The sequence below is a fragment of the Brevibacillus brevis genome, assembly GCF_022026395.1.
Classification (GTDB): Bacteria; Bacillota; Bacilli; order Brevibacillales; family Brevibacillaceae; genus Brevibacillus.
Genome location: NZ_CP041767.1, coordinates 3,124,199 through 3,181,869 on the forward strand (window position 1 = coordinate 3,124,199; position 57,671 = coordinate 3,181,869).

At 45.8% G+C, this 57,671-nt stretch carries 55 protein-coding genes (1 of these 55 cut by a window edge); 36 read left to right on the forward strand and 19 right to left on the reverse strand.

What is annotated here, in order from left to right; all coding sequences use genetic code 11:
- The 11 genes from FO446_RS14890 to FO446_RS14940 all read left to right on the forward strand — a co-directional run.
- A protein-coding gene (locus FO446_RS14890) for an ABC transporter ATP-binding protein (protein ID WP_173607644.1) crosses the window boundary here: on the forward strand, positions 1–851 show its 3' portion. The gene continues 67 nt to the left of window position 1, outside the view; only the last 851 of its 918 coding nucleotides appear in the window; its start codon lies off the left edge, out of view; its stop codon occupies positions 849–851.
- The gene (locus FO446_RS14895) at positions 851–1,636 is read left to right on the forward strand and encodes an ABC transporter permease (protein ID WP_173607645.1); all 786 of its coding nucleotides are present in this window, start codon (positions 851–853) and stop codon (positions 1,634–1,636) included. The genes FO446_RS14890 and FO446_RS14895 overlap by 1 nt, the downstream gene beginning before the upstream one ends.
- 15 nt (positions 1,637–1,651) lie before the next feature.
- Positions 1,652–2,413 (forward strand): CPBP family intramembrane glutamic endopeptidase, encoded by a 762-nt coding sequence (locus tag FO446_RS14900; protein WP_221868444.1) that lies wholly within the window; start codon positions 1,652–1,654, stop codon positions 2,411–2,413.
- Between the two features lie 9 nt (positions 2,414–2,422).
- Positions 2,423–2,740, forward strand: coding sequence for a heavy metal-binding domain-containing protein (locus FO446_RS14905; RefSeq protein WP_015891250.1), 318 nt, complete (start codon positions 2,423–2,425; stop codon positions 2,738–2,740).
- Positions 2,741–2,743: 3 nt separating this feature from the next.
- On the forward strand, positions 2,744–2,968 hold the full coding sequence (locus FO446_RS14910; RefSeq protein WP_173607647.1) for a hypothetical protein: 225 nt from the start codon (positions 2,744–2,746) through the stop codon (positions 2,966–2,968).
- 199 nt (positions 2,969–3,167) lie between these two features.
- A complete protein-coding gene (locus FO446_RS14915) occupies positions 3,168–3,842 on the forward strand; it encodes a response regulator transcription factor (protein ID WP_173607648.1) in 675 nt (224 codons plus the stop codon).
- Positions 3,839–5,659: a sensor histidine kinase gene (locus FO446_RS14920; RefSeq protein WP_221868445.1), complete on the forward strand. Its 1,821-nt coding sequence runs from the start codon at positions 3,839–3,841 to the stop codon at positions 5,657–5,659. Before FO446_RS14915 ends, FO446_RS14920 begins: the two co-directional genes overlap by 4 nt.
- A gap of 113 nt (positions 5,660–5,772) precedes the next feature.
- The gene (locus FO446_RS14925; RefSeq protein WP_221868446.1) at positions 5,773–6,459 is read left to right on the forward strand and encodes a GDSL-type esterase/lipase family protein; all 687 of its coding nucleotides are present in this window, start codon (positions 5,773–5,775) and stop codon (positions 6,457–6,459) included.
- Between the two features lie 21 nt (positions 6,460–6,480).
- The gene (locus tag FO446_RS14930; protein ID WP_237898361.1) at positions 6,481–7,887 is read left to right on the forward strand and encodes an MBOAT family O-acyltransferase; all 1,407 of its coding nucleotides are present in this window, start codon (positions 6,481–6,483) and stop codon (positions 7,885–7,887) included.
- Between the two features lie 15 nt (positions 7,888–7,902).
- Positions 7,903–9,042, forward strand: coding sequence for a DHHW family protein (locus FO446_RS14935; RefSeq protein ID WP_237898369.1), 1,140 nt, complete (start codon positions 7,903–7,905; stop codon positions 9,040–9,042).
- A gap of 5 nt (positions 9,043–9,047) precedes the next feature.
- Positions 9,048–9,521: a DUF4358 domain-containing protein gene (locus tag FO446_RS14940; RefSeq protein WP_173607653.1), complete on the forward strand. Its 474-nt coding sequence runs from the start codon at positions 9,048–9,050 to the stop codon at positions 9,519–9,521.
- A gap of 206 nt (positions 9,522–9,727) precedes the next feature.
- Here FO446_RS14940 and FO446_RS14945 read toward each other — a convergent pair whose 3' ends face one another.
- Positions 9,728–10,921: a winged helix-turn-helix domain-containing protein gene (locus tag FO446_RS14945; RefSeq protein WP_237898371.1), complete on the reverse strand. Its 1,194-nt coding sequence runs from the start codon at positions 10,919–10,921 to the stop codon at positions 9,728–9,730.
- On the reverse strand, positions 10,918–11,115 hold the full coding sequence (locus FO446_RS14950; protein WP_173607655.1) for a hypothetical protein: 198 nt from the start codon (positions 11,113–11,115) through the stop codon (positions 10,918–10,920). The genes FO446_RS14945 and FO446_RS14950 overlap by 4 nt, the downstream gene beginning before the upstream one ends.
- 509 nt (positions 11,116–11,624) lie before the next feature.
- Between FO446_RS14950 and FO446_RS14955 the strand changes: the two genes are divergently transcribed.
- A complete protein-coding gene (locus FO446_RS14955; RefSeq protein ID WP_237898374.1) occupies positions 11,625–13,580 on the forward strand; it encodes an elongation factor G in 1,956 nt (651 codons plus the stop codon).
- Between the two features lie 65 nt (positions 13,581–13,645).
- Here the strand turns inward: FO446_RS14955 and FO446_RS14960 are convergent, their stop codons facing one another.
- Both FO446_RS14960 and FO446_RS14965 read right to left on the reverse strand, forming a co-directional pair.
- A complete protein-coding gene (locus FO446_RS14960; RefSeq protein WP_330873218.1) occupies positions 13,646–14,278 on the reverse strand; it encodes a Crp/Fnr family transcriptional regulator in 633 nt (210 codons plus the stop codon).
- A 25-nt stretch (positions 14,279–14,303) separates the two neighbouring features.
- A complete protein-coding gene (locus FO446_RS14965; protein WP_173608350.1) occupies positions 14,304–14,951 on the reverse strand; it encodes a Crp/Fnr family transcriptional regulator in 648 nt (215 codons plus the stop codon).
- A gap of 353 nt (positions 14,952–15,304) precedes the next feature.
- Here FO446_RS14965 and FO446_RS14970 point away from each other — a divergent pair, with 353 nt between their 5' ends.
- From FO446_RS14970 to FO446_RS15030, 13 genes are all read left to right on the forward strand, one after another.
- Complete coding sequence (locus FO446_RS14970; RefSeq protein ID WP_232772911.1) at positions 15,305–16,792, forward strand: 4-hydroxyphenylacetate 3-hydroxylase family protein; 1,488 nt, start codon at positions 15,305–15,307, stop codon at positions 16,790–16,792.
- A 28-nt stretch (positions 16,793–16,820) separates the two neighbouring features.
- Entirely contained in the window at positions 16,821–17,357 is a 537-nt protein-coding gene (locus FO446_RS14975; protein ID WP_173607659.1) for a 3-hydroxyanthranilate 3,4-dioxygenase, read from the forward strand.
- Positions 17,348–18,352: an amidohydrolase family protein gene (locus FO446_RS14980; RefSeq protein ID WP_221868644.1), complete on the forward strand. Its 1,005-nt coding sequence runs from the start codon at positions 17,348–17,350 to the stop codon at positions 18,350–18,352. The genes FO446_RS14975 and FO446_RS14980 overlap by 10 nt, the downstream gene beginning before the upstream one ends.
- Positions 18,349–18,810: a RidA family protein gene (locus FO446_RS14985; RefSeq protein WP_237898378.1), complete on the forward strand. Its 462-nt coding sequence runs from the start codon at positions 18,349–18,351 to the stop codon at positions 18,808–18,810. The genes FO446_RS14980 and FO446_RS14985 overlap by 4 nt, the downstream gene beginning before the upstream one ends.
- Before the next feature lie 10 nt (positions 18,811–18,820).
- Entirely contained in the window at positions 18,821–20,287 is a 1,467-nt protein-coding gene (locus tag FO446_RS14990) for an aldehyde dehydrogenase (RefSeq protein WP_173607661.1), read from the forward strand.
- Between the two features lie 32 nt (positions 20,288–20,319).
- Positions 20,320–21,105: a 2-keto-4-pentenoate hydratase gene (locus FO446_RS14995; RefSeq protein ID WP_173607662.1), complete on the forward strand. Its 786-nt coding sequence runs from the start codon at positions 20,320–20,322 to the stop codon at positions 21,103–21,105.
- A 22-nt stretch (positions 21,106–21,127) separates the two neighbouring features.
- On the forward strand, positions 21,128–22,015 hold the full coding sequence (locus FO446_RS15000) for an acetaldehyde dehydrogenase (acetylating) (protein ID WP_232772913.1): 888 nt from the start codon (positions 21,128–21,130) through the stop codon (positions 22,013–22,015).
- Between the two features lie 25 nt (positions 22,016–22,040).
- Positions 22,041–23,063: a 4-hydroxy-2-oxovalerate aldolase gene (gene dmpG / locus FO446_RS15005; RefSeq protein ID WP_237898379.1), complete on the forward strand. Its 1,023-nt coding sequence runs from the start codon at positions 22,041–22,043 to the stop codon at positions 23,061–23,063.
- An 11-nt stretch (positions 23,064–23,074) separates the two neighbouring features.
- Positions 23,075–23,863 carry a 2-keto-4-pentenoate hydratase gene (locus tag FO446_RS15010; protein WP_237898380.1) on the forward strand — a complete coding sequence of 263 codons (789 nt, stop codon included), beginning with the start codon at positions 23,075–23,077 and terminating at the stop codon, positions 23,861–23,863.
- Positions 23,864–24,018: 155 nt separating this feature from the next.
- Positions 24,019–24,630, forward strand: coding sequence for a TetR/AcrR family transcriptional regulator (locus tag FO446_RS15015; protein WP_237898381.1), 612 nt, complete (start codon positions 24,019–24,021; stop codon positions 24,628–24,630).
- Positions 24,627–25,295, forward strand: coding sequence for a YqeB family protein (locus FO446_RS15020; RefSeq protein ID WP_173607667.1), 669 nt, complete (start codon positions 24,627–24,629; stop codon positions 25,293–25,295). The genes FO446_RS15015 and FO446_RS15020 overlap by 4 nt, the downstream gene beginning before the upstream one ends.
- Before the next feature lie 221 nt (positions 25,296–25,516).
- Positions 25,517–26,083, forward strand: coding sequence for an SLOG family protein (locus FO446_RS15025; protein ID WP_173607668.1), 567 nt, complete (start codon positions 25,517–25,519; stop codon positions 26,081–26,083).
- 478 nt (positions 26,084–26,561) lie between these two features.
- A complete protein-coding gene (locus FO446_RS15030) occupies positions 26,562–28,130 on the forward strand; it encodes an FMN-binding glutamate synthase family protein (RefSeq protein ID WP_237898382.1) in 1,569 nt (522 codons plus the stop codon).
- Positions 28,131–28,480: 350 nt separating this feature from the next.
- Here the strand turns inward: FO446_RS15030 and FO446_RS15035 are convergent, their stop codons facing one another.
- Positions 28,481–29,839 (reverse strand): (R)-1-hydroxy-2-aminoethylphosphonate ammonia-lyase, encoded by a 1,359-nt coding sequence (locus FO446_RS15035; RefSeq protein ID WP_237898383.1) that lies wholly within the window; start codon positions 29,837–29,839, stop codon positions 28,481–28,483.
- A 418-nt stretch (positions 29,840–30,257) separates the two neighbouring features.
- Here FO446_RS15035 and FO446_RS15040 point away from each other — a divergent pair, with 418 nt between their 5' ends.
- The 8 genes from FO446_RS15040 (at position 30,258) to FO446_RS15075 (ending at position 40,400) form a co-directional block, all read left to right on the forward strand.
- Positions 30,258–32,249, forward strand: coding sequence for a glycoside hydrolase family 5 protein (locus FO446_RS15040; RefSeq protein WP_237898384.1), 1,992 nt, complete (start codon positions 30,258–30,260; stop codon positions 32,247–32,249).
- 285 nt (positions 32,250–32,534) lie between these two features.
- The gene (locus tag FO446_RS15045; RefSeq protein ID WP_015891312.1) at positions 32,535–33,182 is read left to right on the forward strand and encodes a GntR family transcriptional regulator; all 648 of its coding nucleotides are present in this window, start codon (positions 32,535–32,537) and stop codon (positions 33,180–33,182) included.
- 247 nt (positions 33,183–33,429) lie between these two features.
- Entirely contained in the window at positions 33,430–34,647 is a 1,218-nt protein-coding gene (locus FO446_RS15050; RefSeq protein ID WP_173607672.1) for a cystathionine gamma-synthase family protein, read from the forward strand.
- A 15-nt stretch (positions 34,648–34,662) separates the two neighbouring features.
- Complete coding sequence (locus FO446_RS15055; protein WP_015891314.1) at positions 34,663–35,703, forward strand: homoserine dehydrogenase; 1,041 nt, start codon at positions 34,663–34,665, stop codon at positions 35,701–35,703.
- A 33-nt stretch (positions 35,704–35,736) separates the two neighbouring features.
- On the forward strand, positions 35,737–37,179 hold the full coding sequence (locus FO446_RS15060; protein ID WP_173607673.1) for an aldehyde dehydrogenase family protein: 1,443 nt from the start codon (positions 35,737–35,739) through the stop codon (positions 37,177–37,179).
- A 52-nt stretch (positions 37,180–37,231) separates the two neighbouring features.
- Positions 37,232–38,755 carry an amino acid permease gene (locus FO446_RS15065; protein WP_237898386.1) on the forward strand — a complete coding sequence of 508 codons (1,524 nt, stop codon included), beginning with the start codon at positions 37,232–37,234 and terminating at the stop codon, positions 38,753–38,755.
- Positions 38,688–39,623: a homocysteine S-methyltransferase gene (gene mmuM / locus FO446_RS15070; protein ID WP_237898394.1), complete on the forward strand. Its 936-nt coding sequence runs from the start codon at positions 38,688–38,690 to the stop codon at positions 39,621–39,623. The genes FO446_RS15065 and mmuM overlap by 68 nt, the downstream gene beginning before the upstream one ends.
- 627 nt (positions 39,624–40,250) lie before the next feature.
- Complete coding sequence (locus FO446_RS15075) at positions 40,251–40,400, forward strand: hypothetical protein (protein ID WP_237898395.1); 150 nt, start codon at positions 40,251–40,253, stop codon at positions 40,398–40,400.
- A 498-nt stretch (positions 40,401–40,898) separates the two neighbouring features.
- On the opposite strand, the gene FO446_RS15080 is transcribed toward FO446_RS15075, so the two are convergent.
- The 11 genes from FO446_RS15080 to FO446_RS15130 form a co-directional block, all read right to left on the reverse strand.
- Positions 40,899–41,093 carry a tyrosine-type recombinase/integrase gene (locus tag FO446_RS15080; protein ID WP_419466148.1) on the reverse strand — a complete coding sequence of 65 codons (195 nt, stop codon included), beginning with the start codon at positions 41,091–41,093 and terminating at the stop codon, positions 40,899–40,901.
- A 125-nt stretch (positions 41,094–41,218) separates the two neighbouring features.
- On the reverse strand, positions 41,219–41,461 hold the full coding sequence (locus tag FO446_RS15085; protein WP_237901067.1) for a site-specific integrase: 243 nt from the start codon (positions 41,459–41,461) through the stop codon (positions 41,219–41,221).
- Positions 41,462–42,297: 836 nt separating this feature from the next.
- Positions 42,298–42,987 (reverse strand): DUF4241 domain-containing protein, encoded by a 690-nt coding sequence (locus tag FO446_RS15090; RefSeq protein WP_173607675.1) that lies wholly within the window; start codon positions 42,985–42,987, stop codon positions 42,298–42,300.
- Positions 42,988–43,067: 80 nt separating this feature from the next.
- Positions 43,068–43,775, reverse strand: a complete 708-nt coding sequence (gene deoD, locus FO446_RS15095; RefSeq protein ID WP_173607676.1) for a purine-nucleoside phosphorylase — start codon at positions 43,773–43,775, stop codon at positions 43,068–43,070.
- A gap of 193 nt (positions 43,776–43,968) precedes the next feature.
- Positions 43,969–44,721, reverse strand: a complete 753-nt coding sequence (locus FO446_RS15100; RefSeq protein WP_419466149.1) for a glycosyltransferase family A protein — start codon at positions 44,719–44,721, stop codon at positions 43,969–43,971.
- Complete coding sequence (locus tag FO446_RS15105; RefSeq protein ID WP_237898406.1) at positions 44,681–45,556, reverse strand: glycosyltransferase family 2 protein; 876 nt, start codon at positions 45,554–45,556, stop codon at positions 44,681–44,683. Before FO446_RS15105 ends, FO446_RS15100 begins: the two co-directional genes overlap by 41 nt.
- Positions 45,557–45,718: 162 nt before the next feature.
- Positions 45,719–46,939 carry a D-alanyl-D-alanine carboxypeptidase family protein gene (locus FO446_RS15110; RefSeq protein ID WP_173607678.1) on the reverse strand — a complete coding sequence of 407 codons (1,221 nt, stop codon included), beginning with the start codon at positions 46,937–46,939 and terminating at the stop codon, positions 45,719–45,721.
- 71 nt (positions 46,940–47,010) lie between these two features.
- Complete coding sequence (locus tag FO446_RS15115) at positions 47,011–47,826, reverse strand: GTP pyrophosphokinase (RefSeq protein WP_221868486.1); 816 nt, start codon at positions 47,824–47,826, stop codon at positions 47,011–47,013.
- A gap of 15 nt (positions 47,827–47,841) precedes the next feature.
- Complete coding sequence (locus FO446_RS15120) at positions 47,842–48,717, reverse strand: M23 family metallopeptidase (protein ID WP_173607680.1); 876 nt, start codon at positions 48,715–48,717, stop codon at positions 47,842–47,844.
- Between the two features lie 104 nt (positions 48,718–48,821).
- A complete protein-coding gene (locus FO446_RS15125) occupies positions 48,822–49,079 on the reverse strand; it encodes a hypothetical protein (protein ID WP_173607681.1) in 258 nt (85 codons plus the stop codon).
- 186 nt (positions 49,080–49,265) lie between these two features.
- Positions 49,266–49,472, reverse strand: a complete 207-nt coding sequence (locus FO446_RS15130; protein ID WP_047067213.1) for an alpha/beta-type small acid-soluble spore protein — start codon at positions 49,470–49,472, stop codon at positions 49,266–49,268.
- 252 nt (positions 49,473–49,724) lie between these two features.
- Between FO446_RS15130 and FO446_RS15135 the strand changes: the two genes are divergently transcribed.
- Positions 49,725–50,603 (forward strand): 5'-3' exonuclease, encoded by an 879-nt coding sequence (locus FO446_RS15135; RefSeq protein ID WP_173607682.1) that lies wholly within the window; start codon positions 49,725–49,727, stop codon positions 50,601–50,603.
- Between the two features lie 60 nt (positions 50,604–50,663).
- Here FO446_RS15135 and FO446_RS15140 read toward each other — a convergent pair whose 3' ends face one another.
- The 3 genes from FO446_RS15140 to FO446_RS15150 all read right to left on the reverse strand — a co-directional run bounded on the left by FO446_RS15140 (position 50,664) and on the right by FO446_RS15150 (position 54,140).
- A complete protein-coding gene (locus tag FO446_RS15140) occupies positions 50,664–50,963 on the reverse strand; it encodes a MarR family winged helix-turn-helix transcriptional regulator (protein WP_173607683.1) in 300 nt (99 codons plus the stop codon).
- A gap of 144 nt (positions 50,964–51,107) precedes the next feature.
- Complete coding sequence (locus tag FO446_RS15145; protein WP_237898407.1) at positions 51,108–52,826, reverse strand: hypothetical protein; 1,719 nt, start codon at positions 52,824–52,826, stop codon at positions 51,108–51,110.
- A gap of 12 nt (positions 52,827–52,838) precedes the next feature.
- Complete coding sequence (locus FO446_RS15150) at positions 52,839–54,140, reverse strand: AAA family ATPase (protein ID WP_237898411.1); 1,302 nt, start codon at positions 54,138–54,140, stop codon at positions 52,839–52,841.
- 234 nt (positions 54,141–54,374) lie between these two features.
- Here FO446_RS15150 and FO446_RS15155 point away from each other — a divergent pair, with 234 nt between their 5' ends.
- Entirely contained in the window at positions 54,375–55,769 is a 1,395-nt protein-coding gene (locus tag FO446_RS15155; protein ID WP_173607686.1) for a hypothetical protein, read from the forward strand.
- Positions 55,770–55,925: 156 nt separating this feature from the next.
- Entirely contained in the window at positions 55,926–56,957 is a 1,032-nt protein-coding gene (locus FO446_RS15160; protein WP_173607687.1) for a YkvI family membrane protein, read from the forward strand.
- Positions 56,958–57,671: the final 714 nt, after the last annotated feature.

Consider the following 57,671-nt stretch of genomic DNA (forward strand, 5'->3'; position numbering starts at 1 on the left):
CCTTTTCCGTCGATGGCATCGGTTGTGTCGGTTTTCTTGGGGGGAATGGTGCCGGGAAAACGACGACCATCCGCATCCTTACCGGGTTGGCTGCACCGACCGGAGGAAAAGTGAGAGTAGTAGGCTACGACGTCGTGACCGACCGTAATAAAGTCACAAGTGAAGTCGGATATTGTCCACAAATCCCAGCCTTTTATAACTACATGACTGCGACAGAGTGGATGCATTGGGTGGGCAGACTTTATGGATTGGACAAGCGCACAATTGCGCAGCGGACTGATGAACTCTTGGAGTTATGCGGAATCAATGAGGCGAGGAACCGCCCAATAAGCGGTTACAGCGGAGGGATGAAACAGCGTCTGGGTATTGCTCAGGCGCTCATCCACAACCCCAAGCTACTCGTTTTGGACGAGCCCGTTTCCGCGCTCGACCCCATGGGTAGATATGACGTCTTATTGCTAATTGAAAAGTTGAAGCAACATATGACTGTCTTCATGTCGACTCACATTTTGGATGACATCGAAAGAATCGCCGACCACATCGTCATCATCAAGGACGGTACGGTGGTGCTGTCGTCGAGTTTGGATCAGCTGCGAGCAAACCATGTGGAGCCATTGATTGAGTTCAAGCTTGATCAACAGGACATCGATTTAACTGATGTATTGAATGGGCTAACCTGGATCAGGGAATGGAGCCAAGAAGGCGGTATTTACAAAGTTCTTATCAATGACATGGAAAAAGCCAAGGCACTCCTGCCGCACATTCTTTTGGAAACTGGCGGGACACTGGCATATTATCGCTTGTCCGCATCGACCCTCGAAGATATTTTCCTAAAGGTTGTGAATAACTGATGACTTCCCACCCAATGATCAGAAAAGAATTTAATGAATTGGTCAAAACCTACAAGATACTCATTATTCCGATTGTGTTTATTGCTTTAATGATTACACAACCGATTACGATGAAAATGCTCCCGGATATTTTGGCCAATTCCACTGGACTGCCGGAAGGGGCAGTCATCAAAATTCCAACCCCGTCGGCTCCTGAAGTACTTTCGACAGCGATTAGCAAATTTAGCTCACTCGGCACGTTTGTGCTAATCCTTATCGTCATGGGGTCCATTGCCGGAGAAAAAGCCTCTGGAGTAGCATCCATGGTATTCGTCAAGCCCATCAGTCGGGCGAAATACTATCTCGCCAAAGCCATTACCTACTACACGTTAACAATGGCAAGCATGCTAATCGGGATGGGGATAACTGCCTACTATACAGAGATCCTTTTCGGAAAACTTGATTGGACCCACGTATGGATCGGTACGTTGATGTACATACCGAATCTATTCCTTGTCGTCACAACAACGCTGTGCGCCTCCAGCTTTTTTAACAATGCTGTTGGTGCCGGTGGGGCCTCACTTGTATTCAATATCCTGATTTTCACGGTTCCACAATTTCTCGGTAAATTTTTGGATATGGTGTCTCCAGGCGGATTGTCAAATGCGGCAATGATGGTGATTCAAGAAAACTCAACGCTGGCGCAAGCATTCATCACAGGTTTACCGGGCCTCGCAGGTGTCTTCACACTCAACATCGTGTTTTTCTTTATGGGCTGGTACTTTTTGGAGCGATCAGAAATCTAAGGAGGAGGCGTAGAAATGGAACATTTTTGGCTAATCTGGTTGGTTAGTGTACTGTGCGCTCTATGCACGATACCTATTCAATCCAACACGATTCGCCAACATGTACAGTTGCAAGCCGCCATCTATTCTACTAACAAAGTCCCGCCTATTTCCGTCATGGTTGCGATTATGATCATGCAGAGTTGTGTCTTTCTGGCTTTGGCGACTGCGATAGGCTTGTGGCTCATGCCTTCTACTGGTCTTCGACTCTGGATTCTCGATTACTGGGTGTCCAGAGCGGAGCTGCCTTTTTCCATCTGGTCGTTTTGGACCATATCGATTGGTTCAGGTATCGCGGTAGGCCTTTTGGTAAAATGGGCAGATCGTTCTTTCTTTCAACAACACATGACCACATTAATGGGTAAAGAACCGATTTCATCACGGTTCTTCGGCTTTCTCTCGTCTTTTTACGGAGGGGTCTGCGAAGAAGTGCTCATGCGTCTAGGGGTTATGACTGTTGTCGTATTTTTGGTACAGAAGATGGGGTGGCTGGGAATTTCCTATTGGCTGGGCATCCTTGTTGCCGCCATTGTTTTCGCGGTATCCCATCTCCCATCCAATTACTTGACGTACGGAAAAGGTAACGTGGTCACTGTATGGACGTTGTTGCTAAACGGTATCATGGGCATCTTGTTTGGCTTCCTATATTGGCGCTACGGTTTAGAAGCTGCGATCATTAGTCATTTTAGCGCTGACATCGTGCTGCATGTGATCTTTAAAAATAAAAGCAGAAAGTAGGAGAAGCGAATGATCGTTGTAACAACAGAAAACATTCCAGGATATCGTGTCGTTGAAGTGAAAGGAACAACATTCGGCTTAATCGTTCGAGCACGCGGAATTGGGGGAGACATCATGGCAGGTCTTCGTTCAGTAGTTGGCGGAGAAATCAAGGAATACACGGTGCTCCTGGAGGACGCGCGCAAGCAAGCACTTGACCGCATGATAAAAAACGCAACTGCCATGGGAGCTAACGCTGTGGTCATGTGTCGTTACGACTCTGGAAATATGGGAAATATGGGGGAAGTTGTCGCATACGGTACAGCAGTTGTCATTGAAAAGGTGTAAGGAATGATTTATTTCATTTCCTACATCGTTTTTCAGATCTTGCTTTTCATCACCTTGCTCATCATTTCGAAATTCAAGGACAAGCGACTGCACCAAGACCACGGAGAAGTCGTCCCGCCCGGATTTGAGCCGACGAATGAAGTGACGATCGATCCAGTAAGTCAGGAAAAGCGTCGTGTATACTTCAATCCGAAGACCGGGGATCGGTATTACAAAGTTGAAAAATAAGCGGTGAGGATGACTTCCAGCTCTAGTAGAAACGGGCCAAATCTTGTTAGACGACAAGATTTGGCTTTTGTTGTGCACCCAGTATGGACGATAGCTCGAATGTCGATTTGACGCTGTGCCATATTGTGACGACCCCAAAGTCATGATAACATTCTAAAAAATATCTTTTGGAGAGATAGAGGGACGAGAGGTCATAAGCATGACGAAAACGATACTGATTGTAGAAGACCAGCAGGTTTTGCGAGAGATTATGAAGGAATACTTGATGGACGAAGGATACGAAGTGTTGGAAGCGGGCGATGGAACTCAAGCGCTGACGTTATTTCAGGAGCATGAAGTACATTTGATCATTCTGGACGTTATGCTGCCGGAATTGGACGGGTGGTCAGTATGCAGACGCATTCGCAAAGTTTCCAACGTCCCCATTCTGATGTTAACAGCTCGTTCGGATGAGGATGACACGTTGCTTGGATTTGAGCTCGGGGCAGACGATTATGTGGTGAAACCGTGCAGTCCACCCATTCTGCTGGCACGCTCCAAACGGTTGCTGGAAAACCGGCAAATGCAAGAACCTGGGGATATGTTGTCCGGCGGCGGGATTACGATTCACTTGCCGTCCCGAACGGTTTCGATTGAGGGAAAGAACTACAGCCTAACGCACACGGAATTCGAAATTTTAGCCTACTTGATGAAAAACAAGGGCATCATCCTCAGCAGAGAACAGCTCATTACAAAAATCTGGGGTTACGACTTTGTCGGCGAGGATCGCACACTCAGCAGCCATGTTCGGAATTTGCGTTCCAAGCTGGGAGAGCAGGCGAAGCATATTGTCACTGTTGTTCGTTCCGGTTATAAATTCGAGGACCGGCCATGAGAACGAGCATTGTACGCAAGCTGTTTCTGCTCACGACCGGATTATGCCTGTCTGTGATCGCGAGCATTTTTATCGGACAAACCGTATTTTTCGAGCAGTATTATGTTCATCAAAAGGTAGAAAAGGTGAAAGAAGCCCTTCAATCCTATCGGCAAAACGAGTTGACTCATGACGGGGCTTCCCAGGATGAGGTCAGGAAGGAACAGGAGTTTTATCAAAAGACGAATGCCTGGTTTGCTCGATTGGATGACAGAGGCCAGTTGAAATACACGGACGATTTCCAGATGGAGGTCCGTTTGGATAACTCGGACGCCGCTCCAGCTCTCTCTCGCAAGTCGATTGTCGTTCCGTTGTACACGGTCATGGATGTGGAGGATGTAAGCTCCGATAACCCCTTCTTAGATACTTATGTGAAAGCGGGACAACAGATTGCCATGGAAGGGATCATGTTCGATAATCAATGGTTTGCGCAACGGATCGGGAGGAGTGTCTCCAATCTCAGAGAGGAAGATCAACTGGAGAATCAGCAACTCGTCAAAAAAGAGTATGAGGTCGTCCCGAGATTCAAGAGTGGCACCGAATACCATGAGCGTTATCCCAGCGTTTTGTTTCGTGGAACCATCACGCAGGTCCGAACACCGCAAGGCGCGGATGTATCCCGCTATATGAACCGCTTATTTCTTGAACGGGTGAAAGCTTTTCAAGCGGATCTTCTATACGGAGATGTTGTGGAGCAAACAAGCACCATAACGGACTACCAAGAGAACAATATCGATTACAAAATATTCGTTGAGCGCGTGACCGATCAAACAGGGAAACCCGCCTATCTGTTTGCCATGACATCACTGCAGCCCGTAAACGAAGCTGCAGGGGTGATGAGAAGTTATTATGGCTACATCATTGCAGGTACCTTGCTGCTCATTCTGCTCGCCTCCTTCTATTATTCCCGCAGAATAGCAGCTCCTTTGCTCCGAATGGACGACATGACGCAAAAAATGGCCAAGCTGGACTTCTCTGAAAAAATTCCGATCAAAACGGAGGATGAGATCGGCAGCTTGTCACGGAATATTAATCGGCTTTCGGATATGCTGCATGCCCATATTGTCCGTCTGGAGCAGGATATTGAGAAAGAAAAGCGGCTGGAGCAAACGCGCAAGGAATTTATAGCTGGCGTGTCGCATGAGCTGAAAACTCCGCTCAGCATTATGGAAAGCTGCCTGTACATTTTGAAGGATAAGGCAGATAGCCCGAAGCGAGATTACTATTTTGCTGCGATGGAAGATGAAGTGAAGAAGATGAACATGCTGGTTGCGGATATGCTGGAATTGGCAAAATATGAATCCGGTACGTATAGAATGCAGATGGATTCGTTCCGGATTGATGGGCTACTCGAGCAAATCTGCGTAAGGTTGATACCGGACCTCGCCAGCAAGCAGTTACAATTGCACCACCGTTTAATCCCAGTCGAGGTTATCGCCAATCAGCATCGAATCGAGCAGGTGATCGTGAATTTCCTGACAAACGCCATTCGCTACACACCGGAAAAAGAGGAAATTGTCATCTCGACGGTTGAAGGGGAGGATACTGTCAAGATTTGCATCGAAAACAAAGGCGTCCAGATTCCGAGCGAGCAGTTGGAGAAGATATGGGATCGTTTCTACCGAGTCGAGCATTCCCGCAACCGTTTGACGGGAGGAACCGGATTGGGCCTGGCGATCTCCAAACAGATACTAGAACTTCATGGGGCGCTCTATGGGGCAATGAACACGAAGGAAGGCGTCTTGTTCTATTTTGAATTGAAGAAAACGAAAGTGTAGAACCTCGGTTCTGCACTTTTTTTATTGCATTTCTACCTAATCTGCACACGATCTGCATCTGATCTTGATCTTTGACGATTACTCTTTACCTTGTTCAAGAAGAAAGGGGAAAGATGAAAGTGCAAAGGAAAATGATGAGTATTACACTGTTCGCCATGGTCGCCTTATCGGTTGCGGCGTGTGGCAGCAATGGACAACCACCCGCTCCCGAGATGACCAGGCAGGTCGAGGACATCTCCACTGCGAAGCAAACCTCATATGCATCACTGTATCAGAAAAGCGTTTTTCTAGGAGATTCGATTACGGAGGGATTGTCTTACCATGATGTGCTGAAAGAGGAGAACGTGCTGGCCGGTGCGGGGAAAACGGCTGAATTCGCGCTGGAAGATGTGGACGAATTGGTCAAGCGAAAGCCCGAGCATATTTTTATCCAGCTGGGTTCGGACGACATTTTATGGCCGACCGACCATCCCAAGGAATATTCGTTGTCGTACTACGCCCAATTGATCGGTCGCATCAAAGAAAGGCTTCCTGAGGCGTCCATCACGATATTATCCGTTACCCCTGTTACCGAAAAGGCAGAAAAAGCGGAGCCCCGCTATCAAAATATCGACGACTACAATAAGGGACTGAAGGAGCTGGCAAGCAAGGTACAAGTCGGATACATCGATGTGTCATCAATTGTGGACGATCTTCCTGAGATGTACGATGCGGACGGCATTCATTTCAAAGCCGAGTTCTATCCGATCCTGCTCGATTACATAAAAGATGAACTGGGTCGTAAGAAGAGCGCAAAATAACGGCTCGGGAGGAAACGAACGTTGGTATTCAGCAGTCTGATTTTCCTGTTTCAATTTTTGCCCGCCGTACTGCTCGTTTATTATGGGTCGCCTAAAAATTTAAGAAATGCTGTTCTGTTCGCAGCGAGCCTCATCTTTTATGCATGGGGTGAACCGATATATATCATCATCATGATTTTTACAACCGTATTTGATTATATCAACGGGCTTGTGATCGACAAGTACAGTCACCGCAAGCCGATCGCCAGAGCAGTGTTGTTCGGCTCCATCTGCGGCAGTTTGGCGATTCTCGGTTTCTTTAAATATGCCGGGTTTGTCGTTTCGAATGTGAATGATCTATTCGGTTTGCATATACAGGTGGCTGATCTGCCACTACCCGTCGGTATTTCTTTTTATACGTTCCAAACGATGTCCTATGTAGTGGATGTATACATGGGAAAAGTGCCAGCACAACGAAATTTTGTCGCTTTCGGCACGTACGTCACGATGTTTCCCCAACTGGTCGCAGGTCCTATCGTTACATATGGAGATATCGCGGAGCAACTGGTCTCTCGTAAAGTGACGTTGGAGCGGTTCGGAGAAGGAGCGGAATGGTTCATCCGGGGATTGGCCAAAAAAGTGCTACTCGCCAACAATATCGGACTCTTATGGACCAATGTGAAGTCGACGCCGATGGAAGACTTGACTGTCCTGTCCGCGTGGCTCGGCATCCTGGCGTTTACGTTTCAAATTTACTTCGACTTCAGCGGGTATTCGGATATGGCGCGCGGACTCGGCAAAATGTTCGGTTTCGAATTTCCAGAAAACTTCAAGTATCCCTATATTTCACGAAGCGTTACAGAATTTTGGCGCAGATGGCATATTTCCCTCGGTTCCTGGTTCCGGGAGTATGTCTATATTCCGCTCGGCGGTAATCGGATGGGCTTGGGCAAGCAGTTCCGTAACCTCTTGATCGTATGGTTCTTAACTGGTCTGTGGCATGGGGCTAGCTGGAACTTTATCGTCTGGGGCTTGTATTTCGGCTGTTTCGTTGCGCTTGAGAAGCTGTTTTTACTGACATGGCTGAAGCGTTGGCCAAACTGGGCGGGACATCTCTATACGTTGCTGATTATCGTTGTCGGGTGGGTCCTTTTTGAATTCGAACAGTTACCTTCCGCGTGGATGTTCATCCGTACGATGTTTGGTTTCGGGTCGCACGAATGGGTGGATCGTCAGGCGCTCTACGACTTGACGACGTATGGGGGATTGCTCGTTCTGTTGGCCTTATGCGCGACACCGCTGCCCCGGAAAGGATTGGAGCAAATGAAAGCCCGATGGAATTCAGTTGGCATGATCGCTGCTTTGACATTTTCTATCATCAGTTTGGTTTTGTCGTCTGCTTATTTGGTCTTTGAGGATTACAATCCATTCTTATATTTTCGGTTTTGAGGGGAGGGAGTTGTCTTGAACAGCTCTGACAAACAAACACGAGCCGTGACGGGCTTGATGTTCTTGCTGTTTATCCTCATAGTGGCTGTTTTGAACATACTGACCCCTGATCAGGCATTCTCGGAATCGGAAAACAGGGTGCTCGAAAAGAGGCCGCCATTTTCGCTGCGATCACTGCTGGCGGGGAAGTTCACTTCTGATTACGAGACCTATATCACCGATCAATTTGCTTTCCGGGACGTTTGGATCGGGCTAAAAACGGATGCAGATCGTGTTATGGGCAAAAAGGACAGCAATGGTGTTTATCTGGGCAAGGATGGGTACCTGATTCAACATTTCTCATCGCCACTAGACACCGAGGTGAATGACAGAGTTCAGGCCATCCAGTCGATTCACCAGACAACGCCCGACCTTCGTAAGTACATCATGCTGGTACCGACCGCCGCGGCTTTGCTTCGGGATAAACTCCCCGACTACGCACCAATGGGTGACGAACATGCTGCGCTGAATCGAGTACGGCAATTGCTTCCACCTGATATTCGCTTCGTTGATATCTATCCCGCGCTGTATGCCGGACGTGAAGATAACATTTTTTATAAAACGGATCATCATTGGACGAGCAAAGGCGCTTATGATGCTTACCGGGTGTTGTGCAAACAGATGGGGTTTGTTCCGAAAGACGAAGCTGCGTTCAACATTCTGCAGGTGACGGATGCATTCTACGGATCGCTCTATTCGAAAAGCGGCTTTCGTCATCTGCAGCCTGATCTCATCGATCTTTATCTGCCGAAAGAGGCAAGCAAAAAGAAGGTGGAGTACGTGGACGAAGGCCGTACTGAGGATTCCTTGTACCAGATGGACAACCTGTCCAAAAAGGATAAGTATGCCGTATTCCTGAACGGCAATCATGCATTGGTCCGAATTACAACCGACCATCCTGACGGGAAAAAGCTGCTGATCGTGAAAGATTCGTACGCCAATAGCCTGATACCTTTTTTGGCCGAACACTTCGCAGAGATTGATGTCGTTGACCTTCGATATTATGAGGAATCCGTAGGAAAGCTCATACAAGATCGGCAGTTTCATGACATGCTATTCCTTTACAACGTCCAAACGTTTTTTGAAGACACCTCTATTCTGAACATCATGGAGTGAATAAAATGAAGCGATTTTTGTCTGTACTGCTTATGGTTGCTATCGGAATGGGAATGTTGGCCGGATGCTCCAGTGACGGCGGGACTTCTGAAGAACTATCGGCTGCAAAAGTGGGAGAAAGAATGCAACAAACTGTAAGTTTTCAGGATATGAAGCAAGGGGATCTGGAGAAACTTCAAAAGCTGTATCACATCGACGCAGAAAAAGTGGAGGATTTTATCCTCTTTACGGCCTCATCCAATGTGAAAGCAGAGGAACTGGCTATCATTAAAGTCAAAGATGCGAGCGACACCGAAAATGTAACAGAGAAAATCCAGCAACGGATCGAGGCCCAAACAATCAAATTAAAAGACTATCGCCCAGAGGAGTATTTTCTCATCGAAAAGCATGTTTTGAAGACGAAAGGGCCGTTTGTTTTATTCGCGGTGTCAAAAGAGGTGGATCAAATAGAATCTGTGTTTGACGAAGCGATGAAGTAAATGTCTGATCTATAAAAAGAAAAAGCGGTGGTTTAAGACCTTGGAAATAAAGTCTTAGACTACCGCTAGTGTTATGCTTATTATTCAAATTAACGTTCTCCGTTAGCTTTCAAATTATAAAAGAAAATAATTCATCAATCTTAGCGATTTACAGATGGCGGCTGATATTTATATGATTGCCGCCTTTCGACATTTTTACTGTTACCTCAGGCTCTGTTCTCTATCGAAATCGTCTCGCATCCGTTGAATAATGCAAAATTTTGAAAACAAATGTTCAAAGCTGTTCGCAATTGCTTTGTTGGCTTTATGTCGTTCTCGTACCAGATGTTTTTAACAACAAGCGTCTTGGCTCTTCGTTCCACGATTACCTCGGCTCGTCCGATGAAGCTCTCTCCATACAATAGAGGCAGCACATAATAGCCGAATTTCCGTTTGTTTGCAGGCGTGTAAATCTCCCAAGTATAATCGAAGCCAAACAATTTGTTGATCAGCTTTCTGTCCCATATCAAATTGTCCAGCGGAGCAATCAGCTCGCAGCGTAATTTCGGTGCCGGATTTTGCAGGACAGTTTCAATAAGCGGCAAATCCTCCGTGCGACAGTATAGCATATCCTTCATTTGTTCTACGGCAACAGCAACAATGCGATCTTCGTGTAACAGTTGGCGGAAAACCTCGTTGCGCTGCTCCGCTTTCAATCCCCATATATTCAGCCAGGCATCGGATGCGCGGTTCCATAAAAGGCCAACAGCACCGATTCGACGCAGTACCCGCCACTTGTGATGCTCAAGCTCGTCCTCCAGTGGCTCCGGCGAATTCAGCAGGTTTGGCGGTATGTACTTCCCAGCCATATCGTAATATTTACGCGTTCCTTTTTTATGATGGATAATCAACTCACCTGTCGAGTACATCTGCTCTAGCACCGATCGCGATGTATTGTTTCCGCTGCTCCAGTGGATCGCCGATTGCCAAGTGAAATCTCCATCCAATTTCAGTTCATCCGAACTTATCGTACCGTGATTTTGAATATGAGTCCGTACTTGCGCTGTCAAAACCTCCATTTGGGGATAGCGCTTGGCATGTTGTCGGGCGGCTTGCCTGTATCGCTCAAAATACGGCCAGTCCTCGATCGGAATAATAGCCAGATTCTTGTCAGGATAATCGATCAGGAGTCTATCTTGATACAGCAACTCGTCGAGCATATTCTTGGTAAATCCTTTGATTCGCGACTGCAGAACCAGTTCGGCGTTTTTTCCGCAAACATCGATGGGATCATATTGAATACAACCGACCTGCCGCACAAAATCCATTACGCCTTGCTTTCCGGTAAATTGATATTCGCCCAACAGCCCGTGCTTCATTAACAGAAATTGCCGTGCTTGGCGGTTCGTCAATTGGATCATGTATGCGTCGACTCCTTAACCAAACAAACGGGAGCAGCTTGCACATGCTGATGGATGGCGAAGTTGCTTATCACAATAAAGTTACGATTTGCTTCTTGCCATAATGGCGGTACCCATTGGGGAGCTTCAGGAGCAAACCCCTTTCCTAATTTTCCAATAATCGAAAATTGCTCTTTTTCAACGATGTCAACCACGCCTATTCCCCCTATCTGTAGGAAAATACACAAAATACGAACTGATGTTCCTGTGATATTTTACCATTGTCTGAAGCATAAAAACAAGAGCTATTGAAAAATAACTGCCCGCAAGTTAAATAACTGGCAGCCAATCTAACCCTTTATTTTTACGGAACAGTAAAAATCCATTGGCATGGAATGCGAATGAGTGTAGTTGCAGAGTGACCCACAGGGGGGGCCTTCTCTATCATCGTTATATTCGAATCGAGCCACCGAGCTCCAGTTAGCCAAGGTGGACAACCACGAGCAGGTAACGCGGGTCTTTTTCTATGAAATGTACGAACAGATTCCACGCCAGTCACCCACTAGAGCTGGTCTACATTTGGCTGCCTGGGAATAATTCGCCATCCTTGGTGTACATACCGCTAGACCCTCGCATCATTCCTTAATCAACTATTCTTCTTCTCCATTATTATGTTTTAATAAGAAAAGAATTTGCAGTCGAGTAGCTATGGAAGAGGGATAACATGAAGCGTCTAACGATCGGCTTGTTTGCCCATGTGGATGCGGGCAAGACTACTTTCGCCGAACAGTTGCTATACCATACAAACAGTATCCGGTCGCGGGGCCGGGTGGATCATCAAGATGCCTTTTTGGATTGCCATGATATTGAGAGGAAAAGAGGCATTACCGTGTTCGCCGATCAGGCGGTTATGCACCATAAGGGCGACGTTTATTATTTGATCGACACACCTGGACACGTCGATTTTTCCTCCGAGATGGAGCGGGCGATCGGGGTCATGGATTACGCTATCGTCATTGTCAGTGCGGTAGAAGGTGTTCAGGGTCATACTGAGACAGTCTGGGAGTTGTTGCGCAAACATCGGATACCGACCTTTTTCTTCATCAATAAAACAGATCGGATCGGCGCGGATGCCAGCAGGACAGAAGAGGAGATACGCAGTCAGTTGACTGGGGATGTTTGTTGCATCAGAGACAATTTCGTCAACGGTATTGTCAGCGAAGGACTACGGGAAATGATGTCAGAGCGAAACGACTCACTGCTGGAAGCATTTTTAGAGGAAAGGGACGATCAAGAATTCTGGCTGGGCGCCTTACAAGAGATGATACGAGAAGGTCAGCTTTTCCCTTGTACCTACGGCTCGGCACTACAGGATGATGGCGTTGTAGAATTCCTGGATCAACTGTCCTCGTTGACAACTGCGTCTTATGACGAAACGGCTCCATTCGGGGGGCGCGTTTATAAAATTCGACACGCAGCAAACGGATTGAGACTAACTTTCGTCAAAGCGCTGAGTGGCAAGCTGAAGGTCCGGGAGTTGCTCAGCTATGAGAACGGTGGACTTCGGTACGAAGAGAAGATTACACAAATCTTATTGTTTACTGGTAGGAAATCACACTCGGTTGAACAAGTAGCTGCTGGCGATTTGTTCGCGGTTGTCGGCTTGTCCGAAGCCGAAGCTGGACAAGGGGTGGGGGTCTACTCAGACAAGTTTACTTATGAGACTGAACCGACACTACAGTCGAAAGTACTATTTGACAATTCGCTTCATGTGCAGCAAGTCCTCGGTGCGTTTCGCATTCTGAATGCGGAGGACCCGTCTTTGAATGTGGTTTGGGAAGAGAGTTTGCAAGAGATTCACATTCGCGTTATGGGTCTGATCCAATTAGAAGTGCTGGAGCAGGTTGTGAAGGAGCGCTTCGGTTTTGTTGTCTCTTTCGGTCAACCGGAAATCCTGTACAAAGAAACGATACAGTCTGCCGTGACGGGATATGGGCACTTCGAGCCACTCCGGCATTACGCGGAAGTACATCTCATGCTTGAACCGGGAGAGCGAGGCAGCGGCATCCGCTTCACTAGCGTATGTCATCCTGATGAACTGAGTTTTAACTACCAGAATTTAGTTCGGTCTCATCTCTATGAACGGGAGCATCATGGGCTATTGACAGGCATGCCGGTCATCGACATGAAAATTACGCTCCTAAGAGGCCGAGCGCATAACGAACATACGCATGGGGGCGACTTTCGTGAGGCCACCTTCCGCGCACTGCGGCAGGGGCTGGAAAAAGCGGAGAATATGCTGTTAGAACCCTACTACGACTTCAAAATAAAGGTGGGAGTGAACGAGATGGGGAGGGTACTTTCGGATGTTCAGCGCGCCTCAGGTTCGTTCGAGCCACCACAGATGTCGGATACGCATGCGGTCATTACGGGTAGGGTACCCGTAGCAACATTTATGAATTACAGCACCGAATTCGCTTCTTTCACGCATGGACGAGGCAGCATCCGCTGTGTATTTGGCGGATACGATCGCTGCCATAACGCGGAGGAAGTGTTGGAAAGGATAAGCTATAAAAAGGATGCCGATCCTGTTTATACCTCCTCCTCGATCTTTTGCGCCAAAGGTGCTGGCTATTCGGTGCCGTGGGACGAGGCAGAAGCCAAGATGCATCTGCTCTGAGCAGAAATGAACAGGCTGTATTAATTTATTTGTAATGCAGAGGGCGAGCCTGATGAGGCTTCGCCCTATTTACATTGGATGCGAGAGTAAATCCCACGCAATCCCTCTACATCTACAACTCGAATGGCACTGCGCTCAGATAGTTCAATCAAGCCTTGCTGTCGCCATTTCTGCAAAGTCTTGTTCACCGTCATGCGAGACGTATCAATATAGCGGGCAAAAGACAACTGATCGATAGGAATAACATTATTTCCGTACACTGTTATTAGTTTGAGCAGACAATTAGCCATCGCAAGCTCAATGGGACTGTCAGTAAACGCGATGATTTCAGCGAGGAGACGGAGCTTATAGATTTGTGAATTGGTGAAGATCACTGCCGACTGGGGGTGATCTTGGCATATGCGCGATAAGACCTCGTCGGAGAAAAAGTGAATGACGCAAGGAGAAGTCGTTATGGCTGATGTCAGGTATGAGCCGTTGTAGGCGCCGTGCTCCCCAAACAACCCACCTGTGGGAATGTAATCGATAGTCCGCTCATGTCCGTTTTCAGATAACAGCGTAATCTTTACGCTCCCTTTGTCAAGATAATAAAATCCAGTTCCCACATTGCCTTGATGGTAGATCGTTGTGTGTTTTTCCATTTCGATCTTCTTGCCATACATGAGGTACGGGGTCCACTGATAGCGGAGACAGGCCATTGTGACCACCTTTCACATGATTTGCTTACACTGTGCGAGCAGTATTTGCCGTGAGTTGTGGAGGCTTCAACATATCTGGGCGTTTGACGACAAAGGATCGGTTTTTGATTTCAATGATGCCATTTTCCTTCCATGCCTTCAGGATCTTGTAGACAGTAATACGGGTGAGGCCAGCACATTCAGCCAGCTCTTGTTGAGTGAGGGGAACCTCGTGGTTTTTAAAGTCTTCACAAATGTTGAGCAGGAGACGAGCAATTTGCTCTTCCGAAGTTAGCGCTTTCAAGTTGATGGCGGTTAAAAGAATCCGCATTTTTTGATTGATTGTTTGGGTGAAAAGAGACAAGAGTTCAGGGCGTGCCTTCAACATTTCGAGGAATTGCAAACAGGAGAAATGGTAGACGACTGCATTCTTTACAGCAATAGCCGTAGTGAAATGAGGTTGTTGATCCATCGTTTGAAGTCCCATAATTTGACCAGGTACTACGATGTTCACCAGGCGATCTTTCCCCTTGAAGGTAGAGGTCACTATCTTCACCAAACCCTTATGAAGATAATAAAAACCTTCTCCCATCGTCTCTTGCTGATAGATAGCCGTTTTTCTTTTCACAAATTGGCGGGTACCGTATTCTAAAAGGGTTTCCCATTTCAAATCAGTTTCAAAAGGGGATACCATCATCGCCGCTCCTTTCCTTAACCATGATCTTGCCTCCTCTAAGCATCCACCCCAACCCATATTGAGTCTTAATTTTCTGAATTTACTACTCTTGATTATATGAAAATAAAAAGCTCCTTACCAATATTTCAACGTGAAAAGGATGTGCATTCGAAAGAAAAACAGAAATGATGTTAATTCGTTTACATACTCACTTGCCGATGAACCAGGTGAGCCATTCGACTTTCCCACTCCGTTTCTATTTTTCAGCCGTGATGTTAAGTGGGTTACATTTTTCAGAAGAGACAGACATTATAATGCGATTTAAGATCAAAAACGGCTCAACCAACAAAAATCTACAGGGAGGAATGGTAGTGGGAATCCGTACAGGTGACCAATACATTCGGGGCTTGAAATCACGGCAACCGGAGATTTGGCTGCAAGGCAGAAAGGTGACAAATGTATGTGAGGAAGCCGTTTTTCGACAGCCGATTCAGGAAATAGCCAAACTGTATGACATGCAGCATGACGAGAAATACCAGGAAAAGATTACCCATATTTGTCAGGAGACGGGTGAGCGTGTGAACAACGCCTTTCTCGTTGCAAAGACCCCTGAGGAATTGCAGGCGAAACGAGCCGTGTACGAAGCTTATGCGGAAGCCACTTTTGGCTTGATGGGAAGAACGCCGGATTTTCTCAATATCGTCTTGACGTCGCTATACAGCAATGCGTCTTTCTTGGAAAGGTACAATCCACAGTGGGCAGAAAATGTGAAAAATTATTACAAGTATGTTCGCGATCAAGACCTGTTTTTAACGCATGCGATTATCAATCCGCAAAATGACCGCAGCAAGTCCTCGCACGAACAAAACGATGTCTACACCCATTTGGGGGCAGTAGAGGAGACGCCGGAAGGACTGATTGTCAAAGGAGCGAAAATGCTTGCGACACTGGCGCCGATCACGGATGAAGTCATCATTTACTCGTTCCCCGGGTTCCAGCCAGGAGATGAGCGTTATGCCTTGGCATTTGCCATACCGATTAACACGCCAGGCTTGCGGATCATTTGTAGAGAGCCCATGCAGGATGGGATTCGTTCCGTTTATGACCATCCATTGGCATCTCGCTTCGAAGAAATGGATGCTGTTCTTGTCTTTCATGACGTACTCGTGCCTTGGGAGCGCTTATTTCTGTACAACAATGTAGAAGCAGCCAACCTGCTTTATCCAAAGACAGGTATCGGACAACAGCCGGCGCACCAGACAGGGGTGAGAGGACTGTTGAAGCTCCAATTTGCCACGGAAGTTGCCATGCGGCTGGCAGACTCCATCGGGGTAGACGTCTATCCGAATGTCCAAAACCATCTCGGGGAGCTAGCGCAATCGCTGGAATCGGTCAGAGCGCTGCTAAAGACAGCAGAGCTGGAGTACGAGACCTTGCCGTCGGGCGAGCTCATGCCGGGTTATGTACAGCTCGAAACCATTCGCGGACTGCTTCCGAAGCTGTACCCGCGGGCGATCGAAGTCATCCAAATTATTGGAGCAGGCGGATTGCTCATGTCCCCGACAGACAGTGATATGGTGCATCCCGAGTTGGCGGAGGATATGGAAAAGTTTTATGCGGGACGAAAGGGTATCTCCGGTACAGATCGGGTTCGCCTGTTTAAGCTCGCTTGGGACCTGTGCGGCGAAGCCTTTGGACAGCGTTTGCTGCAATACGAGCGGTACTATACCGGTGATCCGGTGCGTAAATTGGCGATTTTTTACAACAACTACAAGAAGTCTCATGCTTGCACGATGGTGGATGACGCGCTTAGCGTTTTTGCTGCCAAATCGGCATCGCAGACGGAGCAGGTTCTTTAAACAAGGTAAAACAGGGAGGGAATAGAGCATGGGTACATTGGCACCTATCCATTTGTGGAAGTTTATCGAGGATCACATCGATCAGCTCAAGCCACCTGTGAATAACAAGGTGATTTGGAAAGATGCAGAGCTTATGGTCATGGTAGTGGGAGGGCCGAACAAGCGGCGGGATTTTCACATTGATCCATCCGAGGAAGTCTTTTACCAGCTGAAGGGTGATTGCTTCGTAGAGATCATAAATCAGGATGGAAAGCGCGAGATCATTACGGTCAGAGAAGGGGAAATGTTCCTTCTTCCGGCGAATGTCCCGCATTCCCCACACCGGATCGCGGATACCATCGGCCTTGTGATTGAGCGCAACAGAAGTGAGGGAGAACTGGAGGACTTTGCTTGGTACTGTGATAACTGCGACCACGAAATGCATCGCGTACGGATTCAACTGACCAACATAGAGGTGCAGGTAAAAGAGGCGATCGAAGGCTTCAACAGTAATCTGGAGCTGCGTACATGCCAAAAATGCGGGCACGTCATGTCTCCGGAAGCGAGTGAGTGGAAATGCGAGTAGACTTCCATACCCACATCATTCCAGAGGATATTCCTAATCTGGCTGAACGATTTCATGGAGAGCGCTGGCCAGTTCTGCACCGCACTTGCACATGCGGGGCAACTATCATGGTCGGGGGAAAAGTATTTCGCGAAGTGACGGATCAGGTATGGGATCCCCAAAAACGGATTCATGACATGCAGCAAGAAGGCGTGGATATGCAGGTGTTGTCACCTATTCCGGTCACGTTTTCCTACTGGGCCCCGGCATCCGAAGCAGAAGTGATGGCGCGGATTCAAAACGATTTTATTGCAAAGACAGTCAACCAACATCCGAATCATTTCATCGGATTGGGGACAGTTCCCTTGCAGGACACCGAGGCAGCCATTCGGGAAATGGATCGCTGCATGCACGAGCTAGGCCTGAGAGGGATCGAAATCGGTACCAACGTAAATGGCAACAATCTGGACGACCCGGGAATGATTCCTTTTTTTGAAATGTGTCAGACATGGGATGTGCCACTCTTCGTCCATCCATGGGAGACACTGGGCAGAGAACGAATGCCGCGGCACAACTTAATGTACACCGTCGGGATGCCAAGTGAGACAGCGCTTGCCGCAGCAAGTCTTATCTTGGGAGGTGTGATCGAGAAGTTTCCGCGCCTGAAAATCTGCTTTGCCCATGGCGGCGGCTCTTTTCCTTATATTCTCCCCAGGCTGGACCAAGGCTGGAAGGTATGGCCGCATCTGCGTCTGACCGAACAACCGCCTAGTGTGTACGCGAAACAATTCTACTTTGATTCCTTGACATACGACCCACTGAACATTCCATACATGATGAAGCGCTTTGGCGAAGATAAGATCTTGATGGGCTCGGATTATCCCTTCCTGCTTCGTGAAACACCTCCCGGGGAAGTCATCGATCATACGTTGGAGCTGACTGACGGACAGAAGCGGGCGTTGCTGGGTGAAAACGCGCTTCGCTTCCTGAACATAAAGGAGATGAAAGCACTGTGAAGCATCAGACTGAAACACCGGAACAACGGCTACAGGCTATGGGCTTAGACCTGCCTGAACCGAGACAGCCTGCCGGTAATTATGTCGGTTGTGTCCAAGTGGGCAATCTCCTCTTTCTGGCAGGACAAGGGACAAATGAATATCGAGGGAAGCTGGGACAGGATGTCACGACAGAGGAAGGTTACATGGCTGCCAGGCAGTGTATGCTCAATCTGCTGGCTGTTGCCAAACATGAGCTAGCGGAGCTGAGGAGAATCAAACGAGTGGTCAAAATACTCGGATTCGTTAACAGCGACCCAGCTTTCATCGATCAGCCTACAGTCATGAATGGGGCATCCGATTTGTTGGTGGAGCTATTCGGCGAGAAAGGCAGGCATGGGCGATCCGCTGTAGGGATGGCCCAGCTCCCGCTAAATAACGCCGTAGAAGTAGAGATGATCTTGGAAATCGAGAATTAGGAGGATTCCCATGAGTCATACTGCCAAGGAAAACCCGGTAATAAAAGGCGCCAAGCTATTCATAGACGGAGCTTACGTGGACGCTGTTTCCGGTGAAACCTTTGATACGATCAATCCGGCGACAAATCTCAAGCTGGCTTCTGTGGCCAATGCAAGTGAACAGGATGTAAAAAGGGCGATTGACGTGGCGCAGCGTACGTTTGAGTCAGGCGTTTGGAGTGAGAGGTCCGTAGATGAGCGAGCCAAGATTCTCTGCAAAATGGCTGATCTGGTGATGGAGCGTGTGGACGAACTCGCTTTGGTGGAGACGCTTGATGTCGGCAAGCCGATCAAAGAAAGCCGGGGCTTCGATATTCCGAGAGCGGCAGCCAATTTGCGCTTCTTTGCCGAAATGGCTAAATACACGGTCCATGAGCATTATGAAATGCGCCATTTTATGTCCTACGCCAAATATGCTCCGGCAGGTGTCACAAGTCTGATCATTCCATGGAATTTGCCCTTTATGCAGATGACCTGGAAAGCATCGGCTGCTTTAGCGGCAGGAAATACCGTCGTGGTAAAGCCAGCTTCGTACACGCCTCTCTCGGCGGTGATGCTCGGTGAGATTGCCAATGAAGCGGGTTTGCCTGCTGGCGTGCTCAACATCATCACTGGTCCTGGCGGGACTGTCGGTACGGCAATGACGACGCATCCCCATGTGCGCCGGATCTCTTTTGTGGGAGAATCGAACACTGGAAAGATTGTCATGCAGAATGCCGCTTCGCACCTGATTCCGGTATCGCTCGAATTGGGAGGCAAATCAGCCAATATCGTGTTTGAGGATGCCGATCTTGATGAAGCGGTAAAAGGGTCGGTTGAAGCGATATTCCGCAACCAGGGCGAGATTTGTCTGGCGGGATCGCGTTTGTTGGTACAAGAAAGCGTATATGATCAGTTTCTGGACAAATTTTTGGCGGCTGTTCAAAGAATCAAGGTGGGAAATCCTCTGGAACCAGATACAGATATGGGGGCGTTGGTGTCCCGCAGTCACTTGGAAACGGTGGAGCACTACATCCAGATCGGACTGGAAGAAGGAGCCAAACTCGGTTACGGCGGAAAACGGATCAGCGGGCTGGGTGACGGCAATTTCCTGGAGCCAACCGTTCTCTATGATGTAGACAACAAAATGAGGGTGGCGCAGGAAGAGATTTTCGGTCCGGTCATCGTGATCATTCCATTTCGTTCAGAAGAGGACGCTATTCGGATCGCCAATGATTCGGCTTACGGCTTGGCAGGAGTCGTTTGGACCAACGATCTGCGGCGCGCGCATCGCGTGGCTGATCGGGTGAAGTCAGGTCTTTTATGGATCAATTGCTGGTATGTGCGTGATTTGCGAACTCCGTTTGGCGGTGCCAAGGACAGCGGGATTGGCCGCGAAGGCGGGCGTCACAGCTTCGAATTCTACTCCGAGGTCAAGACAGTCACCCTAAAATTATAGCGAGAAGAACAGCAAATCAGGGAGGGAGCCGTGTGGACATAGAAAAAATCACGCGATTCGCCGATCATTTAGCGGCGGCGAGTCGTGAAGGGGTGGGAGTATCGCCACTCACTTTACTGGATCCGCAAATCAGCGAAATAGAGGCATACCACGTTCAATTGAAGACGATTGAGCGAAAAGTCACAGCAGGCGCGAGGATTACAGGGAAGAAAATCGGCCTGACCTCTCGTGCCATGCAGACACTGCTTGGCGTGGAACAGCCAGACTATGGACATCTTTTGGACGACATGGTCGTGGAAAACAACGGAGAACTGCCTTTCGAGCATGTCCTTTCGCCAAAGGTTGAAGCAGAAATTGCTTTCCTGCTGAAGCGAGATTTGGAAGGGCCACATGTAACCACTTATGACGTCTTAATGGCAACGGAATATGTAGTGCCTGCTTTGGAAATCGTGGACAGCCGTATCGCCAACTGGCAAATCAAACTGGAAGACACCATTGCGGACAATGCATCCTCCGGCTTCTACGTGCTGGGTGGACATCCTATGAAACCGCAAGATCTGGATCTTCCTCTGGCAGGAATGGCATTTTATAAAAATCAAGAGCTGGTCAATACCGGTGTAGGTGCCGCCGCGTTAGGCAATCCTGCATCTTGTGTAGCATGGTTAGCGAACAAGCTGTACGAATTAGGGATAACACTCCAAGCGGGAGAAATCATCTTGTCCGGTGCGTTATCGGCAGCGGTCGAAGCGAAGCCTGGCGATGTATTTCATACACGGATTGCTGGACTTGGTTCTGTAGGAGTCAGGTTTAGTAAGTAAAAAACACGAAAGGAGTGCGTGTATGAAGAAAGTAAAGGTAGCCATACTGGGCTCGGGTAACATTGGGACAGACCTGATGATCAAGCTGGGAAGGTCGCCAGTTCTTGAACTGACGTCCATGATTGGAATCGATCCTGATTCGGATGGTCTGCGTAGAGCAAAGGCAGCTGGTTACTACGTATTTGACGGCGGATTACAACCGTTTTTGGAAAGCAGTGCGGATCTTGCGGATATCGTCTTTGACGCTACTTCTGCCCATGCGCATATTCGGCATGCGAAGGCGCTCCAGGAGGCTGGAAAGCTCGCCATCGATCTTACGCCTGCCGCTGTAGGGCCCTTTGTCGTACCATCTGTGAATCTCGGTGCACATTTGAATGAAAAAAACATCAATTTGATCACATGTGGCGGCCAGGCTACTATTCCGATTGTTCATGCGATAGGGAGTGTGAGTCCGGTCAGCTACGCAGAGATCGTGGCCACTATTTCCAGTAAAAGCGCTGGTCCTGGCACACGTTCCAACATCGACGAATTTACGGAGACGACCGCACATGGTATCGAAGCGATTGGCGGAGCGAAGAAAGGCAAGGCGATCATCATCCTGAATCCGGCAGAACCGCCGATCCTGATGAGGGATACTGTCTATGCAGTAGTGGAGGAAGGAGCGGACCGACAGGCGATCGTGAAGGCTATTCATCAGACCGTCTCCTATATTCAATCATACGTTCCTGGTTACCGCCTACGCTCAGAACCGATCTTTGATGAAAACAAAATCACCGTGTTTTTGGAAGTGGAAGGCGCGGGCGACTACCTCCCTACTTATTCAGGCAATCTGGATATCATGACGGCGACAGCGGTGAAGGTAGCAGAGGAATATGCCAAGCAAGCTATCGGCATCGGCACGAGTATATAGCCACGAATGAAAGGAGGAACCGCAAATGACTCGTGATATTGTGATCACTGAAGTAGCGCTTCGAGATGGAAGCCATGCGATCAATCACCAGTTTACCGTGGAGCAAGTAGTCGAAGTGGCGCGCGCATTAGATGAAGCAAACGTACCGTATATTGAAGTCTCCCATGGAGATGGATTGGCCGGATCGTCCCTGCAATATGGTCTGTCCAGAACCCCCGAGCTGGAGCTGATCGAGGCTGCTGTTTCCGTTTGTAAACAAGCGAAAGTGGGCGTGCTCCTGCTGCCGGGAATCGGCACGATCAAAGATTTGAAGACAGCCTCAGGACTAGGGGTAGGCATGGCACGAATCGCCACACATGCGACCGAAGCGGACGTTTCCGCTCAGCATATTTATCAAGCGAAAGAGCTTGGCTTGACGACAGTTGGCTTTTTGATGATGGCGCATATGGCTGCTCCGGAAAAACTGGCGGAGCAAGCTGGACTCATGCAAAGCTATGGAGCCGATGTCGTGTACATCGTCGATTCTGCTGGCGTTCTGCTACCTGATCAAGCAGGGGAACGAGTCCGAGCATTGAAGCAATGTCTGAATATTCCCATTGGCTTCCATGCACACAATAATTTGTCTTTAGCCATGGCCAATACGCTCGTCGCCATTCAAGAGGGTGCCACCTGGATTGACGGCAGTGTTCGGTGCTTGGGTGCAGGTGCGGGCAATACACAGACCGAGGTTCTCCTAGCTGTGCTGGATCGAATGGGCATTCAGACGGGCGTCGATTTGTACAAAATGATGGATCTGGCGGAGGATATCGTGTCGCCGATTCTTCAAGTACCTCAGGAAATTACCAGAGACGCTCTCGTTCTCGGATACGCGGGTGTTTATTCCAGTTTCCGGCTTCATGCCGAGCGTGCAGCCAGGAAATTCGGTATCGATTCCCGGGATATTTTGATCGAGCTGGGAAAACGAAAGGTCGTGGGCGGACAAGAAGACATGATCTTGGATGTCGCAGCGGAAATCGCCCAACGGTACAGCTCTACCAAAATGATTTAGGGGGGATCAGCGTGCAATCGGAACTATTATACAAAAGGCTAGCTCAGAAGCTGGTGGATGCGGAGTTGAATAGGGAGGAGGTTGTGAAGCTGACAGCCGAATACCCCGATCTGACCGTGGAAGATGGATATCGTATCCAAAATGAGCTTGTCTCCCTCAAGCTTGAGCAGGGTCATCGAATCTTTGCCTCTAAAATGGGTTTGACCAGTCAGGCAAAAATGAAGCAGATGAATGTGCACGAACCGATTCGGGGCTATATTTTTGACTATATGAATATCGAGGACGGGATTCTGCCGATCAATGAATTGATTCATCCCAAGGTGGAAGCGGAAATTGCCTTTGTTTTGCGTGAGGATTTGGAAGGACCGGGCATCACGGAGGCTCATGTTCTGGCAGCCACTGACTATGTGGTTCCCGCTCTGGAGATTATCGACAGCAGGTATGCGCAGTTCCAGTTTACCTTGCCGGATGTCATTGCGGACAATACTTCGTCTTCCCGTGTATTTATCGGGTCGACATGGAGAAAGCCTGATGAACTTGAACTCGATTTGGTTGGCGTTACCCTTTCGATCAATGGCGAGCTCAAAGACTTGGGGGCTGGTGCGGCAGTTCTCGGTCATCCAGCCCGCTCAGTCGCAATGCTGGCGAATATGCTTGCTCGCGAAGGTCGCAAGCTGCAAAAGGGAGATTTGATTTTGTCCGGGGGCATTACCGGTTCCCATCAGCTACGGGAAGGAGATGTCGTAAGTGCCAAATGGGGTGGCCTCGGAAGTATGGAGTTCGTAGTGAAAATGGGTTAGGCAGTAAGGCGAAAAGCCGAGAAGAATGCAGGGAGTTATCCCGTATTCTCACGGCTTCTTTTTATGTTGGGAGCCGAATATTTTACCTCCATCTTGACAATCAGCGAAATTAGCGGCTATTATCTAACTAACGTTAGGTAGAAAATGGTGATAAAATGAATAAAAGCGAAGCAACACGACAAAAAATTCTTGAAACGACCACATGGTTGATCGGACAGTATGGAATTGAAAAAGCCTCCCTTTCCATGATTGCTCATTCTGTAGGCATACAGAAGCCATCCATCTATTATTATTACTCTTCGAAAGAGGAACTAATAGACGCTGTTTTCGCTTGGATTTTAGAAGGGTATAGTTTTGAACAATACTTTCAAATTCATGAGTATACGAAAAAGAATTTTGTAGAGAAGATGGTTCGTGACGGCTTGCAATTATTGGTTGAAGAGACTACAGATACACAAATGCTTGTTGTACAGGTATTAAATGAGTTTCTTATATATGGGAGCCGAGAATCTTCCCATAATAAAGAGTACCGATTAAAAATTAAGGCCGTACAGGAAGGCTTTATTGACGGTTTTTTTCGATTACTACAAAAAGGGGAAGAATTTGGTCATACGGATTCAAAAGGCTTGCGTGAAAAAGCATGTGTACTAGCGTTAACACTCGATAACTTATCAAATTATCCGTTGATTGGCATTCAACTGGATGTTTCAGCTGTATGGAGAGAAACCATTACAAGCGTATTATCTAAAAAAGGAGACTTTACATGAGTGAGAATCATACATTATTAAATTTTTCAAAAACGGACAAGATTATCTTGTGGCTTGGTTTCCCTCTTATCGGTTTAGTGTTCGGCTGGTTTCTTCCGAGTATTGCTAAATGGGGCAGTTCTTTGCCGTGGATACCTTTCCAGGGGCCCTTACAACTAATTGCCTCCTATAACGGAGCATGGGTAGGCATTGTTACTATGATCCTTGGCTTGATTGCAGGGATTGTCTTGACTCTACTCTCTTTTCATGAAAGCTTAGAAACGTCTGTATATGATGATAAAGTCACATGTAAAATTAGAGATGATGAAATTCTCTTCAAAAAGCAAGATATCTCCCTTGTATTTGTGGATAACAAGCAATTGGTGTTTTTAGGTAAAGATGAGAAAGAACTATTTCGTTGTAAGCAAGAGCTTCCGAAAAGCACAGTTGGTGCTGCATTTCGAAAACATCATTATGTTTGGAGCGATACGGATCCATTTCAACATGACTTTAAAATATGGGTTGTGGATTCTCCCGACCTATCTCCTGCTGTGAATGCTCTATTAAAAGCAAGGGGAATAGCAATTGAAAAAGGAGATGATAAGGAAGCTTTTCAATTGGCTCAAGAACTTTGGAAACTAAGAGTATCTGTAAAAGAAAAGGACAAAAGGCAATATTATCGATAAGATCAGCAGGTATTTCAATATTCTCGTCTTGTGAGGTTAAGCAGCTGTTTTACAGCTTTTTTGGGCACATTTCAGCTTGGAGGGTGAAAAATTACACCTTCGCTTTTTGATAGAGGATTTATTATCTCGATCATCGGAATTTAGGAGACCAACTACCTTTGTGATAATATAAGAAAAAATGAGACGAAGCGCTAGAGTTCTTTTAAATTTGAGGTGGCAACATGTTAAAACGGTTATTTGTATCAGGATACAAGGCTCACGAGCTTGGCATTTTCAATGAAAAAAATCCGGGCTTAGCGATAATTAAGAAAGCACTGAAGCGGGAACTCGCAAGATTCCTTGAAGAAGAATTGGAATGGGTCATCATATCAGGTCAACTAGGGGTAGAAATGTGGGCAGCCGAAACTGTTCTGGAATTGAAAAAGGAGTATCCGCATCTAAAACTGGCGGTAATTACTCCGTTTTTGAATCAAGAGGAAAAGTGGAAGGAAGAGACCCAGGATTACTACCGAAATATTGTGATGCAAGCTGATTATATCAATAGTGTCTATCAAACTCCTTATCAGGGAGCTTGGCAGCTTGGAGAGAAAGACAAATTCTTGCTAGCCAATTCTGACGGTATCTTGTTAGTTTACGATGAAGAAAACGAAGGCTCCCCGAAATTTCTAAGTAAGCTCGCCGCAAAAAAAGCGGATACGGGCGATTATCAGTTGTTTCGAATTAACGCATATGACTTACAGACCATAGCAGAGGAACAGCAACAAGAATTATACAATGACAACTTCTAATCAAACAGCGACAAACCTAGGATTTTTAGTCACAAACTTCCTCAAGCTTATAACGGCTGCCTTTTTCTAGTTTAAGGCCATAGAGTTTGGGGGCATCATATAGGAACTCCACAAAAAGGAACCGCAAAGCTAAAGTCAAAAAAGCCTTTCTGCCGGGACAACCGGATGGAAAGGCTTTTTTTGACTCCATGCATGAAATTCCTGCTACCCTCCTGTCCATGTCAGTTCGATCTGGTGCTGAACAAACATAAATCGTATTCGCCCCGGGAGGTTCGGCGGGTGCTCACTGGCGTTTTTGTGGGAATAAACTTGTCTAACTGGATAATACTACAGGAGGAAAAGAATACGATACTGCGGTAAACCAAAAGATGGTAAAACACAAAATTTCTGAAAATCTTGCCACTATCACTAACCTGCGCATGGATCATTCTTATCTGCCTGTACGCTTTTGCTAACGGTATCGAAGGGGAGAAGTGTAATGGGAAGTAAATGGATGTCTTTTGACATCGGATCATTTACGGGTACAATGACAGCCATTCTATTTTCAGGAATTCTAGCTCTTATTTTTTCAAGGTCGTTGCTGCAATGGATCATTGGCCGGTTCACGAAGCGGCTCATGAATGAACGGTATCCCGAAAACATTTGGGAAATGGTAACAGCACTGACTCGCCTGTCACCAAGAATTGTGATTGAAAATAGCTTGCGCGCTTCAGAAGGGGCAGTTATAGAAAGACCATTTGGGAGTCCGCGTAAATTTCTTACTTACGACGGACTTATCTTTTCACCGGCACAACTGGCCACGTTAGTTACCCCTGAAGATGTAGATGTAGATATGCGGATTACCATCGGGCCTCAGGCAAAAAAACCTTTATCTCTGGAAATACCCATTATGGCAGGAGGAATGGGATATGGGATTGGTGTGTCAGAGAAAGCAAAGATAGCGATTGCAAAAGGAACCGCTGCGGTCGGCACTTTAACAAATACGGGTGAAGGGGGATTTTTACCCGAAGAGAGACAAAACGCCAAACATTTAATTATTCAATACCACAGCGGCAAGTGGTCAAAAGAGCCAGAAATTCTCAAACAGGCCGATGCGATTGAAATCCATATCGGCCAAGGAGCCATTGCGGGTGCGGCAACTTTTATCCCTTCGGAGTACGTTCAAGGAAGAGCCAGAAAAATCTTGAAGGTGGAGAATGATGATTATGTCGTCATTCCTTCCAGGCATAAGGATATCAATAAACCACAAGATCTTCGCAAAGTAGTTGATCATCTGCGCGCCCTTACTGGTGGAATCCCCATTGGAGTTAAAATATGTGCAAGCGCAAAGATTGAAGCCGATTTGGAAGTCGCCATTTTTGCTGGGGTTGATTTTGTAAGCATTGACGGCGGACAGGCAGGATCTAAGGGCGGACCTCCCATCCTGGAAGACGATTTTGGAATCCCCACCATTTATGCTGTTTCACGTGCCGTACAATACTTACAAAAACGCGGGGTGAAGGAAAGAATTACCTTGTTAAGCGGAGGAGGATACTTCACGCCATCTGATTGCCTAAAAGCATTTGCGTTAGGTGTTGATGGTGTCTATATGGGGACGGCTCTCTTGTGGGCAATGACGCATGATCAGGTAACAAAAGCAGTTCCTTGGGAACCTCCTACTCAACTTGTTTTTTATCCAGGAAGTTTAACTGCTCAATTTGATGAGCAAGAAGCAGCAAAGTATTTAGAGAACTTTCTTACGTCGTTTGTGGAAGAAATGAAGGTCGCAATTCTTGCATTGGGAAAAACATCTGTTCATCAAGTTGGCGTTGATGATCTTGCAGCCCTTGATGAATTGACGAGCAAGATAACAAAAGTTCCTCTTGCCTATGAACCGTATATCCCGACAAAAGAGTTTATGGAATCGCTTTTGGTTCCGAGCGAGAATGACAGTGATCAATCGATGCCTGATCCCTCCGAACAGAGTAACGAAAACAAGAAGAAGCAGTTTTTCTTAAAACATAGAAACCGCTTGAAAACAACTCAGACCAGATCGGATCCAAAGTAGTGGGGAGGATTTGCTGTCCAAAAATTAATACGTAAACCACCAGGTGCGAAATTATTTCAGGAAGGGCTAGTATAAATGGACTTTGCTGGGCACGGGCAGAACTGTATGGCAAGTTCAGTGAAAAGGAAATAGTGGTAGGCTTTACGAAAGAAAGCGAAGCTACCGACTAATAGAAAACAAGCTGATGTTGAAAACCAACGGCATCAGCTTGTTTCCTTTAAATGACTACGAGCAGCAATAGAAAGATAACTTCAAAGCCTTTATATGTATGCCAAAGCTATCTACACAGCGATACCCAAGATCATCTGCAACAGCTCAAAAAAATCTTGACAGACCCTCTGTTCATGAATCTATTGAATTACTTCAGCAAACGAATCGTCAAGAATTTGTATGGCTTTCTCTAACTCTTCTTCTGTTATCGTAAGTGGAGGACATAATTGAATAACATTCCCTTTTGATACTTTGAAACTTAATCCTTTTTTTAAACATGTATACATGATCCGATCAGCTTCTTCATATGCACGTTCTTTGGAGGTGCGATCTTTGACAAGTTCAACGGCAAAAAGAAGTCCAATCCCGCGAATATCCCCAATTTGTATATATTTTTCTTTCAGTTCATTTAATCGTTTGTTTAATAATTGTTCAAGATAGGCTGTGCGCTCTACCAAATTATTATCTTTTAGATATGATATAACAGCGGATGAAGCAGCTGCACCAACTGGACTTTTCTCATGTGTATAATGACCTAGAGCTGTCTCAGATGCAATATCAAGCTCTTCCTTTGCAAGCATAGCTGCCAATGGAAACACCCCACCGCCGAGTCCTTTCCCTAACACGACAATATCGGGAATAATATCGTAATGTTCATAAGCAAACATTTTTCCTGTTCTACCAAGACCAATAGGTGTTTCATCAAGAATAAGAAGCACACCATGTCGATCACAAACACGGCGAAGTTCTTGATAGAACACTTTTGGTGGGATTTGAACATCTGTATTTCGAATAGTCTCCATCACAATTGCGCCAATTTCCCCATCTTTTTCAATCGTGTATTCAATATACTTAACCAGTTGGATAGGATCACCTGAATGTCCTTCCCATAAAGGACGATATGAATCAATGGAAGGTACGTGAATTGTACCAGGCAGTAACGGTTCTAAACCTTTACGAAAGAGTTTCTCACCCCCAATTGAAATGGCATCAAGTGACGCACCGTGAAAAGAATCCCACATCGAAATCACTTTATGCTTTCCAGTTGCTAGGCGTGCAAGCTTTAGGGCCATACCGATCGCCGAAGTAGCTCCAGGTGCAAACAGTACCTTCGACAGTTGATTGTCTGTTAATGAAGTCAGTTCTTTTGCAAGTTGAACAGCCCATTTATTTGTATATCTGCGAGGTGAAAACGGAAGCAAATCTAATGCGTCTTTCATTGCCTTTATAACAGCTGGATTGCGATAGCCAACTTGATGGACGGCGTTACCATGAAAATCCATGATGTCTCGACCTTGTTCATCTGTTAGAAATATTCCTTCACATTCCGAAACAACATTAAGACATGGTGTCGATAATGACTGATGTAAAAAATAACGCTTGTCATCCTCTAAAATCTGTTTCGTTTGATCATTAAGGTAAGAATTCTGCCATTCATTTCTACTACGTGAATGATTGACATCCCCTTCAGATAAGATGAAATGATTTTTCTCCTTCATATTCAATCTCCTTTCCTAATGAAAAAGTTCTTACTAAATAAATTGTTTTGAATAAAACGTAGGGTAGGAATCTTTTCATTCACGATCAGTTGTTATTTCATGTGATTTCAAATTAGTGATATCACCAATGCAATCATATAAAAAGATTGTTAAGCTCATGCTAATTCAATGTAATTATTGTGTTTTTGGTTGTATTTGTGTGTTTTTGTGTTGTTTTAAGCTACTTTATGCCTCAATAGGTTATATCTGTGCGATATGGTTTCGAAAGGAAATATGAATCCGTCAACAAACGGAAGCAAACTAGAAATGATAAGCATACCGTTTGCAATGAAGAGGATTTCGACCACATCGATATCCCATTTTTATCACACAAATCGAGTATAGAATGCTTATGAAATCCAATTTCAAGGAGGTTACTATGAAGAAGGTTGCAAGTATTCTTTCAATCGTAATTAGCACCTTGATGGTCGGTTCTTTTGGCGGTCAATACGCAATGGCACAAGTACATCCGATGGTCCACTCGCCTATATCCATGATAAATGTACCTATATCTCCTTGGGACTATCAAAAGCGTCTAGGAAAAGGGATAGATGTGGATTGGTCAAAAACAAGCAAGGGCAGATTGTATTATTCATCCCAGACCGTCCAAGACTTCAAGGAAGCGGGAGTTTCTCATGTCCGCATTCGTATTGCTGATCAAGCGGATGAGAAACTATTGCAAGGTCTAGACAAGCAAATCGAGGATTGCCTCAATGCGGGGATCATACCCATCATTGCCTATCAAGCTGATGAATTTAAAAATGAACCTACCGAGCAAAATATTCAATTGGTAGTGGATTGGTGGACGAAGGTTGCCGAACGTTATAAAGATACATCTCATCTTCTTGCTTTCGATCTGTTAATCGAGGCAACGGATGCACTAAATAAGCAACCTGAAAAACTCAATCAAATTTTTGAAAGGTTGGTTACTGAAATCAGAAAAACAAATCCAACTCGAATCATCATGATTTCGCCACGCCTTCGCTCTGACGCAGATTATTTGAAAGAGCTCGTCATTCCATCACAGCACAATAACTACCTGATGGCAGAATGGCATTTTTATGCGTCCGGTCCAAGTAAAACGAATGAAAGAAAGCTATGGACAACAGGAACAGATGCAGAGAAGAAATTAATAACGGATAAAATTAATACCGCCCTAGAGTGGCAAACAGCACAGAAGATCCCAACCTGGGTAGGTGCCTGGATGCCTGGAAATTACAATGACGGCAATGATTACAGCATTGAGGAACAAACTGTATTTGCAAAATTTATGACGTCACAGTTGAAGGCAGCAGGCATCCCTTTTGCTGTCAACTCGGACACAAAATATTACGATCGGGAGAACAATAGCTGGATTGAAACTATGCAACCTGTTTTCAACACCATTTTTCATGGAACACCCCCATCCGGTAAGCCCAACGATTCGACCGAAATCCCCCAAAAACCTGATATGCCAAATGTGCATGTCGGATTTAATGCAAAGGGCAGTCTAGATATTGAGGGACAATCGCGTTTTTTGCGGGAGCAGTTGCATGCTATGAAGAAGCAAGGTATCAAAACAGAAAAGATATGGTTGCGTCTTCAAGGTGGTAGTATCTCCCAAAAAACATACCCGAAGGATTGGTCTGATAAAGATATTCGCCAATGGGCAACAATTCAGAAGGAATTCGGCGTTCCGCTTGTCTTTGTGGTAAATTTCAATGATTCGCCCGAAAATCAATTAAAATTTTTTAAACGGCTACAGGATCATGGTTTGAATTTCTCCTTTATCGAACTTGGAAACGAGCAGTATTTACCAAAGTTTGCTGAATCAGAAGTAGGTGAGTTTAAGCAAGTTACCAAAAGAACCGCTGAAATGACACCGCAAAAATATATAAAAATGAGTAATGAGTACATCAAGGCGTTTACATCCATTGGCTTGCCTTTTTATGTGCAATTTGCTCCCGAGAAAGTAGACAAGATAATAACTGGGGTCTGGAATAACGCGATAGCACAGGCGATAAACGATCATGTCTTTTTAACAGAAAATATTCACGGGACGATTCATTTATATGAAAGAGATGGAGACGGTAGCCTGAATGCCAAGCAAATTGGAGAAGTGAAAAGACTTGTCAATCGCCCGATGAACATAGCCATTACGGAATTCGGAGTAGTCGATAAACGCGGCAAACTGTCTATGCAACAACTCATTGCACAAGAGAAAAATTTGACAACGAGAATTTTGCATCAACTTGAAAAAGGCGATTTGCTTTTGAATCAAGTGCTGTATACAGATTATAAAGAGGTTGGAGCAGCAGTACTCCATCCCAAATACGATGGAATAACACCGAAAGGAAAAGCGATCATGGAGCTTTTCAAAAAGCTCTGGTAAGCTTGTATAATGACGTGGCAAAACTTGCTGAATACAGAAAGAGCCTACCCGCTCAAATGACACAAAGTCAGCTCCTAACTACTCTGGTTACCGTCATGCAATTGAAAGAAAAGGCACCTCTGGCCAGCAGACCAACCAATTGGAAACATTCGTACAACTGGACAAACAACCGGGATACATTTACATTTCGAGGTTCTTGTAGCAGGGGGGGTACACCTTGAACAAAAGATTGTGCAATGCTACCATAATATTAAATACAAAATATTATTTTGATTGAGGTGAACGATGATTACTCGCAAATACGACTCATTAAAAGACCACGTATACAAATATATTGCTTCGCGAATCCAGAATGGAACATTGCTGCCAAATCACAAGATTAATGAAGCAGAGATCTGTGAAAAGCTGGAGGTCAGCAGGACTCCCGTTCGGGAAGCACTCATCCAGTTGTCCTCGGATAATCTCCTGGAGTATATTCCGAGACGCGGCTTTCTCGTAAAGGAACTAAATACGAAAGAAAAGTTGGATGTATTCGCCGTCATTGGTTCATTGGATGCCTTGGCTGCACGGTTGTCAATGGAGTTTATCACGGACAGTGATATGTCCATGATGGAGGAGTATATACGGAAAATTGATGTGTCGATCCAAGAGAACAATTACGATGATTATCAAAAATATCAAACCGCTTTCCATAAGGTGTACATCGACAAGTGCAACAACCATACACTGATTACGATGATGGAATCATTGCAAAACAGTTTTATTCGGCAGTCCTATTTGAGCAACGACTCGGAAAAACTGTATGTCATCTTAAAACAAATGAACGACCAACATAAACAGATCTTGCGTTATTTTAAAGAACGAGATTCAGATGCTTTGGCGAACTTGATCCAATTCCATCACTGGAAGATTGAGCATCCTGAGATGATTTAATAGAAATAAGTTTGACTGGTCGACAAGAGTAGTAACAACTCTTGTCGTTTTTATAAATAAAAAAATTAAGACTATTGTGTTTTCTAGAAACGAATAATACAATACAAAATATACAATATACTAAACACAAAAAACATCACGAATGTTCATCATTGAATAGGAGGTGTTTACCAATGATTATATTATATATTGTATATTGTATATTCTTTACATGAGTTAAGTTATTTCTACAAAAGTGGAGGCAAAAATGAAAAAAATCGATAATTCCAACAGTCTAATGGGTACAAAAACGGTTTGGGCTGGCGAAAAGGAGTTTAGTGTTTTTGGTTCTACACAAGTCCCTGTCGTGTTAAGTGTAGCTTATGGATATGATGATGTGGATGAATGGTATGACGTAGCGATCGGGAATAAACCAGGCCATATATACAATCGCATGACCAACCCAACTGTTCAGGCCTTTGAAGAAAAACTGAGAACGCTGGAAGGGGCCGAGCGAGCTATAGCGTTTTCATCCGGCATGGCTGCGATCAGCAGTACTTTGTATACATTTTTACGACCAGGTGACAGGGTGGTCTCCATAAAAGATACGTACGGAGGTACGAACAAAATTTTCACTGAATTTTTGCCCAATATTAATGTTGATGTTGTTTTGTGCAACACCGGCAATCAAGAAGAAATTGAAACAGAAATTCAAAAGGGCTGCCAGTTACTTTATTTGGAATCACCAACGAATCCGACATTGAAAATTGTGGACATCGAGCATTTGGCCAAGCTAGCAAAATCAGTCGGGGCATTGGTTGTTATCGACAATACGATTGCGACCCCTATAAATCAAAATCCGCTTCTACTCGGTGTTGATCTCGTTATTCACAGCGCCACCAAATTTTTAAGCGGGCATGCGGACGCATTGGGCGGAGTCGTTTGCGGTTCTCAGCAGTTGATGGAAAAAGTGTATCACTACAGAGAAATAAATGGAGCAACGATGGATCCTTGGTCCGCCTACCTCATTTTGCGGGGGATGAAAACATTAAAGCTCAGGGTAGAGCAGCAAGCGAAAAGCGCGATGGAAGTTGCCCGATTCCTGCAAAAACAAGAGTGCGTGGAAGCTGTCTATTATCCGGGATTAGAAAGCCACAAAAATCATGAGGTCGCCAAACGGCAGATGAGTGGATTCGGGGGTATTCTTAGTTTTGTTCTGAAAGGTGAAATGGAGGCGATTAAAGTTTTTTTGCCTCATTTGCGGTTAGGAAACCGGGCGGGAAATTTGGGTGCTGTCGAGACGATTTATGGCCCAGCTAGGACGACCAGCCATGTGGAATGCACGCTTGAGGAGAGGATGGCCTTGGGGATTTCTGAAGGATTGGTTCGTATGTCGGTTGGGATTGAAGATACGGAAGATTTGATTTCGGATCTCGAACAGGCATTGAACTATTTGGCTTCACAGATGAACAAAACAGCATTGTAGGAGGATCGAATCAGAATGACACACAAAGTAGCATTACTCGGTTTTGGAGTGGTAGGACAAGGATTGGCGGAAATTTTGGAAACGAAAGCGGACGCTTTATACGCAAATGTAGGTTTCGAGGCGAAAGTAGTAGCGATTTCTGATCTGATGAAAGGCTCCCTCTATCATCCAGACGGTCTGGATCTCTCTTTGGCTTTACGTATTGTGGGCGAAACGGGCAGTTTGCAGGGCTACCCTGATACCCCTGGCTTAATCAAAGGCTGGGACAGCTTTCAAACGATTAGGGAAAGCAATGCGGATACGATCGTAGAAATGACGTTCACGGATATTAAAACAGGTCAGCCAGCGATCGATCATTGTAAGGCTGCCTTTGAAAGTAAGAAAAATATCGTGATGAGCAACAAAGGACCCGTTTCTCTGGCATTCCGAGAGTTGGAGACAGTAGCAAAACAAAACGGGGTTCGCTGGTGCTATGAAGGAACAGTTATGAGTGGAACGCCATCCATCCGTATGCCACTCGTTTCATTGGTAGGTAACGACATCTCCGAAATTCGCGGAATTCTCAATGGAACAACAAACTATATCCTCACTAGGATGGAGGAAGGATTGACCTATGAGGACGCCTTGGCAGAAGCGCAATCTCTCGGGTATGCAGAGGCAGATCCGCGAAACGATGTCGAAGGCTTTGATGCTCAATATAAAGTAACGATTTTGGCAAACACGATCATGAACGCTCATATTCAAAGAGACGAGATCGCGCGTGAAGGAATTTCGAAACTTACCCCACAAGACATTCAATGGGCAAAAGAAAATAAGAAAAGATGGAAGCTGATCGCACGAGTTGTTAAAGAAGGGGAGCATGTAATGGCAAAGGTTGGTCCCGAAGCAATCCCGTTAACCGACCCGTTGGCAGGCGTATTAGGGGCGCAAAACGCGATCACCTATTACTGCGATTTGGCAGGTCCGATTACGCTTATCGGTGCAGGAGCTGGACGCACAGAGACTGGCTTCTCTATTCTCATTGATTTGATCAACATTAGCCGTGGCCAATTGTAGGGCAAAAGAAATTCGACTGGAGGTCTATACTTGATGATGACGGAAACTTTCATTAAAAAAAAGATGTTTCTAGCTGGGAAGTGGGTATCCCGCGATAAAGAAATGAACGTTCATAATCCGCATGATAATAGCATCATTGCAACGGTGCCGGCTGCTAATGAGGACGACGTACTGTTCGCCATTGAAGAGGCAAAAGATGGACAAACGATAGCGGCGGCCATTCCAGTGCATGAGCGGATGGCTATCATCCATCGTGCCGCTGATTGGATTTCCGAGAACAAAGAACTATATGCGAAGGTCATTGCTCTTGAGGGAAGTAAAACGATCCGGGAAGCAAGAAAGGAAGTAAGGCGTTGTGTAGAGACATTGCGGATCAGTGCGGAAGAAGCGAGACGAATTTACGGAGAAACGATACAATTTGACCAAATGCCAGGCAGCGAAAATCGCGTCGGCTATTACTACCGTTTTCCGATTGGCATCATTACTGCCATCACACCGTTTAACGATCCGTTAAACCTCGTCGCACACAAAATCGGACCCGCGATTGCTGCTGGAAATGCCATTATTGTCAAACCTGCGCCAACGACACCTTTGAGTGCCTTGCTGCTTGCAGAAGCATTTGATAGAGCGGGACTTCCTCCGAAGGTGCTCTCCATTATTACTGGCTTTACGAATGACATGGGGGAGGCATTAATCACTCATCCGGCAATTCGAATGATTTCGTTTACAGGTGGGCTAGCTACTGGAGAAGCGATCATGAAAAAAGCCGGGCTAAAAAAGATGAGCATGGAGCTAGGCTCAAACTCACCCGTCATCGTCTTGAAAGATGCTGATTTGGAACTAGCGGTAGAGTCGTCTGTGTCGGGTGCGTTTTGGGCAGCTGGTCAAAATTGTCTAGGAGTACAGCGCATTTATGCACAGGAAGAAATTTATGATGAATTCGTTGATCGGTTCGTCACGCTTACGAAACAATACCGAGTCGGAGACAAATTATCGGAAGAAACCGATATGGGTCCCATGATCTCGGAAAACGAAGCGAAACGAGTTGAGAATTGGGTGACTGAAGCGGTGCAGAAAGGTGCGACGCTGCTTTGCGGGGGGATACGTAACGGTGCCTATTACGAACCGACCGTATTAATCAATGTGCCGGCAAATTGCAAGATTGCGAAGGATGAAGTATTTGGTCCGGTCGTTTCTATTTTCAAGGTCGCGGATTTGGATACTGCTATACGTGAAGCGAACCAAGTACCTTTCGGACTTCAAGCTGGCATTTTCACACGTGAAGTGGACAAGGCATTTTCTGCTATTTACAAGCTAGAAGTGGGAGGTGTTATGATTAACGATAGTTCTGATTACCGTATCGATGCGATGCCGTTCGGGGGCGTGAAAGGATCGGGAATCGGTCGTGAGGGAATTGCCTTTGCCCTGCAAGAAATGACCGAACCGAAAGTAGTATGCTTCAGACTTTTAAAGTAACAGGGAACCACCATGCCTGAAAAACATTCATTTCACTAAGGGGTGGAACAACATGGGGCACATGAATGAAAAAGGTCAGACCGAACTACGTCGTACGATGAAAAGCAGACATTTGTTTATGATCTCCCTGGGAGGGGTAATTGGCACAGGGCTGTTTTTAAGCTCTGGCTATACCCTGAATCAGGCAGGTCCTGGGGGAGCGCTTCTTGCTTATCTGGTGGGTGGCTTAATCATGTATCTTGTCATGTTGTGCCTAGGGGAGTTATCAGTTGCCATGCCTGTAACCGGCTCTTTTCAAACCTACGCCACTAAATATATCGGGCCAGCAACCGGATTTACAGTAGGATGGATGTATTGGCTGACGTGGGTGGTTACAGTAGGCTCTGAATTTACAGCGTCTGGTCTTTTGATGCAGCGATGGTTTCCGGACACCTCTGTGTGGATGTGGAGCGCTATTTTTGGTGGAGTGATCTTTATAGCAAACGCGCTTTCCGTCAAGTTTTTTGCAGAAACTGAATTTTGGTTCGCAGGTGTGAAGGTCATTGCGATTATTATGTTCATCATTTTGGGCGGCGCTGCGATGTTCGGATTTCTTCCATTGAAAACGGGATCACCCGCTCCCATGTTGTCTAATTTTTTTGGAGAGGGCGGTCTTATCCCGAACGGATTTCTCCCTGTAGTGATGACGATGATCTCCGTCAACTTTGCCTTCTCGGGTACGGAGCTAATCGGGATCACTGCTGGGGAAAGCGAAAACCCGGAGAAGAGTATCCCCCGTACGATGACGAACATTATTTGGCGAACGATGATATTCTTTATCGGTGCCATTTTTGTACTAGCTGGTTTAATTCCGTGGAGAGAAGCTGGCGTTATTGAAAGCCCGTTTGTCTTGGTCTTTGACAACATCGGGGTGCCTTACGCGGCCGATATTATGAATTTTGTCATTATTACGGCATTGCTTTCCGTAGCTAACTCGGGCTTGTATGCCTCAACCCGCATGCTGTGGGCTCTTTCGAAAGAAAATATGATCAGCCATCGACTGGGGAGAGTAAATTCCAAAGGTGTACCGATGAATGCTTTGATCATTAGCATGTTGATTGCGTGTTTATCGCTTCTGTCCAGTGTATTTGCTGCTGACACCGTATATCTCGTTCTTGTTTCGATTTCTGGTTTTGCCGTAGTTGTTGTCTGGATGGCAATTGCAGCGTCCCAATTTATGTTTCGTAAGCGTTTTCTTGAGGAAAACAATGATATCAACGATTTGAAATACCGCACGCCTCTGTATCCGCTTGTACCGATTGCCGCTTTTGGTTTATGCCTCGCATCTTGTGTCGGACTTGCTTTTGACCCAAGTCAACGGATTGCGATCTATTGCGGTATAGCATTTATGGCTGGTTGCTACTTATTTTACTATATCAAAAATCGCAAAAAGCAAATCACGAAAACCAGCGACTCTATTGTGGATGTAATGGAAATAAAAAATAGAACGAGAGTAGGTTCGGCGTACGATGAATCCGATTGCAACGATTTTAGAGAAATTTCCGATGATGATCCTCGATGGCGCCATGGCCACTGAGCTTGAGCGTCACGGATGCAATCTGAACGATAGCCTATGGTCAGCAAAAGTGCTGATGGAAAATCCCGAGTTAATTAAACGTGTGCATACGGAGTATTTTTTGGCGGGGGCTGACTGCGCAATCACGGCCAGCTATCAGGCTTCGGTGGAAGGATTTGTCCGGCGGGGAATGAGCCAGAGGGATGCGCTTCTTCTCATTCAGGCGTCCGTTCAGATAGCCGTACAAGCACGGGATGAATTTTGGAAAAACTCAGATGGCCGCCTGGATCGGCCAAAGCCTATTGTAGCTGCTTCAGTCGGTCCGTATGGTGCTTATTTGGCTGATGGCTCCGAATACCGAGGAGCTTATGAACTGAGCGAAGAGGAACTGATCGATTTCCACAGGCCTAGGATGAAAGCACTGATTGATGCAGGCGCCGATATACTTGCCTGCGAAACGATACCATGCTTGAGCGAAGCCAGAGCACTTGTCAGACTTCTGGAAGAATTTCCTGGAGTTTATGCGTGGATCAGCTTCAGTGCAAAAGACGAACTGCATATATCAGACGGCACACCGATCACGGAATGTGCAATATGGCTAGATAAAAAAGAGCAAATAGCCGCTTTAGGCATTAACTGCACGTCGCCCAGGAATATTCCTAGGCTTGTTCAGGAAATACGCAGTTGCACAATGAAGCCGATCGTCGTATATCCGAATGCAGGGGAGCGGTATGACCCGACAACCAAGACGTGGTACGGAGCATCTTCTAGAGAAGGCTATGGCAACAATGCCCTTGAATGGTATGAATCTGGCGCCCGATTAATCGGCGGCTGCTGCAGAACAAAACCGGAAGACATAAAGGCCATCGCTGATTGGGCGAGGAAGTAATGATGATAGGACCTCATCGGACGACGATGAGGCTTTTTCTTTTGTAGATCGTGTAAATCATCCTCGTATTCGATCCTATTGCACAAAATAATAATTATGTGTAATAGGTTGAAGTCATTTTTCTTAATCTAATCTTGCTGAATAAATAATTTTGTAGGAAATGTTGTTTTCCTACAGGGGTTTGTACTACGGTGAAAACAATTTCTTTTAATTAAGATGTTACTAGATGATCTATTGTAAATCGAAAATTACGCATACCAACGGTTCGGCGAATACGTAGCCCATAATCATTGTTATCTGGATCCATCTAACATTTTATTATTTGGATTAGCGGGGCTTCCATTAGGTGACAAAGCCTTAAATCGAATTACTGATCGGTTGTCATCCGTATTACAATTGAGCGGGGCTGAGAAGGTTATACCACACGGTTTTCATGCAACAATTAGTACCCTTCTATCTAAAAGGGGGATTGATCTCAACTCTATTAGGTTTTTACTTGGACACTCAGAAAAAGATAATCTTCATTTTTATATCCGACGTTATGGCAGGCATATTCAAGTCCTTCGACGTGAACTAACACGTCTTGAGGAAGAACTTACGCAAGAGAATGCGGAGGTAATATGTCGTTTGACAGAATCTACGAACCTGCAAAATAAGATGGGGGAAGTATATTTGTCACAATCTCCGATCATTCAGAAAGAAACTTTGATACAATTGCTCCAAACCCATCCAGATGTAGCAGCTATGATCCTTCAAAAAGGATTGGTCCAATTGTAAAAAATAATGTAATAATGCCTTCTAATTCATTGATAATTGCAATAGGTCCAAAGGTTCTTCAGTTTCATTCGCATAGAGTAGGGGCATTCGAAAAAATTATCAGTACGAATCAAAAAGCCATTAAAATGAACACAAGTGGAAAGAGGATAGAAGTGTGTTAAGCTAAATCAAAACTTGATAGTGAAGAAGATAACAAATGAACTGAGAGTGAAAGAAGGATTGGGAAAAATGGAGAAATGATCAGAGTAAGAGGAATCATTTAAATGTTTGATTTCGTTTAGAAGCGAAGCACGTAATTAATCGATTTTCAGTGCGTTTATTTAACAGTTCATGAAATAGCGTTTTCATGAACTGAAACAGCATTTTATAAAACCTCCTCTCTAGTAATTATCATAGCAGAGAGGAGGTTTTATACGATTAACTAACTTTCGAATCTTAAGGTCTCAATAGCTTGTTTCTTTTGCTCTAGATCTACATGAGTATAAATAGACGTTGTCGCTAAACTTTCATGGCCAAGCGCTCCTGCAACGTACGAATATCTACCTTTGAAGGACCGTCATTGGAACGCAAGAGCAGAGTCGCGAAGGTATGCCGCAAATGATGCAGTGTAAACCGGTGAGGGGGTAAGCCCGCATTTTGAAGGACTTCCTTAAATATCCGATGTAAGCCCCGAGGATCTATCCGTTGACCCATGTAATTCGTAAAAACCGGCTCGGAAGTATGTAATTGAAACGTTTCCAAGTGTTCCTGGTATTGCTTGATCAGTTGTCGCCAATAGCTTAAACATCAAATGATTCCGTAACGATAACTTATGCTGATCATTCTCTAAAAACCGAAATAGCATCTGTAATTCGATTAACTTCATATAAACCGGTACTTTTTTGTCTGTTTTCGGCGCATGAATGCCCACCATAAAATCGTTCGATATCCAGTTTTCCTTGGACCCTCGTTAGAAAAGCCTCAAATACATGTAAATCGTACGCATAACTACGTATCGTATTCACAGATACATTTCGTTCAACCTCCATATAAAACAAAAATTCATCCATTGCTTGTTTCATTTGCAAACTTAATCGTCCTCCTAGTAAATCGATTATAAGGACGCAACCGATTATTATGGACCGTCCACGAATCTTATTGGAACGGTTCCGAAACTTAGCTGGACGCAACTGATGATTATCCAGAAGCTTTGCTAACCAGATTCCTGATAATGTCGATCATCGGAACCAAGAACCTTTAGTTATTCTCCCACTTGCTCTTTTTATCAGTTTACATAATATATATTATCGGACTCAAAATGAAATGCATAATTTCTGAGAGGGGCACTCACCTGTTTATTAGTTTTGTGTCACAAACTTGGTCGAACATGGATCTAACTGAATGATGCTGTAAAATATATAGCTTTTCTTTTTCTCATCTATTACTGCCATATGACATACATAGATGCACCCAAACTTGCTCTTAAAAACCTAATTTGTCAGTTTCAGTGCAAGACATTAACAGGCAGCAACAGAACTGTTGTGAACCATCCATCATCGAATGAGGCTTACTCAGACATTTATCAACGATCTGCTTAAATCGCTTAAATTACATCAAAGTAAAAAAATTCATTTTAAATGAAAAACAGTATTTACATTTATTGTAAATTCATATATATTATAATTAAGATCACTATAACTAAAAACGCCCGGAGGTCCCCAAATGACCAAAGTCATCCCAAAATCCAAAACGATCACCACTACGACGAAAAAAAGATCGTACGAAAATACCTTGAATAACCTGGCGCAATACCTCGAACGAAATAAGAAAAAATAACCAATAAAAAGAGTGCCACTGGAGGCACTCTACTTTGGCGTCTATTCGCTTTTCTTCTCTCTTTCCCCTATTTACCCACCTTCTATTCTTCTGCGGTTCCCATCCATTCCAACAAGTAAAAATCTGTTACCAAACGTACAATCTGTCCTTCAGCATCATAACCGATATAGCTCGCGTAGCTGCCGTCTCCCCAACCTGTTGAAAATATGGCAACATTACAGCCTTCCGCTAAATCAATTAGCCCCCAACTCCGCGTGTGTTTATACGTTTGATCCATTTTCTTTGTCAACGTCTCATAGAACATCTCGTCCTTCTCCATTTCTCGTTCCAAAAGCGTGCAAGATTCTGCATCCATGAACGAGCCTGTCCCCGCATCCACACCATAGCCAAAAAATTCACCTTCGCCAAGCTGCGATACATCTGACTCCGGCCAAACAGCCATTTTCCAAGACACGACAGGTTTATTAGAGAAGACAATCCGTGCCAATGCTACCCGTTCATCAGGCTCCAGAGCGTCATCCGTTTGCCCATCCTTTGACAGGGATTGAACTTGCGCGATAGCGAGCTGTACGGAGAAGCTCCCCTTTGGAAAAACCTCCACAAATGGTTCCGTCTCAAACATGACAAACGGATCGTTCGCCACGATTTTTCCAGTTTTTATCTGAAGTTTGCCTACATCTTGACGGAACAACCTGTATAAATAGCCATTCTGCTCTTTCGTATACCCTTCGTTAAATGCCGTTTCAAAAAATGCTGGGCATTTATCATTCATGATTCCTTCCCCCTTTTCCATCCTCTACATAAAATCCCACTGACGATAGTTTGCCAGTGGGATGTCGTCTGCATGCTAATTTACTTGATCAGAGCTGCGTCCAGCGCCACTTCAATCATTTCATTGAAAGTCGTTTGGCGCTCGTCAGCGGAAGTTTCTTCACCAGTTAGAATATGATCACTCACGGTGAGGATAGATAATGCGTTGCGTTTGTATTTTGCAGCCAATGTGTACAGCGCGGAAGATTCCATTTCAATTGCAAGCACTTGATAGGATGCCAATTTTTTGTACAAATCCAAGCTCTCACGATAGAAGCTGTCGCTCGTAAAGATATTCCCTACTTTGACAGGTAGATTGCGCTCAGTCGCTACTTGATACGCTTTGTGCAGCAATTCAAAGTTAGCAGTAGGAGCAAAATCAATCTGGTTGAACAGGAGACGATTTGTTTGGGATTCAGAAGATGCGCTCATGGCGATAATCACGTCACGTACTTTGATGTCTTCCTGGATCGCCCCGCAAGTGCCTACACGGATCAGGTTTTGAACGCCATAAGATTCCATGAGCTCATTGACGTAGATCGAGATAGAAGGAACTCCCATGCCCGTTCCTTGTACAGAAACGCGCTTACCTTTGTATGTACCTGTGAAGCCAAGCATGCCACGCACGTTGTTGTAGCACTCTGCTCCTTCGAGGAAAGTTTCAGCAATGTATTTGGCCCGTAGCGGATCGCCCGGCAGCAGGATGGTTTCAGCAATTTGACCTTGCTGTGCTCCAATATGGATACTCATAATCTGTTTGCTCCTTTATCAAGAAAAAATGACCTACTTGCCTATCGTACTACAAAAACCGAACAATGCAAAGTCAAGAGATCAAATGATTCCAGCGGCTTATGATGGCTTATTATGGCGCATTTACGCGTGACTTCAGCACATAGCCAATAAGCGATGCCCACAAATGGCATCGCCTCGACATCGGTTTCATTCATTTATGGGACATCACGTAATCCATTGCTTCCAGGTGATCTCCCAGGATCGTCCGGTTATCGCTCGGTTTATTCTTTCTTGGTGTCGTTCTTTTTCTCGTAAGTTTTGCTGATGCAATGTAAGGAGATGACACGACACGCAATTGATTCTGTAGAGCAATAGCGTGCGCAACTGCAGGTACGACCAAATGTTGAACGCCGATGATAGCGGCAGCTTGTCGCGTCATAGCAAAAGGTAATTCATACATCGAGGAAGTTCCTAGTTCATGACGTGAAACCAGGGCATTGAGAAATGTCTTCGCTAGCAAAATGGTGTCCGCTTCCATGGATGTTTGGCGGAGGGGTGTCATGCATTTTCTCAACGCAATGTCTGCTCCTTGGTAACACGATCTGACAAAGGCCTGCATATCATTTGCAGCTACGACGTGATCTGAATCGAGAAACAGCCACACATCTCCTGTGGCCTCCTTGGCACCAATTGCTCGCCATACATCATTTCCTAAAGGAAACGGGTACACAAACGCTGTGAGTGGACAGGAGGAGTAAGCGAACATTTTTTTTACCGATTGATCCGGACAGCCATCCACAACGAGTACAATCTCCATGGGTCGGAGTTTCTCAATTTGTTTGAGCACTTTTTTGATCGTCCGCTCGTGGTGAACAGAGAGGATGACACTTAATCGATTTACATTCTGGCATTTTTCTTTGCCATTAATGTGTTCTTCTTCGCGTTTTTTTGTGGGATCTCGCATATTTCGCTTTGCGTTTGCCACCCCATACACCGCCCTCCTTAACGCGTGATTCTAGTTGAATGACCGAGCGCAAATGTAAAACGTCCGATGACTGCACCAAGTCGCGGTGTCTTTGTCCATCCTGCTCTGCGCGTCGCAGCTTCGTTCCACCCGTAAGTAACTGAATTGCCTTCGCATGCTCACGGTAAATCGTACGGATGTCTTTTCGCACAATATCACAAGTGCCGGTTGGTTGTTTTTCCACAGCAAACGGGGCGATTGTCGTCATTTTGAGCCCCAAGACAGACGCTTGAACCAAAGCAACTGCCGGATTGCATAAAGTCTCGGAACCAATTGCCTCCAGCGCTTTTCTACTTAAGGCAAAGGGAATATTCTCAAAGGAAGCGGAGCCCATACTTTTTTGACCAAGAAGATGATTCAACAGGCAATAGGCACTCCCTGCTGAACGGTTTCCTCTTTTGGATCCCCAATGGTCAGAGCATGTCGTGATAATGACATCCGATCCCTTTTTGACCAGCGTGACATATTTCTTCAAGTATAAGAGAGGCATGGTGAGGCACTCGTCGATAAAAAGTACAACGTCTCCCCTCGCATGAGCAGAACCGATCGCTCTTGCCTCATAGCTGTCTACTTCCAAACCGGTTGAAATAACTTGTGCTCCCCATTCATTGGACAGGCTAGTTTCTTGGGAGCTCACACCGTTGCACACGACGATTACCTCCGTGTGTGGATCTATTCTTTTGACAACAGAAAGCAGTTTCTTCATATTCCTGGCGCTGTCACTCAATGGGATGATGACGGACACGGCAGGGCGATGATAGATTCGGTTGTCCATCTCACTCCCCCTCACCAGAGAAAAGTTCTTACTCTAATGTACGCTCGTTTTCCACAATTGGACACGGCATCTATCCCTCACGACTCAACAAGAGATGAGATGACCTAACAAAAAAACAGGACGCGCACAGTGACACGTCCTGTTTGGATTCTCATTTTTGTATTAGTAGAACCGCCGTTGAAGACTGCGCTCGCGAATTCGTTTATTCCTCTGTGCACGGGAAAACGTATACACGATTAAGAAAAGGTTCATTCCTAACCAGACGATTAATACGCTATAGCGGGCCAGTGGATGTGGGTTGCCACCTTCTGAATCCCCAAACACAGTAGTAGAAGCTGGAGCAGGCGGATCATGACGAAGCAACGGATAAGAGACGGCTAGTTTACCAGCTTGTACAGACAGTTTCCCATCTGCTTTTAGCTCTACTAAAGGCTCTAAACCTTTGGGAACCGTCGCATACAAATCCTCCTTGGCTGTAAAAGTCACAACCGAGTTGTTGCCAGGGACAGCAGCTTCTGAAAAAGAATCTCCTTTTTTGGCGATTGGTTTCGTCTCAAATCCTTGAAAGCCAAAGTCCAGTAGCTTTTTTACATCTTTGTAAGCATTTGCACTGGTAGAGGCCTTCATCGTGACCGCGATGAGCTCCGTTTCTCCACGCTTGGCGGAGCCTACCAGCGTATGCATCGCCTGATCTGTGAAACCGTTTTTGATGCCAGTTGCCCCTTCGTAATCGCGCAGGAGCTTGTTGTGATTCACTAGAACTGTTTCCCACGTTTGTCCATGCCAAGGCAGCCGCTTCGTGCCAACAATTTCCCTGAATACGGGGTTTTTCATCGCGTACTGCGAAATTTTGGCCATGTCGGCAACAGTCGTGTAATGATTCGGATCATGCAGTCCGTGTGGATTGGTAAAATTCGTTTCGCTGACACCTACTTTTTCTTTCAAAAAGGCGTTCAAATCCACTGCAAAACGCTCCGTCGTCTGGCCCATATGCTCAGCAATCGCTGTACCAGCGTCGTTACCTGAATTCATGAGCAGTCCGTATAACAAATTGCGCAGGGAAATCTGTTCTCCCTCCTCCAAATAAACACGTGTTCCTTCTTCACGGCGTGCTTTTTTGGAGACGGTGACAGTGTCATCCAGATTCCCTTTTTCTATCGCGTAAATACCTGTTGCGATTTTTGTAATACTAGCAGGGTACAACTTCTCATGAGGGTTCTTTTCAAACAAGACTTGTCCCGTTGTAGCATCAATCAGAATGGCTGATTGTCCAGTGAGAGTGTTAGGCTCCAGGCTTGATGACTCCTCGGCATAAGCGGAAGGCATGCCCAGGTTGAACAAAACCATCACCACAACGAGTAGGTTCGTTAGTAAAAAGCGCATGTTAGTCTATATCCTTTCCTACTTTGTCGCGTATTTTCAGGTTACATTTGGTCTGTAGACAACAAAAGACGTTATTTCAACCGGATTCCCAACAAATCGTGGATCATTTTAAACTTAGGATTGTCCGCAAAAGCCTCTTCGAAACCACTGACATGTTCCCTGTACAAGGCAGCAGCGGAATCAAGATCTTGCTTGACGTACAAAGAAAATATTTCTTCCAATTTTTCTTCCAGTGTCGTATCAACTTCTGCCGGTGTGAGAATTTCTTGACGCAAATTGTTCATCAACACGTCCAGCTGATGGGTGATCACGGACGCTTCATGAAGCTGCTGCAAAACGTCTGACGGAATGTTGCCCGCATATTTGTAGCGCAGTTCGTGTTCATTTGTCGCCCAAAAGTTCATTCCCAATGTACGAATTTGGATCTCACAAAAAAGTGTTTTCTTTTCGCTACCGTGGTAGACCGTATACGAGACGATCATGTGGATACTTCTATAGCCGGATTCCTTCGGGGCTGCTATATAGTCTTTGACATCGTGAATGACAATATCCTCCCGCTCCTGCAACAACTGCTGCACCTCACGCACATCGTCTACATAGCGGCATACGACTCGAAGGCCCGCGATATCCTGGACTTCCTTGGCGACGTCACTTTGCCAATGATCTCCCAAAAAGTCGATTCCTTTTTCGTTCGCCTTCTTTATTAAACTGTCGACTTTTTTCACTCGTCCGACAACAAATTCAATAGGAGAATAACGGCCGCTTTTTTGAAAGCCGTATTTAATTCCTTTTAGTTTTAACTTCAGCTCTTCAACTGCCTGTTCATACGGCGCCAAGAAATGAACCATGTTGTTGAGCACTTTGCTTGGCACATTTGTGACTCTCATGAAGACACCTCCAAATTACTTCCAGAGGAAAGGTGATGCGTCAAAAAACGGCTGCGGATTCACATACGTATTACCCACTAACATGCCGTAATGAAGGTGAGGACCTGTAGAAAAACCGGTGCTACCCATTTGTCCAATCACCTGTCCCTGTTTCACTTCTTGCCCTGTCTTTACTTCTAGCTTGGACAAGTGAGCATAAATGGAAAAAATATTTAACCCGTGATCGATGATGATGGTATTGCCTGTTAAGTACAAAGAGTCGGCCAGAACCACTTTCCCATGGTTGCTCGCCCAGATTGGTGTTCCTGTTTTGTTTGCGATGTCAATCGCCGCGTGCCGGTTGGCTGGTACACCATTTACTACACGTTGGTAGCCGAATGGAGTCGTTAATTTTCCGACTGCTGGCTGTTGAAACGGCTCCGTGAAATATGGAATCGCTCGCGAATTTGATCTGGCTGCATTGATCTTTTTTTGATCTGCATTGATTCGATTTGTATCCTGTCGCATTTTGTTAAGCTGTTTACTTACCGTGAGCTTGTCTACTTCGAATTTTTTCGGTGCGATTGTCACCGTTACGGAAAGTTTTTTGTCCGCAGAGGTAACTTTATAGGTCCCTGCTTTCGTGTTAAAAGGAATCGGGATAAACCGGGCGTACTCATCCTGTGTCTTTTGCAAACGATAGTTCTGAGAGAATAACGTTACGGTTTGTGGCTCCTTACTGCGTACAAAAATAACGTCCCCAGGATATGTTTTGGCTGGAGTTACGCTAATCGCTGGCTGTTGTTTCGTTGTTTGGGCGTAAACCCCTTCTACTGTCTGGCTAAATATGCTTGTCCCAGAGACGAGCGTCAATGCTGTGACCAACATGAGACTAACCATTGATTTGAACATAGACATGCTCCCTCCCATTTTCTAGTATAACAAAACACACCCTGAAAGGAAAAAGAAAAAGAAGGCTAATGAGCTAGCCTTCTCCAATCATTCCAAATGTAATCTTACTGTTTCTTCGAATAATCCGACATCATTTCCATGATGGATTGCACGCCTGTCAGCATTTCGCTTGCACGTTTGGTTTTTTGTGAGATGCCCTCAAAATCAAGTACCCCTTTTTTTCGGTCGTTCCATCTTTTAAACAATTCTTCGGCCATACCGGGGTTGCTACGGACCGCTCTAATCCGCATGGAATCTTCGAGGACCCACGCTTCAAATTCGGGATGCTTTTTTAAAAGCTGCTTGAATTCTTTTTTCTTCATAGCCGGACGTCGCTCCTTTCCACTGGACAAACGAGGATAGTTAACTGTTCGTTACACCATATGACTAGTCCGCGATTGTGCTTGTGTGTTTGCACACAAGTGGCAGAAAAGGGCGGCGTTTGGAAAAATAGAAAGGCCCCTTATTGAAGGGACCTCTCATCATCCAGCTATTTACTTGTCAGTACGTTAGACTTGACGGCCAGCCATTTGTTGCTCAGCAAAGCTCACCAGACGCTTGGTAATTTCGCCACCAACAGAACCGTTTTGACGAGAAGTAGTGTCTGGTCCGAGATTTACACCGAATTCAGATGCAATCTCATACTTGAGTTGATCCAAAGCTTGGTTCGCTTGAGGAACTAGCAGGTTGTTGGAGCTTCCACCGTTGTTTGCCATGATTGATTCCTCCCAACGCTTTTTTTCTCCCGGGACGGAGTTGAACCGCCTAGCGTTTTTTGCTTCTCACCTTGAGACCGGAAGTTGATATTCAAGAGTGGTTGTTGACCTCTTGTGGTACTATCATCCCACCGTAAAAAAAGTACATGCACGTTTTCACTTGATATTTCTGTTGTAAAATCTGACAAGGTTGTCCCGCTCCTTTATGCTATAATGGTGCGTATAGTTTGGTAGTGAGAGGGGCAAGGTTTTGTGAGTGATTCAGGAAAAGTACTGCTCATCGATGGCATGAGCTTTTTATTTCGCGCCTTTTATGGTTCTGCTTGGGGTGGAGCCTATCGCCAGACTTCAACAGGTGTGTACACAAATGCGGTTTATGGATTTACAAAAATGATGCTCGATTACGCAGAGTTGACACGTCCTACTCATCTCGTGGTGGGCTGGGATGTCGCTTCGCGCGAGTCTTTGGTGCGCAGTCAATGGTATGACGGATATAAATCAAATCGTCAAGCGGCACCGGATGAGCTCATTCCACAATTCGATTTGGTAAAAGAAGTAACGGATGCATTCTCGGTTCCGAACTTGGGTTGCCCAGGCTATGAAGGCGATGATGTATTAGGTACGCTCTCCACACGCCTTTCCGAAGAAGGACACGAGGTGATCATTGCGACAGGTGATTACGATAGCTTGCAACTCGTATCTGAGCGAGTAAGCGTTAAAATCCTGAAAAATGGTGGCAAACACGAGCATTATAATCCAGCGAGCCTCTTGGCATTGCGGGGAATAACACCTGAACAGGTCGTTGATGTCAAAGCTTTAATGGGAGATGCCTCTGACTGTATTCCAGGCTGCCCAGGAATTGGTGAAAAAACAGCGACAAAACTGATTACCGAGCATGGTGATCTGGATAACCTATATGTAAATCTGGCAAGCTGTACGCCTAAAATGCGCAGCAAGCTGGAAGAAAATCGCGATCAGGTGTACTTGAGCAAAAAGCTGGCTACGATTATTCGGGATGTTCCAGTAGAGTATGCGCTGGAGGATGCCCAATGGGAATACGATCGTCAAGTCGTTCAGAACAAATTCGACGAGCTTGAATTCGGACGTACGATGGCAGCGAGAGTTGGCTAATAAGGGTCATAATCAACGGCTGAGAAGAAGCGGTCTATCCGCTTTTTTCAGCCGATTTCTTTATGCACTGTATAGTCGCTCCGTCAGTGAAACCCAGACGATTCGGCGATCCGTTTGGTCTCGGTATCTCCGTACCAAGTTTTCCTCTTCCAACCTGCTAATTAAGCCCGAAGTTGTACTGTTTGACAAATTAACAGCCTTGCTAATGTCTCCCATCGTTCTTGGCCCGTTTTCAAGAATTTCGAGAATCAATACTTGTTGCCAATTGATTTCATTTGTCTCTAACTCTTTTTGCGCAATATTTGAAAACAAGACATTGACTCCCCTTATAAGCTTGGCCAGCTTAATCAGTTCCTCCATAGTGTCCTCCTTTTGCCTGGCTACGCTCAGCATAGGCGAAACAAATAAAGAAAAAAGTGGGTAAGAGATAAATTTTTTCTTAAGCTTCACTAAAAAATCCCGTCCCACTAGAGGAGACGAGATTTGGAAGTAGCGTCGAACGACTTATTTGGCTATTTGAAATACATCCAGGAGCAATCCTGTATTCTCCTCCCCATCCGCTTCCCAGCTCGTCGCAAATTTGACACGGTGAGAAACACCCAGCAGATCATACGTTTGTACAAGATGCTGCCTCGCAGAACCCACAATCAAGCTGTGCAAGCGAACTTGTTTCTGCTGACCCAAAGAGATGAGTTTTTCTTGGACATAAGGAGAAATGCCCCCAATTCCATCCGTTACCATGACAAAATCCGCACCTTGCCACGCTTGTTCCTTTTCTACCAGCTCGATGGCTCGCTTCATCGGGGCGTCGAAGTGCGTCCCGCCGCCAAACGCCATTTGCGCCAGGCCGTAAAAAGCAGGCCAATCCGGCTTTTTGTGATAGAGCGGTTGCTCTCTAATCTCACCTTTAGCCCCGAACAAGAGGAGGATAAAATCACGCTTTTCCAGCATCGAAAGGGCAGCAAACGTCATGATAAAAATTTGCGCAAGCCGCAGCTTACTTCCGCGCATCGAATGGGATGTGTCCAACATGCAGATCACCGGACCTTTTGGCGGTTCTTCTGCCCATCCCGAGGTATCGTAGGTCATGAGCTTTTGCTCCAGCCATTTGAGCATGAAGTAGTCCTCGAAGTCCGGATCAGCGAGAAGCACTGCTTCACCAGGCAGCATGTGTGCAATATCGCCCGATTGTCGCAAATCATAGTATTCCTCTGGAAAATGTCTGGAGCGAATTTCTTTGCGCTTTACTCGGAAGCGATGGACTTGCCTGCCTACCTCGTTTAGAAAAGCGACCAGATCAGGATAGCGCTTTAATTTCTCAATCCACTTTAAATACTGCTCAAAGCTTTGCCTCCGCAGCTTTCCTAGCTCATGCCCCCAGCTTCGGTTCGCAAAACGCTGACTGGCCGTAAATACCTCTTCGACAAAAAGCGTATCGAGTTCTTCAGTAGATAGCGTCGCCTTTAACGATTGCTCCAGCCATTGTCCCAGCTCTTTTTCAAAAGCGGCGATCGCTTCCTTCTCTTGCTTTTGCAGTCGATCTAGCTGCTTTTCACGTTGGACGAGCTCCCCCTCCAATTTTTTCACCTTTTGTAGAAGCTTGGTCCGTTTCGTGAACTGCACTTTCATTTCTTCTTGCAGCTCGGTAATGCGATTTTGCAAAGACAATACCTCTGCCCGCACTAACGGCTTGGTGTCCATGGCCTCCTGCTTGTCCTCCACGACCCGCTTCCCCTGCTGGAGAGTATAACCGACCAACTCGAGCTTGGCCTTTTGTTTTTCGGTTAGTAGCTCGGAAAGATGTGCTTGTTGGCTTCCTTCCTGACCTTGCTGTTCTTTCAAACCAGTTAAGAGTGGAGAGGGCCGTTGATCCTTCTCCCGCTGCTTCACTTCCTCGGAAAACGTCTCGGTCAGCCACAGCAAAGCCTTGATTGCGGTTTTGAACGCCGCACTTTCCTGCCCGACCGTACGAGGATGAATCATGCGAGTAAAATACTGCTTCATGAGCGTACGAATCATCCAATGATGAAAAGGAGTGGATTCTTGCGTCAGATCGATCTCCGGCTTTTCCAAATAAAAAACGAGGAAAAAGTCAGCCAAGAGCTCCAAGTCAAACCATGCTGCTCGTGCTCGCGCCTCATGAACCCATTCCTGAGCGGTGCGCGAAGAGGCGAGGTATGTTTCAAATACATAGCGATCAACACCGCTAGCGCGAATGATCATACGATCTACCCCCTACAACGTAAAATCATAATCCGCCCCGGGGATTTCCTTGTCAAAAATCGTCCGATACGTGCGCTGGAGCTGCTGCAAAATCCGTTCGCCTTCAATACGCAGATACGAATATTTGACCGCGTATTTTTCTACATGGGGAATCAAGCGGTTTTTTTCCAGGACATAGGCATGCAGATCGTGCTCCCGCTTCTCCCACTGAATGAGCCGATTACGCAAGTCTCGCGCCGTGTCTTCCACCTCATCGCGACTCTCCTCCAACAAACGGACATTGCGCTCCGTCGCTTCCTTGCCCAGCTTTGCGCCCACTTCCTTTTTAAACTGAAAGGCATGCAGCTCTGATTCTTTTTCCTTCCATTTATCCGCAATTTGTCCGAAACGCTGGAGTGGCAATTCATTCTCCATATCACTCTTCAACATTTCCGTAAATTGTTGTTCAAACACTTCCTGCATAACGGTTAAGTCCTCAGGGACATTCCACAGCATATGCGGAGTGAAAACGGTGTCCCAGATCGTCACTTGCTCACGTCCATGCAAGGCGGCAGAAGTACGCCATACATGCGCGATTTTGCTCCAGCGACGGTCGGAGAGCACATACTCTTTTTCTTCCAGGTCTTGTTTTAGGCGGTACAAGAAATAAATGATGGTTTCTGGAATGACCACTTGCTTCGCTGCCGCTTGAATATCCTTCACGTCATACAGCGAGAACACAACGGGAAGAGGCGTTGTTGGCAAAGAAAACATGCGCTCATAGCTTGCAGCATGCTTCAAATAGTGAACCTCGTAACGGAACAGGAAGCGGTCATAAAGAGCAGTCAATTGGTCATCGTCATCAGGAAGTTCATTCGATGCAGCGATTAAAAACTGCAAGGGAACCTCCTCTTTTTCTCTGCCATTGAAATAAATTCGTTCGTTCAATATAGATAGCAGCGCATTCAGAATCGCGCTGTTCGCTTTGAAAATTTCGTCCAAAAACGCAAACTGGGCGTTGGGCAAATAGCCCGTTGTTTTTCGTACGTATTGATCCAGTTTCAATTGCTGAAGGGAGACTGGACCGAATATCTCATCAGGTGTCGTAAAACGGGTAAGCAAATACTCGAACCAATGTTCTGATCCAAAAAGCTGAGAGACTGATCGTGCTAGCTGAGACTTGGCTGTACCCGGCGGACCGATTAACAAAGCATTTTCTCCGCTCATGATGCCGAGCATTAAAAGGCGAATCAGTTCACTTCTTTCCAGGAAACGGCGCTCCAATAGCTCAATTGCCTGGTCCATTTTACGTTGGATGGGTGTAGTCGAATTCATCGTAGTTGGCTTCACGACGGACTGGTTACGTACGTCGATATGCCGATCCCCCTCTCTTGCTTGGAACCCAAATATACGTCATTCATTAATAGTGGCATATCGTGGACAAAAATGCCAGTTTTGCAGATGCTTCACCCGTCTGCTCTAGGATGTGCGTTCACCCATGGCCTATTTTTCGCATATGTTGTGACATCAAGGTACTTTCATCGGAGTAACGAAAAAGGAGGGTGCGACATGGGAATCGAGCTTTTGTGGATACATGGTGTGTATGTCTTGTTCGTAATCGGCATTATTCTTGTGATGGTTTTGCGAAAAGATACGAGTTTGATCAGTATCGTGGGTATAGCGATCATCGGGTTCGTCGCGACAGGCTCTGTGACAACAGCCGTCGGCGGAATATTCGGCAGCTTCATCTACGCGATTACCGAGCTATTGCCGACGATTTTAGTCATCTGCATCATTGTTGCGATGAGTCACGTTTTGACCGATACGGGCGTAAATGAAACGATGATTCGGCCGATGACCCATTTGGTTCGAAATCCTGCATGGGCTTATTGGGTCATCGGGATCGTCATGATGGTCATTTCCTGGTTTTTCTGGCCTTCTCCAGCTGTCGCACTGATCGGAGCTGTCATGTTACCTGTGGCATTGCGCGCTGGCTTGCCTGCGATGGGTGTCGCCGTTTCGATGAACTTGTTTGGACATGGGATTGCACTGTCCGGCGATTATATTATTCAAGGCGCTCCCACTTTAACGGCCAAAGCCGCAGGAATTCCTGTTTCGGACGTGATTTCGGCTAGCGTCCCTCTCGTTATTATTATGGGCGTGGTGACTACTGCAATTGCATTCTGGTATTTGAAAAAAGACATGAAGCTCGGCGTGCTTGCATCTCCCAAAGAGACAGTCGTCCCCGATGCTGTTTTTACTTCCGCACGAGTCCCGTTGTCAGATGGCGTGCGGCGTACGTTGGCTGGGCTCGTACCAGTATTATTTGTCCTTGATGTCGTGGCCATGTTTGCTTTTGATTTACGCGGAGGTGATGCAACGGCGCTTGTGGGCGGAACCGCCTTGCTCATCCTCATCATCGCAACGATGCTGGCGCACAAGCAAAGTGGTCTCGAGCAGGTAACCACACATCTCATTCAAGGCTTTCAGTTCGGCTTTAAAGTATTTGGTCCGGTCATCCCGATTGCTGCTTTCTTTTATATGGGGGACAGTGGGTTTATCAAGGTGTTTGGGGAGGTGCTGCCACAGGGATCACACGGAATCGTAAATGACCTCGGTGTGGCGCTTGCACATACGATTCCCATTAGCAAGGAAGTAGCTGCCCTCACAGTATCCGCAGTGGGTGTCATTACAGGGCTGGATGGCTCAGGCTTCTCCGGGATTACACTGGCTGGCTCTTTGGCCCAACTGTTTGCAACTGCTCTGGGTGCCGGTGCCGCAACGTTAACAGCGCTCGGACAAATTGCCGCCATCTGGGTCGGCGGTGGAACGATCATTCCTTGGGCATTGATACCTGCTGCAGCCATTTGTGGAGTAGATCCTTTTGAGCTGGCAAGACGAAATTTGTATCCCGTGGCGATTGGGCTTTTGGTGACGACAATCGTGGCGATGTTTCTTCTGTAAAATGTCGGTATTTATACGAAAAAGCGAATGGTCACGAGCCATTCGCTTTTTTTCCTTGGTTAGGTTATGAGATAGACGAGTTTTCTCATTCTGTTTTTCTCCGAGACTCATACACTTGTACTAGCCTCTATTTGGATAGGAAAGGAAAAAACCAGTATGAAGTTGTGGGGAAAAAGTATCCAAGTCGCAGCGACGTACATTGGGACCGTCGTGGGCGCCGGGTTTGCGAGCGGTCAAGAAATACTCGCGTTTTTCACCGCCTACGGCCATGCCGGAACAATCGGCATCCTGCTCGCCACATCTCTTTTTGTCTGGCTGGGCTACAAGATGATGCTAATCGCTCATCAATTGCGCACACCCTCCTATGAATCCTTTAATCAAAAACTGTTTGGACCGATGATTGGTCGTACGATGAATATTTTGGTCTTTCTCACCCTTTTTGGCGTAACGACTGTCATGTTGGCAGGAGCGGGCTCAGTCTTGGAGGAGCAGTTTGACATCCCGTATTTGATCGGGACCACAGCCACTGTTTTGCTCGCCCTGTTGATTCTGCGAAAAGGGTTGGAGCAGCTACTCGTCGTGAATGCGATTGTCGTTCCGTCCATGGTATTGTTCGCTTTGCTCATTTTGCTGGATGGCACCGCAGAATCTCCCATGCCTCTCTCACCCCCATCCGATTACTCCTTCTTATGGAAAACAGTCTTATACGTGTCGTTTAATTTGGCCATGGCCCAATCCGTTCTCATCCCGATCGGCTATGCGATCCGCGACAAGGTTGTTTTGTTTCGGGCAGCCGTCATTGGCGGAGTCGTGCTTGGATTCATGCTCCTCGTCGTCCATACGGCCATGTTGGCCAACTGGGACGACGTCCGTCTCATGAATATCCCGATCCTTTTTGTAACAGACCAATGGAACGAGTGGCTTCAATTGTTCTTTGTTTTCGTGCTCTATTCCGAGATTTTTACTACATTGATTTCTAATGTATTCGGAATTGGTCAGCAGTTGCGTGAATTACTGGACGTTCCGGAATCGCGGCTATATTTGTATTTGTTCTCTACTGCTTTCGTATTGTGCCTGATTGGGTATAGTCAGTTGCTCATGTTTTTGTATCCGTTGTTCGGGTATTTGGGGTTGTCTACGCTCTGTCGGATTTCGGTTCCAGGGAATGTAATCAGAAAGCGTTTTTGATTGCAGAACCATTAAAACATTTTCGCCCCTTCTTCCATGCCGATAATGTTCGGATTTAAAGTGAATGAAGGGCCCGCACAAAAGTATTACCCCCGTGATTTTTTTAACAAGGCGCAAAGAGGCCACTTTAAAACCGAACAATAATGTAATAATTCGATATAAAATACGGAATTTACACTTTCGCTGATTTATTTCTCGTAATATATACTTCTGATGGATTCTTTGTTCCCTGAGTTGAATAAAATTCGTAGCCTCATTAATAACTCTTTCATTTTTTTACAAACGCATGGTAACATTTGTAACCATGGAACCGGCATAGATTAAGGACCAACTCATCAACCTACTTGAAAGGAATTCCTATCGTGAAATTTTTTACCCTATTAAAAACCATGCTCGTTCTGTTACTCACCTTCTTCTCAACTTCTCCAATCAAGGCCGAAGAGCAGCAAGACTCATCAAGATTACCGGAATTGCCAGTGGTGTATCAAAACCTGCAAATACCGTCTCATTTGACAGAGCCATTCTTTCTTTTCACGAAGCAACCACTTTACAAGCGCGATTCACCCCCAACGCAGTACACCATGTCTTTGGTTTCAACGTCTGGAAAAGTATTAAAAAGCATTGTGCCCCCCTATAAAAGTGAGGTGTACCCACTCCAAAATGGGTACGGTTATTTTTTTGATACTGGTTTTTTTAAGCATATGGACTATTACT

Excerpts from the sequence above, each read along its gene's own strand:
- FO446_RS14895 (WP_173607645.1), top strand. The coding sequence starts at position 851 with ATGACTTCCCACCCAATGATCAGAAAAGAATTTAATGAATTGGTCAAA.
- FO446_RS14900 (WP_221868444.1), top strand. The coding sequence starts at position 1,652 with ATGGAACATTTTTGGCTAATCTGGTTGGTTAGTGTACTGTGCGCTCTA.
- FO446_RS14905 (WP_015891250.1), top strand. The coding sequence starts at position 2,423 with ATGATCGTTGTAACAACAGAAAACATTCCAGGATATCGTGTCGTTGAA.
- FO446_RS14910 (WP_173607647.1), top strand. The coding sequence starts at position 2,744 with ATGATTTATTTCATTTCCTACATCGTTTTTCAGATCTTGCTTTTCATC.
- FO446_RS14915 (WP_173607648.1), top strand. The coding sequence starts at position 3,168 with ATGACGAAAACGATACTGATTGTAGAAGACCAGCAGGTTTTGCGAGAG.
- FO446_RS14920 (WP_221868445.1), top strand. The coding sequence starts at position 3,839 with ATGAGAACGAGCATTGTACGCAAGCTGTTTCTGCTCACGACCGGATTA.
- FO446_RS14925 (WP_221868446.1), top strand. The coding sequence starts at position 5,773 with ATGAAAGTGCAAAGGAAAATGATGAGTATTACACTGTTCGCCATGGTC.
- FO446_RS14940 (WP_173607653.1), top strand. The coding sequence starts at position 9,048 with ATGAAGCGATTTTTGTCTGTACTGCTTATGGTTGCTATCGGAATGGGA.
- FO446_RS14945 (WP_237898371.1), bottom strand. The coding sequence starts at position 10,921 with ATGATCCAATTGACGAACCGCCAAGCACGGCAATTTCTGTTAATGAAG.
- FO446_RS14955 (WP_237898374.1), top strand. The coding sequence starts at position 11,625 with ATGAAGCGTCTAACGATCGGCTTGTTTGCCCATGTGGATGCGGGCAAG.
- FO446_RS14960 (WP_330873218.1), bottom strand. The coding sequence starts at position 14,278 with ATGGCCTGTCTCCGCTATCAGTGGACCCCGTACCTCATGTATGGCAAG.
- FO446_RS14965 (WP_173608350.1), bottom strand. The coding sequence starts at position 14,951 with ATGGTATCCCCTTTTGAAACTGATTTGAAATGGGAAACCCTTTTAGAA.
- FO446_RS14975 (WP_173607659.1), top strand. The coding sequence starts at position 16,821 with ATGGGTACATTGGCACCTATCCATTTGTGGAAGTTTATCGAGGATCAC.
- FO446_RS14980 (WP_221868644.1), top strand. The coding sequence starts at position 17,348 with ATGCGAGTAGACTTCCATACCCACATCATTCCAGAGGATATTCCTAAT.
- FO446_RS14990 (WP_173607661.1), top strand. The coding sequence starts at position 18,821 with ATGAGTCATACTGCCAAGGAAAACCCGGTAATAAAAGGCGCCAAGCTA.
- FO446_RS15000 (WP_232772913.1), top strand. The coding sequence starts at position 21,128 with ATGAAGAAAGTAAAGGTAGCCATACTGGGCTCGGGTAACATTGGGACA.
- dmpG (WP_237898379.1), top strand. The coding sequence starts at position 22,041 with ATGACTCGTGATATTGTGATCACTGAAGTAGCGCTTCGAGATGGAAGC.
- FO446_RS15015 (WP_237898381.1), top strand. The coding sequence starts at position 24,019 with ATGAATAAAAGCGAAGCAACACGACAAAAAATTCTTGAAACGACCACA.
- FO446_RS15020 (WP_173607667.1), top strand. The coding sequence starts at position 24,627 with ATGAGTGAGAATCATACATTATTAAATTTTTCAAAAACGGACAAGATT.
- FO446_RS15025 (WP_173607668.1), top strand. The coding sequence starts at position 25,517 with ATGTTAAAACGGTTATTTGTATCAGGATACAAGGCTCACGAGCTTGGC.
- FO446_RS15030 (WP_237898382.1), top strand. The coding sequence starts at position 26,562 with ATGGGAAGTAAATGGATGTCTTTTGACATCGGATCATTTACGGGTACA.
- FO446_RS15035 (WP_237898383.1), bottom strand. The coding sequence starts at position 29,839 with ATGAAGGAGAAAAATCATTTCATCTTATCTGAAGGGGATGTCAATCAT.
- FO446_RS15040 (WP_237898384.1), top strand. The coding sequence starts at position 30,258 with ATGAAGAAGGTTGCAAGTATTCTTTCAATCGTAATTAGCACCTTGATG.
- FO446_RS15045 (WP_015891312.1), top strand. The coding sequence starts at position 32,535 with ATGATTACTCGCAAATACGACTCATTAAAAGACCACGTATACAAATAT.
- FO446_RS15050 (WP_173607672.1), top strand. The coding sequence starts at position 33,430 with ATGAAAAAAATCGATAATTCCAACAGTCTAATGGGTACAAAAACGGTT.
- FO446_RS15055 (WP_015891314.1), top strand. The coding sequence starts at position 34,663 with ATGACACACAAAGTAGCATTACTCGGTTTTGGAGTGGTAGGACAAGGA.
- FO446_RS15060 (WP_173607673.1), top strand. The coding sequence starts at position 35,737 with ATGATGACGGAAACTTTCATTAAAAAAAAGATGTTTCTAGCTGGGAAG.
- FO446_RS15065 (WP_237898386.1), top strand. The coding sequence starts at position 37,232 with ATGGGGCACATGAATGAAAAAGGTCAGACCGAACTACGTCGTACGATG.
- mmuM (WP_237898394.1), top strand. The coding sequence starts at position 38,688 with ATGAATCCGATTGCAACGATTTTAGAGAAATTTCCGATGATGATCCTC.
- FO446_RS15080 (WP_419466148.1), bottom strand. The coding sequence starts at position 41,093 with ATGGGTCAACGGATAGATCCTCGGGGCTTACATCGGATATTTAAGGAA.
- FO446_RS15085 (WP_237901067.1), bottom strand. The coding sequence starts at position 41,461 with ATGAAACAAGCAATGGATGAATTTTTGTTTTATATGGAGGTTGAACGA.
- FO446_RS15090 (WP_173607675.1), bottom strand. The coding sequence starts at position 42,987 with ATGAATGATAAATGCCCAGCATTTTTTGAAACGGCATTTAACGAAGGG.
- deoD (WP_173607676.1), bottom strand. The coding sequence starts at position 43,775 with ATGAGTATCCATATTGGAGCACAGCAAGGTCAAATTGCTGAAACCATC.
- FO446_RS15100 (WP_419466149.1), bottom strand. The coding sequence starts at position 44,721 with ATGCGAGATCCCACAAAAAAACGCGAAGAAGAACACATTAATGGCAAA.
- FO446_RS15105 (WP_237898406.1), bottom strand. The coding sequence starts at position 45,556 with ATGGACAACCGAATCTATCATCGCCCTGCCGTGTCCGTCATCATCCCA.
- FO446_RS15110 (WP_173607678.1), bottom strand. The coding sequence starts at position 46,939 with ATGCGCTTTTTACTAACGAACCTACTCGTTGTGGTGATGGTTTTGTTC.
- FO446_RS15115 (WP_221868486.1), bottom strand. The coding sequence starts at position 47,826 with ATGAGAGTCACAAATGTGCCAAGCAAAGTGCTCAACAACATGGTTCAT.
- FO446_RS15120 (WP_173607680.1), bottom strand. The coding sequence starts at position 48,717 with ATGTTCAAATCAATGGTTAGTCTCATGTTGGTCACAGCATTGACGCTC.
- FO446_RS15125 (WP_173607681.1), bottom strand. The coding sequence starts at position 49,079 with ATGAAGAAAAAAGAATTCAAGCAGCTTTTAAAAAAGCATCCCGAATTT.
- FO446_RS15130 (WP_047067213.1), bottom strand. The coding sequence starts at position 49,472 with ATGGCAAACAACGGTGGAAGCTCCAACAACCTGCTAGTTCCTCAAGCG.
- FO446_RS15140 (WP_173607683.1), bottom strand. The coding sequence starts at position 50,963 with ATGGAGGAACTGATTAAGCTGGCCAAGCTTATAAGGGGAGTCAATGTC.
- FO446_RS15145 (WP_237898407.1), bottom strand. The coding sequence starts at position 52,826 with ATGATCATTCGCGCTAGCGGTGTTGATCGCTATGTATTTGAAACATAC.
- FO446_RS15150 (WP_237898411.1), bottom strand. The coding sequence starts at position 54,140 with ATGAATTCGACTACACCCATCCAACGTAAAATGGACCAGGCAATTGAG.
- FO446_RS15155 (WP_173607686.1), top strand. The coding sequence starts at position 54,375 with ATGGGAATCGAGCTTTTGTGGATACATGGTGTGTATGTCTTGTTCGTA.
- FO446_RS15160 (WP_173607687.1), top strand. The coding sequence starts at position 55,926 with ATGAAGTTGTGGGGAAAAAGTATCCAAGTCGCAGCGACGTACATTGGG.